The organism is Ammoniphilus sp. CFH 90114 (genome assembly GCF_004123195.1).
In the GTDB taxonomy this organism is placed as follows: domain Bacteria; phylum Bacillota; class Bacilli; order Aneurinibacillales; family RAOX-1; genus YIM-78166.
On record NZ_SDLI01000014.1, the window covers coordinates 1 to 57,671 of the forward strand.

Below are 57,671 nucleotides of genomic sequence, written 5' to 3' on the forward strand. Positions count from 1 at the left end.
TGGTAGTCGGTTTCGTTCATTTTAACTATTTAAAGAAGACCGGGCAGATTTTGTAGGGTAACGGACATACAATCCTCTTTTTGCTAGAAACAGACCAAAAAGCAGCCTTATTCCTTAAAATAAAGAATCTCATGTCCGTCTAACCAAGAAATAAGCCTTTGTGGTCTAAATAGCGGAAGCTATGTCCGAAATTTATTGATGTAAATTATAGATTGAAATTGGAAATTATAATACTGATGTAAAATATTGGTTTTTAGCCATTTTAAAAAGAAGGTTGAACCTTTGAATATTATACTGCTTGTAGTGTATATTGTAGTTGGTTATAAATATGGGAAGTGGACTAATTTTCATCAATATTATCCAACATTGTTATTCTTTGTTTCGGTAGATTTATTATCTCAATTTTTGCTGTTTGATTTTACACTATGGGGGTTTAGCCCTTTAGGAAAAATGGACGAATGGTTTCATCTCAATCATACACTCATTGCACTGAGTAAGATGGCGATACAGTACCCTGTTACTATTGCCTTATTTCTAGGTCATGTAACCCAAAAATTGAAAAATCAATTCTTGTTAATCGTTTTGTGGTCCGGTATTTATGCTGCCAACGAATGGATTGCACAATACTTTGGCGTGCTCACCTATCATCATGGTTGGCACTTCGGCTGGGATATAGCCTTTAATTTTCTCATGTTTTTTATGCTATTATTACATTACCAAAAACCTTTAGTGGCCTGGATTCTATGTATACCCATAATACTTGGGATATGGGAAATTTTTAATATTCCATTTTCCGTATTAAAGTAATATTTTGACGGAGGTGTGTTTTCTTGGGGAAAAAGTACTTTACTCTTTCCGAAGCTCAAGCGTTGTTACCCATTATCCAAGTTGAGCTTCATCATTTACAGAGACTTCAAGATGAGTTTCAGGATAAATATGTGGAGCTGCGTACCATGAAAGATGGGGAAGGAAATTTTGAATTGGAATGCCAGCTGGAATTTTTGCAAATGGAAGCGAATTTGCACTTTAACAATATACATAACCAAGGAGTTCAATTAAAGGATGTTGAACACGGATTAATTGATTTTCCTGCTTGGATCGATGGTCAAGAGGTTCTGCTTTGCTGGAAACAAGGGGAGGATCAGATTGAGTATTACCATGGGATCCACGAAGGCTTTATGGGCAGAAAGAAAATTAAATAGCATGGACAACTTTCCCAGCCTAGAAAAATAAAAAGGAGCTGAACTCTAAGTCTTAGAGTCAGCTCCTTTGAAGTATTAATTTAGATTCATTTAGTTCTCCAATATATGGATGGTAATAATCAAGATGAGGGTATTTGAGTAGACTCATATAATTTTAATCTCTCCATAATCCTCCTCTTGCGATACATCATCATCCCGGTCTCGGCCACATCATGGAGAGTTGAGCGATTGATAAAGGCACCAAAAAGAATCCCTGCGATGGGAATCATCTGAAAAAGCTTTTTCCATCCAAAATTGTCTCGATAAGTAAAAACAACCTCGCGCCAGCCTTCTAATTGGGACATGACTTGTCCGCTTCTTTCACCGGAATGAAAGGAGGATAAATCCTCAATAATCGCCTTTTTTCCTACGATATCGGAGGAAGTGAATTGGAGGCATTTTACAATAAAGATTCGCTCAGATCTTTCTTTAGGATCATAACCATAGCATAAGCTTATCTCCTGCAACGCTTTTAGAGACAAGCCTAGCAATAAGGGGATATCGATGGCAAGGGTAAAAATCCCTCCGATCCCTGTGGTTGCTCCTTGGACTGTTGCTGTTCTTACACTGCTGCGAATGATGCCTGAAGCAATCTCATCCATCCTGCTTAGGGGCAAGTCCCTGATTAACTTCAGATCATCACGTTCATGATCCTGCTGGGGGAAAAACTGTCTGTAAACCTGTTTCTCATTGATTAGATATTGTCCTCCAGTTTGAATATAGCTTCCCAGTTCATCAATAGCTAGACCGATTTTATCTTGTACCACTTTCGGTGTGATTCGGTCAAGAAGGGCAAAAGGAAGTCTCCCAAGTTTTTCCCAGAACCAAAGATCTTTTTGTTCCTTTTCCCATTCTTCGACTTGACTTAATTCTTTTTTTAAAACTTCAACGGATTCGTGATCCATTTGATTTTTGACACCTTCCTTTTGTTAAAACAGACTTTAGGATATATACGTAAAAAAAAAAATGGGAGTTTCATTTTAAAACTGAAACCGTAGAAGCTTCATTTTCGTATAAAATTTTATGACTGGGAAGCTATGTTATTTCAACTGTACAGTAAAACGTTTAAGTTTGTTGATTTACTACATATTAGGTTAAAGCGATTGTTTCCACTATTATGAACCTTTGGGGTTGCTTCAAGTCCAGATGAATGAAAATAAGAGGAGAGTGCTTGCTATGTTCAAAAAGTTTATGGCTAAGTTAGGGGTAGGGTCCGCTAAGATTGATTTCGTCCTCAGTAAGCAGCAATATGAATTGGGCGGACTTGTGGAAGGAGAATTCCGGATTGAAGGCGGAGCAGTAGAACAGGAAATTAATAAGGTTGGTGTGGATTTTAACTTGAAGATGAATATCAAGGGCAAGGAATTTTCCCACGTTGTCGCGCATATCCCGGTCAGTTCATCCTTCATGATTCATGCGAATGAAAGAAAGATCCTTCCGTTTACTTATCAGTTGCCTAACAATCTCCTAATCTCGCGTGGACCCATCTCTTACAGTTTTATCACGCGCTTGGACATAGCGGCTGGTGTAGACAATTTAGATCAGGATTACATCACAATCCTGCCGCCCGCTAGCTTCCAGCAACTTGTAGAAGCCCTTGGGTTGCTTGGTTTCCGCGAAAAAATGGACTCTGGAAAATTTGATGGCTACAGTCAGGAATTTGAGTTCTTTCCAACCACATATTTCAAATCTCAACTCAGTGAATTGGAATTTACAGTGGCTATAGAAGAGGAAGGCTTGCGTTTGTTATTGGAACTAGACCTAATGACAGGCTTTGGATTGGGTGAAAAGGAACTGAAGAGAGAGATCTTCTTTACCAATGAAGAACTAAAGGATGTGCAAAACCTTTCGAGTCAACTGCAAAGCATCATCGAAGAAATGATCCAAAATCCACAACAATATCCGGCTTCGATGTATAATGGACATGCTTCAGGCGGTCATCATCGAAGAGGCGGTGGTTTGGCTGGAGCCATGGGAGGATTTGCAGCAGGGATGCTAGGCGGAATGCTTCTCGATGATTTGTTGTTTGGTGATGAGGAGACAGAAGCAGCCAGTGGTGATGAGGGATTTGACTTCTTCGGTGGAGATGATGATGAGTTTTAGGAAAGCGAACAAGTAGTATGATATTACGGCATATTAATGAAACATGTCCACGTGCTTGGAGTGATTCATTATATGCCATTTTTCTATAAAGCCCTAGACAGCGGGATATGATGATCCCCAACTTTTTTTTGTATAGGGAATAATGTAAAATAACCTATAATAAATCTAACCTGTTTTTAGGAGTGTGAACACGGTTTGGAAACCATACCGCTGGGTTTAATCTTAACCCTTATGGGTTTGATCTTGCTTTCTGCTTTTTTCTCATCAGCGGAAACCGCCTTTTCTAGTGTCAACAAAATAAGGCTAATCCATTATGTGGAAGAAAACCGATCGGGAAGCAAGAAGGCGTTATTCATTGTTGAAAACTTCGATAATGCTTTATCTACGATTTTAGTAGGGAATAATATTGTAAACATTGCAGCAGCTAGTATTTCGGCTAAAGTAGCAACCGATATATTTGGTCCGACCTACGGACTTTTTATCAGTACATTTGGAATGACGGTGCTCATCCTAATTTTTGGTGAGATTCTGCCTAAATCCATTGCCAAAGAACACGCCGAGAAGTATTCATTGCAGATATCGGCAATCCTCCTTCTATTGATCAAAATCATGACTCCGATCAATTTTCTTTTTGGAAAATTAAAATCATCCGTTTCCCGCATCTTTTCTAAAGAAGGGAAAACCCCTTCTGTTACAGAGGAAGAAATTAAGGTGATGGTGGATATAAGCGAGGAAGAAGGGGTCATTAATAAAGAAGAAAAGGAACTCGTTCATCGTTCCCTAGAATTCAATGATGTTCTTGTTGGAGAAATCTTGACCCCAAGACCGGATATGATCGCCATTGAAGTGAACGATTCAATCGAAGAGATCAAGCATGTCTTTTTCAAGGAAAGGTATTCCCGAATTCCTGTGTACGAGGGCGATATTGATAATGTCATTGGGATCTTATCGGAACGCGATTTCTTTTCAGAGCTTCTTCAACACCCGGAAGTCGATATTCGAAGTCTCATTCGCAAACCCATGTTTGTCGTGAAGTCGATGAAAATATCCAGCTTATTGCCTGAACTGCAAAAAAGTAAAGTACATATGTCTATTGTGATTGATGAATATGGGGGGACTTCAGGTTTAATTACACTAGAGGATATATTAGAAGAACTGGTAGGGGAGATCTGGGATGAACATGATGAGAAGTTTAACCTCTTGAAGCAAACAGGCGAATTTACATATGAATTAGATGCGCAACTGCCCTTAGATGATTTCTCCCATATCGTGAATATCCCGGAGTTGAAAAGCTCTTACCACAGCCTCGGCGGATGGATTGTGGAGAAGCTGGAACGGGTTCCTGTCAAAGGAGAGTTAATTGCCTATGAGAATCTAAAGATTACCATCCTAGAGGTGGAGAAAAAAAGAATTCGAAAAGTGAAGGTTGAAATAGGAGATAACTTAGGGGAAAAATAAAAGAAGGGGAGATTCCCCTTCTTTTTATGTGTTATTCTGCCTTAACTAATTCTTCTTCTACAGCAGTGATTTCTTGCTTTATAATTTCAATTCTACGAATCCGGTGCTTATCCTTCTTTCTGATGATAAAAACCAAATCGCCATAGCTCCATTCGACTCCCTCTTTCAGAGTAGGGTTCTGGGTATAGAGCCATCCACCCACTGTATCTAAGTCTTCTTCTTCAATATTGATATGAAGCAAGTCATTCATCTCAGAAATTAAAACCTTCCCATCTACGAGTACATGGTTTTCTTTAATGATTTCAATTTCTGATTTCTCATCTGTATCAAACTCGTCTCGGATTTCTCCGACAATTTCTTCAAGAATATTCTCAATGGTGACCAATCCGGAAGTTCCACCATACTCATCAACTAAAATGGCAATATGGGATCGCTGTCGTTGCATTTCTTTTAACAGATTCTTTACTGGAATGGCTTCTGAAACAGTCAAAACCGAACGAATAAGCGGAGTGATATCCAAGTTGTTGTTATCCGCATATCTCAAGAAGAATTCCTTCGTATTTATCATCCCCACAATTTGATCCTTATTTTCCAAAGCAACGGGGAATCGAGTATACTGTTCTTCCTTAATAATTTTCAAGTTTTGTTCTAATGAGAAGTCTTTATATAAACAGATCATATCGGTTCGAGGAACCATAATCTCGCGAGCAAGTAATTCATCAAAATTGAAGATATTGCTTACGTACCCATACTCCGCTTGATTAATCTTTCCGCTCTCATAGCTCTCTGTGAGTATTATACGAAGCTCTTCTTCGGAATGCGCCTCTTCATGTTCTTTTGCCGGTTTCATCCCAAAAAAGCGAATAAGTGCAGCAGCTGAACCGTTCAGTAGCCAAATAAATGGATACATCACACGATAAAAGAAAATGATGGGCTTCGCAAAAAATAAGGATACCTGCTCTGCCTTTTGAATGGCTAGGGTCTTAGGGGCTAATTCTCCTACAACCACATGCAAAAAGGTAATGAAAGAGAAGGCAATGACAAACGATAACAGGGCTACGACCTGAGCTGGAAGCAAAGGCTCTAATACGGGATATAAAAGATATTCAATGGTAGGTTTTCCTAACCAACCTAAACCTAAAGCGGTGAGAGTAATTCCTAATTGACATGCTGATAAATAACCATCTAAATTACTGGTGACACGCTGAACTGCTATTGCATTCTTTCTTCCTTCCATTACCATTTGATCTACGCGGCTTGGACGGAGTTTCACGATCGCAAACTCTGTCGCTACAAAAAATCCCGTAGCCAAAATCAAGAAAGCAATCAACAGCAAATTTACAGTTAACACAATTCTATCCCCTTCAGTTTTTAAGTTCTTACGATCTTATTCTACGAACCTTTTAAAGATTAATCAAACCTGATCTAGAGCGTTATTAAGCCAATTTAGTTCATATGAGTCGGTTTTACCCTTTAGTGTCTCTCTAACGACTGCTAAAATCATCTTTTGACAAGTTAGGGAACAAGTCATATTATAGGTTCATATGAGCTGATCTTCAGGGGTGATTTTCTTATGGAAATGCTGCAATTAACCCGAAAAGAGATGTCTGAATTACTGATCTGTTTAAAAGGGGATTCCAACGACACTCCACTATCCATATTGCAAAGGGTCTGGTTGAACACCCATCAGAGAGACATCGAAAAAGGAAAAACGTTTTCTGCCTTCATATCAACCGCTTTGCCACCCATTCTTGAAAAATTAATTAAACTGAATAAAAAAGATATAGGGTTTTCGTTAAACGAGATTGTAGCTTTGGGAAACCAAATTGAATATACGCATTTTTCATCAGGAGCGGTACAAAATTGGGTGAAAAGAGACATTAAGGATTGGATTGGAACCCCACAAATAGGGAAAAAATATGCCATTGAGCAAGCCGCCATGTTATTTATGGTTGAGGATTTAAAGGCCAACTTGGATTTTGAATCCATTCGTAAATTGTTTACTCTTATTTTTAACAATCCAAATGATTATAATGATGATTTAATCGATCCTATCAGTTTATACGCGGCGTATTCTTCGATCTTTGAAGAACTCGATAAAAATAATGATCAGGTCTTGGATATGCAGGGAGCGAATACATTAGACGCTCTCATTCGGAAAAACGCAACGGCATACGTGGAGCAAATGAGTGGTCTAAATGCAGAGCAGAAAGAAGCAGTTAGCAATACGATCGTCATTGCTACGTTATCAGTACAAACCTCCTACTTTCAAAACCTCGCGAAGCGTTATCTTAATGCCACGTTATTTTTAAGTCATCTTGGTAAAGTGTAAAAGAGGTCCGATTAAGAGGACGAAATCCATTGTCCGCTATGGATTCAATAGGGTAGGAGCCATATGATGGCTCCTATTTTTGATTGTTTAAGGATCGGGGAAGATGCAACAAATTTCTTGGGCTCTCGTCTGTTATTTTATAGAAGGAAACTTGCGTAGAATACAAAGGGCGGTGGTAACGAGGTGGGCAAAAAAAATATCATTTGCTTCTTATTTTTAATGTTTTTTATATCGGCTTGTACAAATGACCAAAGAAGTGAAATGACAAAAATTCAAGGAGATCAATCCTTTGTTGTTACACCAGAAGAGTTCAAAGATCCTTTAGAATTCACAATTCAAACGAAAGACTTCTCTTTGGAACAAGAAAGAGAAATAGAAATCAATCGATCTATTAAAAAGGTGGAAGATACAGATGTACTATTGGATAAATTGTATGTTAGAGAAAAGGACGTATTGGTGTCCATTAAATTAGAAACCAACATCGATTCCATAAAGGGGAGGTTTCTAAGTCCGTATGAATTTAAAACGGAAGATCAAGTTACAAGAGTTATCTCAACAGATGTAGACATTAAGGTTTATGATGAGAATGGTCAAAGATTAATGGAAGGTAGCGGTATTAAAGAGAATGAAATAGGCATCTACCTTCACAAGGATGAGTTTGAAAATTCTAAGGAAGTAGAGTTTAGCATTACGGGTTTACATGTCATGGAGTATATAAAAAAGTAGCATAGTCTTAGTTTAATCTGTTTATTGCCGCAAAGTTTGTTAAATCGAGATAACATTAAACTGTTAACAAAGGTTTAGACGGTGATCCTAGAAAGAGGTGATAAGGTGGAGATTAGCGGAAATGGAATTGATCTTCGACCACTGCAAATGAAGGATGTTTCTTCATTGCTGGAGCTCCGCTCACGTAATAGAAAGTTTCTTGAACCCTATGAACCAAAGCAAAGGGAATCGCATTTTACTGTTGACGTTCAAACTGAAGTCATTGAGCAAGCTATGAGAAATTGGGAACAAGATTTGGGTTATAGTTTTGGTATTTTCTTAAAAGAAAACGGTTGTTTAATCGGAAGGGTTAATTTGAGCAATGTGGTTCGTGGAGCGTGGCGAAGTTGCACAATCGGCTATTTTCTGGATGAGGATTACAATGGGAAAGGGATTATGACAGAAGCTGTGGGATTAGTAGTAGACTTTGCTTTTTCGAAAGTAGATTTACATCGTGTACAAGCAGGTGTGATGCCACAGAATCTGCCATCCATCAGGGTATTAGAAAAAGTAGGTTTTCGATACGAAGGATTAGCGAAGTATTATTTGAATATCAATGGCAACTGGGAAGACCATAACATTTACAGTATAACGAAAGAGTTTTGGAGTTGAGATCTGCGGAATGGGGATAAGGCGCGTGCCGGTGTTTGTCTGGTATAATATCTCCATAAGTGGGGGAGTGATGGACATGTCAAAGCTGCCGATTGAAGGGGTTCTGCCAGAGCTTAAAGAAAAGCTTCGTTCCGGTGTCAACGCCGTCCTTATTGCTGCACCGGGAGCGGGGAAAACCACCCGGGTTCCGCTGGCGCTTCTGGAAGAGCCCTGGCTTAATGGAAGGCGGATTCTTATGCTGGAACCGCGTCGTCTAGCGGCCAGATCTGCTGCTTCCTATATGGCATCTCAACTTGGGGAACAAGTGGGGGAAACGGTCGGATATCGAGTCAGGCTGGACACCCGGGTAAGCACGAAGACTAGGGTTGAAGTGATTACCGAAGGTGTACTTACTCGGATGCTGCAGTCAGACCCGTCATTAGATGATGTCGGAGCCGTGATCTTTGACGAATACCACGAGCGAAGCCTGCAAGCGGATCTGGGGCTGGCGTTTTGCCTGCAATCGCAAGCTGTGCTTCGCGAGGATCTGAGAATCCTGGTCATGTCGGCAACTCTGGAAGCCGAGCCTGTTGCCCAGTTGCTAAAGGAGGCACCTGTGATTATCAGCGAAGGCCGCAGCTTCCCAGTTGACACGCATTACCTAGAACGTCGAATCGAAGGGCCGATGGAGCCTGTGGTGGCACGGAAAATTAAGGAGGCTTTGGAAAACCACGAAGGGGATATTCTCGTCTTTTTACCAGGGGCAGGGGAAATCAGAAGAGTGGAAACTCGCTTGAGGGAGCAGGAGTTGGGAAAAAATATTCGGATCGCACCGCTATACGGTAATTTATCGCAGAAATGGCAGGATGAAGCGATTGCCTCCAGTCGCAAGGGAGAGCGTAAGGTGGTTCTGGCGACCTCGATTGCGGAGACCAGCCTCACGGTGGAAGGGGTGGAGGTAGTCATCGACAGCGGCTGGATGCGTGTTCCTAGATTTTCCCCACGTACGGGGATGACCAGACTGGAGACGATTCGAGTCACCCGGTCATCGGCGGATCAGCGGAGAGGCAGAGCTGGTCGGTTGGGACCGGGGACCTGTTATCGGCTCTGGACGAAGGAGGAGGACAGGCAGCTAGCGCCCTCCGCCAATCCAGAGATTTTGCAGACCGACCTGTCGCAGCTGGCGCTTGAATTGGCGGCTTGGGGAATCTATGATCCAGAGGAGCTCGCCTGGCTGGATCCGCCTCCATATGCGGCTCTGTCCAAGGCTCGCGACTTGCTCCTGCAACTCGGTGCACTGGGGAAGGACGGAAGGATGACTCCCCATGGAAGGTCCATAGCGGAGTCAGGACTTCATCCGAGGTTGGCTCATATGATCCTTAAGGCGATGTCAGCTGGCCTCGGAGGAATGGCTTGTGAGGTGGCCGCCCTTCTGAACGAACGTGACCTGTTGAGAGGTGTGGCTGATGCGGACTTTCGGTTGCGGTTAGAAGCGCTCCATGAAGCGAAAGCGAACCTGGACCTGACGGTGGTCAAACGAATCCTGGCGGAAGCCGATCATTGGAAGCGGGTTTTTGAAATTCGAGCAGGTGGAGAACAACATGCGGACGCCTGCGGGATTCTTCTGGCTTTCGCCTATCCGGACCGGATTGCTCAACAAAGGGGAACAGGGAACTTCCTCCTGCGCAACGGAAGAGGAGCCGCGTTGACCCAAGTGCAGCGGCTCTCGAACCACCCTTTCCTCGCGGTGGCGTAGCTCGATGATCAGGGAACAGACAGCCGGATTCAGTTGGCCTCACCTGTATCGGCGGAAGATCTTGAGCTGTATTTTGCAGATGAAATTGAGAAAGAATCGCTCGTCTTCTGGGACCGTGAGGCTCAGGCCGTACGCGCCCGAAGTCGGCAACGTCTGGGAGCGATCATCTTAAGGGAGGCTCCGCTTGCCCATCCGGATCCGGAAGAGTGCTTATCGGCGATGCTGGAGGGAATTTCCGTGGAGGGGTTGAACATTTTACCCTGGACAAGAACGGCGCGTCAGCTTCAAGAGCGATTGATGTTTATGCATCAGAATGCGCCGGGGTGGCCGGATTGGTCGGATGAGGCTCTCCTGGCCACGCTTCGGGATTGGCTCGGACCTCACCTTTACGGGGCGAAGAACCGCAATGACCTTAAAGAACTAAATCTGGCTCACCTGTTCGAAGGGAGGCTCTCGTGGGACCAGCGTCGTGAATTAGAGGAGTGCGCTCCGTCGCATCTTATGGTTCCGAGTGGCTCCAAGATCCCTGTGGACTACAGTGACCCCACTTCTCCGGTATTGGCGATTAGATTACAAGAAATGTTCGGCCTCGAGGATACTCCTCGGATTGCCCGCGGCAAAGTGGCCCTCACGTTGCATCTGTTATCGCCTGCCCGCCGACCGGTTCAAATTACCCGGGACCTCGGCAGCTTTTGGCGGAACACCTACTTTGAGATCAAAAAGGACTTGAAGGGACGCTATCCCAAGCATTATTGGCCGGACGACCCGTGGAAGGCGATACCGACGAACCGGACGCGTCCGTGAGGATGGAGAACATGATAAAAAACACAGAGCAAGTTAAAGCCTTGCTCTGTGTTTTTTCTATTTCCCTATTCTTTAACCCCGTCATGATCGTGGTTGAAGTTTTCTGGATCATAGAAAGGAGCCATTTCTGCTTCGGTGCGGCGTACCTTGCTTTGTGTCAGGCTAGGGTTCTTGGTTCTGAGAACATCATAGAGAGCTGAGCCGATAATTTCACCGGCTTCTTGGATTCGGCTTTGACTAATATTTTCTATGGTGTCTGATGGGGTATGGTAATAAGGCTCAAGGCTGGCGGTAACAGCCTCTCTTCGAATAAAGTTCGCTGAAGGAATACCTGCTTCATAGAAAGGAACATGATCTGATGCTCCTCTTTTATATAAGAACGTCGTGTGGTTATCTAAACGTGCCCCTGCTGCTTGAGCGGATTCAAAAACAATATTGGAATTTCCATCCACCGTATTCACATAAAGCATGGTCGCATTAGGCCACGCGGTCCCCACCATGTCCATATTAAAATTAGCGATACTGCGGTCAATCTCGTCCTGAGAGAGTTGGTTTACATAGTATCTTGATCCTACTAATCCGATTTCTTCAGCACCAAAAAATACAAACCTAACTTCCTTATCAATAGGGTACGCTTTCAGAATTCTAGCAAACTCTAGCAAAACAGACGTGCCAGATGCATTGTCATTGGCGCCTGGAGAATTAGGCACACTGTCATAGTGAGCGGTCACATGGACAATTTGTTGTGAATCTTTATTTTTATTGTTTGGTTTACGGGAAACGATCAGATTTTGTGATTTCAGATTGCTATACTGATTGACTGTTACGGTTCCTTCTACTTGTTGATTCGCTAATTGAGAGACTAGTTTTTCCCCATCCTTTTTCATGATCCCAACGACGGGGATTGGGCTAGTATAACCCGTTAAACTAGGGTTAATAGGTGATAAGCTCTCAACGTTATCATAAATCACAACGCCAGTTGCACCAGCGGCTACGGCATTTTGGACTTTTTGTACAAAGGTGAGTCCACCACCCCTTTCAATAACGGCGATGTTGCCGGCAACTTCTTCAGGAATTTGGTCAATGGCTCCGAACCCAGCTGCCATAAACGTCCCTTTTAGTCCACTTTCAATTGTCGAGGCGGACTGTGCTGGGGTAGAAACCGGAATGAACTTGTCACTTAAGGAAGGAATGAGCAAATGGCCTAATTTACGATCCGCAATATTAAACTCTTGAACCGTAACGTCATAGCCGTATTCTTCTAGTTGCTTCTTGATATATTCTGCTGCTGTCTTCTCTCCTTGCATACCGGCTACTCTTTCACCGATTTCCACACTTAACTGACGGATATGCTCCATCGATTTTTCCGATTGAATGCGAGACAATACCTTTTTGTCAAAGGCTACGGCTGCATTTTCGTTTGGTGAAGCGAACACTAAGTGGGAACTAGATAAAACGGGAACCGTAGAAAATAGACCGGTTAACGTCATGACACCGGTTAAGGTTAATATCACTGCTTTTTTCTTGATCATGCTTCTTCATCCTCCAGATTTAATCATCTTACCAAAGGGATGTTTCTCCATCTATGCTTGCAAACTATTATTGGCAGAATTTGGTTTATAGAAAGTTTAATGTTAATAGAAAACGTTTACAATGATTCGCTAGTAGGATTTAGATAGGAGGTTCTAAAATACTAGAGTTAAGAAAATCTGACTAGATCTGCGTCATGCATAAGTGGTGTTTAATGAATAACATTAAGTGATCTATAACCTAAATTGTGATGTAAAGACTATTGTTTATATTCTAAATTGATAGTAACATTTCAAATGTAACTATAGTTTAAGGTTGCGATACGTCTAGACTTTAGGGGGTAACCATGTTAAAACGAAGAGCTCTTTTATCTGTAATCTTGGCTGCTAGTTTATCCTTTGGTGTAACTTCTGCCTTTGCTGCACCACCAGTGGAGGGCAATCCAGCTGTACATGCATTTGATAATAAAGTCATCAAGATGATTAGCGCAGAGAATATGTATAACAATATTGTCTATCTCTCCCAAACTCCTAGAGTAACAAGCACGGTAGAAGAGGCTCAGGCGGCTGAGTACATAAAAGCAGAGTTTGAAAAATTGGGATTACAAACGGAGATTCAAGAATTCCAGTATCAGTCTTATGTCAATGCATCGGAACAGGATTTTAGTATCTCGGATTCGAGTTATGATTACAAGGTGGGGAGTTTTACCTATTCACCTAGTGGGGAGGTCACATCTGAAATCGCTTACATCGGTAAGGGCTTAGAGGGGGTCGATGCGAAAGGTCGTGATTTGGAAGGGAAAGTCGCGCTTGTTGAGCGTGGGGACGCTACGTTTGCTGTAAAAATGGAAAATGCCGTTTCCCGTGGCGCAGTAGGAGTGGTCTTGTTTAATAATGCTGATGGGGCTGTAGCTACAGGAACTCTTGGGGCTTGGAATGATCAGTATGTCCCCATGGTAGGGATTACGAGAACGGAAGGATTAGCCTTAGTCACGGCATTAGAGAGTGGGCCTGTGGTAGGAACTATAAAGGTAATAGGCTCCGCGATGAAAACAGTCACCTCGCAAAACGTGATCGCAACCAAGCCTGCTACGCAAAAGGATACCGGAGATATTCTGGTGATCTCTTCCCATCATGACTCCGTTCCAAGAGCACCGGGTGCAAATGATAACGCTTCTGGAGTAGCGATGACTTTGGAATTGGCTAGGGTCCTCGCTAATCTGCCATCCGATACAGAAATCCGCTTTGTTACGTTTGGTTCTGAGGAAGTAGGACTGGTTGGTTCAAGGCATTATGCGAGAAACCTATCCGAGAATGAAAAGGCGCGAATGAAAGGGGTCTTTAACTTAGACATGGTAGGAAGCAATGATGCTGGTGATCTCGTCATGTATACAAGCAACGGAGAAAAAAATACCGTGACGGACTTGATCGCATCCGCGTCTTCTCGTGTATCGGTATTGCCTGCCTATGGCCCTGAAACCCGTAGTGATCACCATGCCTTCTACGAAGTAGGTGTACCTGCTGCGCTATTGATCCATGCTCCTTTAGAGCCATGGTACCATACGCCTAACGATACACCGGACAAGATCAGTAAGGAGAAACTCCTAGATGTTGCCACGATTGTGGGTTCAGCGGTCTATCAAGCAGCCCGTCCAGACACACCAGCTTTAGAACGGTCAAAAGTAGCACCGGTAGAAGTAGAGTATGAAGAAACGGTCGGACGTTTATAGGGTAAAGAATTGGAGCAAAAGTTAAAGCCTAGTCACTTGACTGGGCTTTTGTAAGTTGAGCGCTGTTTACTTCGTCCTATGGTTAGGAGGTGGCCTATGAAAAAATGGCTGGTTTTCATGATTTTAACATTTACTATAATGGGGTGTGATTCCATCCAAGAAACTCAAACTCAAGAGAATCCAAGTCAAGTGAAATCTGATACGGAGGAGTTTAGTGAACCTGAACCGTCTGAGTGGGTCCAATACATGAAGCCTGTTCGAGAATATTTTTATTATAGAACCCATGCTGCCGTCAAAGGTGATATTCAAATACTTTGGAACAGGTATCCTGATTTGAAGAATAATGTAGACCCAAAGACAGGGGTAAATAATGAGGAATTTGAAGTGATATCCCTTCGAGAAAGCTTTACCTTAATTGACGCTAATTTTGATCCGGAAAGTTATGAACGCATTAAAGTAAAAATGGTAAACGATAAGGAAGTCATTGTATTGGTTCATGGTCATATTGGATACTTGAGAGATGATTTTGATGATTCCGGAGGCGAAATTCTAATTAAATTGTTCCTAGAACAGAAAGAAAATCAATGGACTGTGGTCAAAACGGACGAGTATCTTATTCATGAATACAAGGAATGGTTAAAAAATAAGTAACACTAGTCATGAGGTTGGACGGCTAGTGCAGGGGTCGAGTTCAGGGAAATCAGACTGCCTACTGCTATAGCCAAGAGAGGTAGGGGGAGTGGGAGTGGGAGGATGACGGATATACAGGCCGTTAAATGGGGAAGAATTGATGGGATTTATAATTTCGCGGACATGGGTTCCGTTAAATTGCCAAATCTCTGCTCTTCGTGCCGGTTTTGAACCAAATAAGGTGCTCCATGTCCGATAGATCTATTGAAGCGGCGTTTTTCGAGGAAATAACGAATCGTATGTCCTCTCCGTTTACAACGAATGGGGAGTAGGATGTATAATATATAGAACAAGACAAAATTTAACTGTAAAAGGTGGAAGACGTTCATGGCTAGATTACCACTGTTGCCGATTGAAGGCAGCCCGTTTCAACAAGCTTTTGAAAATACACCTAAGCTCAGATCAGCTTTTCTCATGATGGACGAAGCGTTAAAAGAGATGTTGGATCCTGAATTAATGGAACGGATACGCCTGCGCTCTGCTTCGAACAACCATTGTGAATATTGACAAGGGGTTCAATATATTGCTCTGGATGAGCAATTAAGTGAGAGAGAACAAGTGGCTTTGGAACTTACCGACCATATTATGGCCTATCATGGACAGCTGCCGGAGGAATTATATCAAAGAGTGAAGAAGCACTTTACGGATCAAGAGATCATTGCCTTGTTTTGGCAGATTGGGAGTAAAAACGCAGCCAATTGGTTCTTGATCGCTATGCAGATTGAGCAGGAAAAGAAATAAAAAAACACGAGAATAAAGGGTGACAACATATTAGTTAAATCTAACATGTTCGTCACCCTCTTTGTTATTAACAAAATGCTTGAATTCTATATGGAATGATGGAATAATGTTATAGTTACCTGACGATTGTCAGGCGGAGGTGAAGCTATTGACAGAGGATCGAATAAAACAAGTAGCACTAAATCATTTCGCTATCAATGGCTATGACGGTACCTCATTAGCTCAAATAGCGGAAACAGTGGGGATAAAAAAGCAATCCATTGCCACCTACTTCCGAAAGAAAGAGGATTTGTTTTTAGCCGTATTTGAAGAAATGGTCCAAGACTATATTGGTTTCATTAAACAAGTGCATCATGAAATACACTTAGAGCCAGTGGAGCACAAACTACAACATATTTTGTATCAAACCTACCTATACAAAATAAAGAATCCAGAACGGGCGGCTTTTTATAAACGAGCGATACATTTTCCATCCCCATCCTTAGAAGAGAGAATTCGAAACGAGATAAATAAGATGGAACAACAATCCTCTGAACTATATCGTGCTGTTTTTGTGGAAGGAATACAGAAAAACGTAATAAAAAAACAAGAGTTAGAAAATCTTTTAGCTGCTTTTTATTGCTTAATCGATGGAATCTCTATGCAAATGTTTATTTACGGTACAGAGGAATTTAATAAACGTCTTTCGAGTATCTGGAAAATTTTTTGGGATGGCATCAAACAAAGGTAAGACCATTAAGAAAGGATGATTTTTCATGGAAGCCAAACGAGTTGCGACAAAAACACAATTAGATCAAGCATTTCAAATTAGAGTAGCCGTATTTGTTGAGGAACAAGGAGTACCTTTAGCAGATGAATTCGATGAACATGATGCAAATGCGGAACACATATTGGTTTATTTTGAAGGGCTGCCTGTTGGGACAGGAAGAATGCGAGTGGTAGATGAATTCGCCAAACTGGAGAGAATTTGCCTGTTGGCTCCTTATCGGAAGTACGGTCTTGGCAAAATGATTATACAGACCCTTGAACAGTTAGCTCGTGAAAAAGGGATGACGAAGGCGAAATTACATGGACAAACACAGGCGGAGGGATTTTATCAAAAATTAGGTTACGAAACACATTCTCCTGTATTCATGGAAGACGGTATTCCGCATGTTTTGATGGTCAAAAATCTATGAACCTGCGACGATTTACATTTTACACATTAGGGATCCTCATTTTAACCTTAGGAATTGCTCTGTCCATTCTTTCAAACTTGGGGACTGGCCCCTTTGATGCTGTACTTGTTGGTTTGTATCGAAGTTTTGGAATGACTATCGGGAGCTGGGAAATCGTTCTAGGACTCTTCTTGGTATTATGTAATGCGGTTGCTGAAAAACGTAGGCCTGAATTCTTAGCATTACTCACTTCATTCATCACAGGAATAGGCATTGATTTTTGGATGTATCTTCTAGGTGATTGGCTTCTGCCAGAAACAATCCAAAGTAGAATTTTCTTATTAGCTATGGGCATGGTTATTGGAGGCTTAGGTATCGCTGTGAACTTACAGGCTAATTGGGCACCAAATCCGATGGACCGCTCGATGCAAGTGGTTACAAAATTAACTGGTTTTAATTTTGCAATTTCCAGAGCTTTGATAAGTATAGTACTTGTATTTATCGCTTTTATTTTTAGCGGACCCATTGGTGTTGGTACGATTTTATCTACCCTTTTTACAGGGGTGATTATTAACTGGTTCATGCCGTTCGTTGAACGATTAGATAAAAAACCTAATCATTCGCAACAAAGCCTATCCTCGTAATGTTAGCTAATTATAGTGATACGACTTGCCTTTACTATATATTTTTATTTCTTTAAAACCATAGCCGATATTTCTATTGGTTCTACTAGAGATCAAATCATTGTTAATAGGGATTGAGTTACAACTTGTTACGGTTACCCTTTCTTCCTCTAGTCCAAAAAATCCGAATGAAGAAAAAAAGACTTGCCCCGTTGTATCTATACCAGCAAAATTGATTACTATAATATCATCATTTTCTTCAGGACCATCAACTAAGTTAAGTGTAAAAGTGACAGGGAAGGTTTCATCATCTCTTGTAAGTGTACCCGTTCCATTAGTATTCAATATACTTTGACCATTTGAGAAAAGACACTCTGGGCGATTCACAGAGTTAGATGAGAAGCTAAATCCAGAGGTATCAAAAGTGGTAATAAAAGTGACTATACTTCCTTCTTTAAAGCAAGATGGACAAATATTAGCAAAAATTTGAGTGTCTGTTTCATTAAGTGTTGCTAAACCAGAGCATTCACACATTTTTTTAATTCCCATTCATCTATCACTCCTTTTCAATTTTAATATAATCTATGTACAGAGGATATGAAGTGATTGGACTAATTTAAAGGTTTTTATCTAATAGAGTTATTGAGTATCATAGTAAATGAAGGAAGATGAACGAGAGTCAAGATCAAATTTAACCGGTTCCGTTTAGAGATGCAGGCAAGAGTATTCACAATCGTTTTTATCAATATTCGCAGTTAAACGAAAGAAGGGCATCTCTCCATTGTTATGTTGGAAGAAGCCCTACTTTCGTTTTGTTTGTGTTATCGTACGCGACGATAGAGGACAGACTCGAGCTGTTTTGGGCTTGCTCTGTCCGAATGAGGCTTGCATTCAGACGGGAGTTTAATAGTTCTAACGCAACCCGTTAGATCAGATTGACTATTCGGATTCGCTGTTACTTCAGATCGTACAACCAGATTCCAGAGGAATCTGTCCAGAGCTCTAGTTGTCCGGATGGAGTCCAGTAGAGTTCAAAGACCTCTTGAGCGGCTATTGGAGAACCAGCTGTAATCTCTGTCCATGATCCGTCCTTAAAAATCCAAACGTTTCCATATAAGCTATGGGCCTGTACGGCAAGGACATCGTCATTTGACCATGCAAGAAGCCGTACTCCGCGATCTTTTAATGGAGTAGGGTAGGAAGCGCCGCCTGGTCTGATCCATTGATCATTCTCGAGAACAAACATACCGTTTGCATGGGTTCCTAATGCGAGCTTACCGGATTGGGAAGTCGAAATATAGTAATCTGGTAAACTCCCCTCAGGAACAGGGAATTTAGCCCACTTTCCATCAATTCTACGTAATAAACCATCAACGCTTGTTGTCCACATTGTACCATCAGGCAACCAGTTCATAGAATCGATGGTATAGAAATCGACAAGGGCATCATCTTCATATTGAGACCATTTTCCATCTTTATATGACCCTAAACCAGGATAGTTAGAATCTGCAAACTCAACGACAATTTCTCCCTCTGTGGAGAAATTGGCACGCCAAATACTTTTACCGCAGATGAAACAATCCACTTCAGGTAGTTGAATCTGTTCCCATGAATCGTTGTCAAAAATCCATAGTTTGGTGTGACCTTCAATGGCAAGCAGCCTTCCGTCTTTTCCCTGTTCGAGGTATGTAATCCAATCCTTAAAGAGTTTATGGTTACCTAATGGACTCCACTTCCCGTTGACTTGTTTCCAAACACCTTTATCCGTACCGACAAGGAGTGTTCCATCCGATTTCCAAGCTGTTTTACTCACGGCAGAAAATTCTTGATTCTTGTACTCAATTGTTTTCCATTTTCGAGTGGTTGCATTTTGAACTGGCGTAACTTGCGGCTGAGAACCGTCGGAGTTGATCAGAACTGTTCGGGTATTCGCGTCCCAAGCAATTCCCGCGCCAAGTTCTTCACTAACCTTACGTAATGGGATCATCAATCTTCCATTAATTTGGATATATGTTGGGATATATAACTTAGACTTTACCCCATCTTTTGTTATATGTACTTCTCGATTTTTAGCGTCCCATTCAACTTCTGCCCCAAGTTCTTCAAAAACGGCGCGAAGAGGAACGTAAGTTTTTCCGCCCCGCAGTATGGCCGGTGGGTTAAATTGTTGGAGTTCGCCATCGATGTTCACTTTAACATCCTGACTCGAAGTGGAAAATACAGGACCAGCGCTTAACGACGAAGCCAATAAGCTTGCAACAACCATTTTCTTTATTAAATGCTTCATAATCTTCTCCTATCTTGTATTTTTGAGTCTATGAAAGTCATAGGTTAGGACCCATTGGTACACATAGAATTATAACATTTAATAGACTGAGTGGCCGAACGTCTACATGAAGATTTGCCACATTCAAAACTAGTCAAACTAGCAAGAGTAAGGTATGTGATTCCTGAAAATTCACCGTCTAAGGTAGTAGAAGCAAACGAGCTATTGAATTTTAATAAAAATGGCTGCCATTAAAGGGGCAGCCTATCAACCAACCACCTGAATCCCGCCATCCACAACTATATTTTGACCAGTTACATAGGATGATTCTTCAGATAGCAACCAAGTCGCTACAGATGCCGCTTCTTCCGGCCGACCGATTCGTTTCAAGGCATTGAAGCTATTATATTTCTCCTCTACAGCATGAACCTCATCAGGTGTTAAGTGTAGGAATTTCCTTTCTAGTAATGGAGTTCGAATGGCTCCTGGACATAAGGAGTTTATGCGTATGCCCCTACTTCCATATTCCTGTGCAATGGATTTGGTTAAGGCAATTACACCGCTTTTCCCCGCTGCGTAAACAGCAGTTCCTGCCGAACATAATAGAGCATCGACAGATGATGTGTTGACAATGGTCCCTCCAGTTCCTCGCAACATCGCTTCAATTTCATGTTTCATACAAAGCCAAACCCCTTTTAACGTAACCAGGATGAGCTTATCAAAATCTTCTTCAAGGAACTCATGTGTAGGTAGAGAGCGGACTTCATCATTGGCCGCATTGTTAAAGGCAATGTCTAATTTTCCAAATCGTGCAATGGTATCTGCTACCATTTTTTTTACTTCTGTAGATTGCGTCACATCCACCGATAGATACATGACATCGGAATGAATTTTCCTTAATTCACTTAAGGCATGCTCGCCTTTGTTCTGATCTCTTCCGATGATGGCAACTTTTGCGCCACCTTCTGCTAATTGCTTCGCTGCTGCAAAGCCAATGCCCGATGTTCCACCAGTGATTAGAGCTACTTTATTGTCAAATTTCATGGATTACATGCCTCCAGGTCGCGTTTTTTTAACTCCTTGCCAGTATAAAGAAGACTTAGGGTTAGCATTAGCATCGTTGATCCGCCTTTCCTAATAAATCGTTCATAATTTGCTTGATCACCAGGACCTGTTCTTCGAAATGAATCTTTTCTTTTCCAAGTTGCATCGAATCACAAACAAGACCATCTAGATAGGTCATCAACATTCTTGCGATGGAGGTAGTGGATATTCGTGGTTTAAACAATCCTTGTTCCATTCCACGCTCTAGAATCGATACGATTTCTGCTAATGAACGTTCATAACGTCGCTCTAGAGATTCTTTTCTCTCTGCATTTCGGTAAGACTCTAAGTAATATTCAAACAGAATGGGATAAATGGTTTTCTCAAGATCGTTAATGACATGTATAACTCCCTGAATCAAGGCTTCTAATTGTTCAATGGGATTAAGATGTTCCTTCTTACTACTAAAAAGGTATAGTTCAAACTGCTTCTCAAGTTCAGCGAACACATCGTCCTTTCCATTAAAGTAGAGATAGAAGCCGCCTTTGCTAATCTTTGCTTCGTCTAAAATATCTTGAACCGTTGTGAGTTCATATCCCTTTCTTTTAAATACATTTTCTGCCGCGAGCAAAATTAATTTGGCTCGTTGCTCTTTATGTTGATCTGATACTTTGGGCATGTTCATGACCTCCTGAAATTATAAAAGACTACCCCGTCTTTATGTACTGTTATTTTAACGACTGAGTAGTCTTTTTGCAAGTCTATATTATGCATTAACCCAGGTCAGTTCATTCTTATACCAGGTAGAAAGGGTGGATAAAGTCCTCTCTGTTGTTGGAGTTTGAGTTTGCCATCTTTATTATCGATGGAAAGGATCGGTTTTTAATATTTTACTGAATAGTATGACAAGAGTTATGATGGAATCATGGAATGGACTAAGAAATTTCTCCGTTCTGATGCTGGGTACTTGGCTTCCTTAGTATTTTGACTACAGTCTATTGTATAAATGACACTCGCCCCTACATTGGCAATTGGAGGGAGAAAGTTGGCTAATAGACGAAGGGGGGACGAGGGATATCATTTCAGTCGTGAAACCCTACTAATACAGAGAATTACCTACTATAAAGGAGTTGAAACATAAATGGTAAGGAAAATGGAAGAGGATCAGCAAGATATCAAAAACATTCTTGATCGTGTCGTTCAACATGCCACGCAATTTTTTGATGAATTAGATTTTCGTCCTGCATCGGTCAATCCCAATAGAGACCTTTATGATGGATTACCCATAGAAGGTCATGGAGCCTTGCAAGTTCTCGAGCAATTCCAGTCTACTTATTCCAAACAATTAAGTGGAAGTGTAGGCCCTCGTTATTTAGGATTCGTAACAGGGGGGACTACACCTGCCAGTATGGCGGGAGATTGGTTAGTTAGTCTTTACGATCAAAACGTGACAGGTTTGGAGGATTCTGCGGCTGGCCTAATGGAAATTGAAACGATTTCCATGCTGAGGGAACTCTTTCACCTGCCAGTGGAATTTAGCGGTGCGTTTGTTTCGGGTGCAACAATGGCCAATTTTGTTGGTCTAGCTCAGGCTAGACAATGGGTTGCACACCAGTACGCAAAGGATATTTCTCAAGAGGGTTTATATAACGTACCTCCCATTCAAGTAGTAAGTGGAGCACCACACTCTAGTATTTACAAGTCTCTGTCGATGCTCGGGATGGGGAGGAAAAGTGTTCATTTAATCCCCTGTTTGCCAAACAGAGAGGCTGTAGATATAGACAAGCTTCAGAAATTTTTGGAGGAAAACAAAAATAAACCATGCATCATCGTAGCGAATGCTGGAACCGTAAACACTGTTGATTATGATGACTTACACGCCATTGGACAATTAAAAGATAAGTATTCATTTTGGTTCCATATTGATGCTGCATTTGGTGGATTTGCTGCCTGCTCTAAGAAATATCGTCATTTAGTAGAAGGTATGGATCAAGCGGATTCGATTACGATCGATGCACATAAATGGCTAAATGTTCCTTATGATTCAGCTATGCAGTTTAGTAAGCATAAACCATTGCAGGTGGAAGTCTTTCAAAACCACGCAGCCTACTTAGGGAACGCGATTGAACATCCGGAATTTATCCATCTTACTCCTGAGAACTCTAGACGTTTTCGTGCCTTGCCAGCATGGTTTACATTAAAGGCGTATGGAAGAACCGGGTATCAAGAGCTCGTAGAAAGTAACGCTTACTTGGCAGAGCTATTAACACAGAAAATACAAGAGAGTGAGACATTTATGTTATTAGCGCCTACCAAACTTAATGTAGTATGTTTTACACTTGCAATGAGGGATAAACCTATGACTTTTGAGGATATCAAGCGTTTTCTAGAACGTCTGAACCAAGAAGGTCATGTGTTTATGACACCTACTATTTATCAGGGAATACCGGGGATTCGAGCTGCATTCAGTAATTGGCGGACCAAGGGCGAAGATGTGGAACGGATCTGGAATGCCCTTTGTGGGGTGGACCAGTTCATGTGAATTGGGGGATAAAACCATGTTCAACTTGATTGAGAAGATTCTGGACCATTGCGACAGATCAGCCTGTATGGTCACATGGCGAGAGCTAATCCTCATTGGCGGAGGATGGGCTACCTTCATTGTGAATCTAGATGGACACGTACACAAATAGTAAGGGTGATTGAACATTGGGGTTCTAACGGGGACTTAATAGTACACGACGGTTGCTTTCCAACGGCAACCGTTTTTGGTATTTAGCTAATGAGGATCTGGGGCCAGTCGCTGCAATACGAGCCTGATTCTGACAGAGCAAGCCTAAAACAGCTCGGGCCTGTCAGAATACGAGCCTTTTTCACTAACAGGAGTCTATTTTTTAAGAAAAAACAAGGTAATCAAGGTGTAAAATATGTTTGACACCCTGATTGCCATATTTTATAATCAAGGTGTAAAAAACCTTTTACACCTGACGAATTTATATAGGTGGTTATGTGTGATGGAAAATAATATAAGAGAGTTCAGAGAAAAGAAGAGTATTTCACAAGGTAAATTAGCTGAACTATGCAGTGTAAGTAGACAAACGATTAACGCTATTGAGAACAATAAATATGACCCAAGTTTACAATTAGCTTTTGATATTGCAAGGGTTTTAGGAGTAACTATGGAGTCATTATTTATTAGTAGAAAGGATGGGGAGAAAAGGGATGGATAGTTCAAAAAAAATCATGGGCATGTTAGCCTTTGTTGCTTTTATTATTGTTTCAGGATTTTCCTTATACAAATGGGTAAGGTTTGGAACTATTGATGGAGGTTCTATATTTTTTAGTTTTCTTTTACTATCCTATTTTTTTAACTGGATTACTTGGGGACAACATGAAGGAGGGGGAGAAAAAGACGAGTTAGATAGGCATATTCAGACACAGAGTGCGAAGATAGGGTATTTTGCTTTGATGATTTTGTCAGCATTCATCTTATTTGTTTCTGAAGGTGTATCTAATTTGAACGACATTGATAATTATCCTTTACTCATCATGGTCGGTCTAACTTTTGTTACGTTACCGATTACAGAATTTATCTATTCAAGGAAGTTTAAGTGATTTAGAAGAATACTCAAGACTTCCTCCAAATAACAACTACTACCTCCCATTGCTTAGCGGATCAGTGACCTTTTATGTAGTACATCTGGTCCCTGTTGAAATCCTACGAATAAGCCAACTTTCTTTCAGTACCTTAAAATTAAGCTGCTACCGCTGTAGTTGTTGCTACTTTTTCAGGGGTGTAATCTAAACCATGTAATTTACCGCATAGTTTCTGATGGTTTCATTAAGTGGTTATACCGCTTCCTCCGGGATTCGATGGCTCAATAAGGTTGGGGTATACGAAATTATGAATTAATATTATCTTTATAATATAAAACTGAACACAAAGGTTGGAGGTGTTAATGATGTATTTAATAAGGGAAATTCAAGAGAAGGATTGGGACCAATGCAAAGTAATTTATGAAGCCGGAATCGCTACTGGACATGCCACTTTTGAAGTCAAGTCTCCTCCCTATGAAGAATGGATTTCGAGTGCTGTTATGGGGTGTTCTTTAGTAGCCTATGATGGAGATACAATATTAGGGTGGTGCAAATTGTCACGCGTCTCCGACAGATGCGTATATGCTGGGGTCGGTGAGGTAAGTGTCTATGTGCATCCAGAAGCTAAGGGTAAAGGCATTGGAAGCGTGCTATTAAACGGACTAATTAAGAAATCAGAAGAAAAAGGATACTGGACTCTAAATGCGGGAGTATTCCCTGAGAATGAAGCCAGTATACAACTACATAAGAAGCATGATTTTCGAGAAGTAGGTCGACGTGAACGTATAGGAAAGATGAATGGAATTTGGCGTGATGTAGTTCTTCTCGAGAGAAGAAGTCGTGTTGTTGGAATGGATTAAAATAAAGAGGTGATTGATATTAAACAGGTTAATCTTGTTACGGTTTGGCAAGATTTTAGAAACATCCTCAAGCAGTTCATTAAGAGCCGTGTATCAAACGAACAAGATACCGATGATATTCTTCAAGAAGTCTTTATCAAAATTCATCATCATCTACCCAATCTCAAAGAAGAAGATAAGTTGCGGTCTTGGGTGTTTCAAATAACCAGGAACACGATTATAGATTTTTATCGGAGTCGCGGGAAGAACCAATTTGAGTTGTTAGTTGTGGAGATAGAGGACAAGTTAATAGATAAGAACAGCTTGCCTGCCGATGGAAATAAAAATGAAATTGTCTCTTCATGGTTAAAAGATTTGACAGAACAACTCCCTGAAAATGATAGAGAAGCCCTTCTACATACTGAGTATGGAAATCTGACTCAAAGGGAATTAGCTGCTAAATTAGGCATTTCCCTCTCCGGGGCCAAGTCACGGGTACAGCGAGGGAGAGAAAAATTAAAACATATACTTTTGGAATGTTGCCATTTGGAATTCGATAATCAAGGAAATATCCTGGATTATGAGGTGAATAAGGCTAATTGCTCCTGTAAAGAAATTCGAGATAAAATGAATTAAAGCTGCGTCCTTTTTAAATAGCCTCCGTCTTCTTAAGTGAAAGTAATCATTTAAGGAAATAGGAGGCTTTAATTATGTCAAGTTGCCAAATGAACAAAACCAAAGGATCCGACTCTTGTGGATGCGGGTCCGAAGAAAAAGTTGCTCAGCAAAAGGAAAGTAAACAGTTAACCATTGATTTTATGTATATCGATCTGGATGTTTGCACTCGTTGCAAAGGAACAGAAGAGAATTTAGATCAGGTGATGACTGAGGTGGTAAGTCTCCTGACTACCACGGGATACGATGTGAAAGTAAATAGCATCCTGATTGAAAACGAAAAACAGGCAGAAGCATTGAAATTCGTTAGTTCGCCTAGCATTCGAATTAACGGAAAGGATATCGATTTAACAACAAAAGAAAGTAGCTGCGATTCCTGCGGTTCGATTACGGGAACCAATGTAGATTGTCGGGTCTGGGTTTATGAAGGGAATGAATATACAGAAGCCCCTAAAGCACTAATCATGAATGCCATCTTAAAAGAAGTATATGGTGCTAAGGAGAGTCAGAACAACGAAGTGAAGGATTCATATGTAGTTCCTGACAACCTGAAAAAATTCTTTGCGGCTAAGTATAAAAAAAGCACTCAAGTAAAGAGTGTGTCTTGTAATGGTACGGAAAAATTAATAGGATGTTGCTAATAAGAATGCAGTGCCCCCTAATATAAGGGGGCATTATCTTTTTATGGTAGGAATAGAAACGTATGTACAGTCTTTTTCTTAACCAATCGTGACCCAAACACCTTTATGAGTACAGCTTCTTTTCAGGGTATTTGCTTTTTCGAAGATTGGCAATCGGTTCACATGTATTTACAAATTATTCTAGGGTAGTTATAATCCTTTTATGACCAAATTTAAAAATTAGTCATATGTTTATGTTGGTGTTGAAATGTTTCAAGGATACCATCTAACTATTAAAAAGAAAATGGGTGGAAAGACAGTGCCTAGATTTAATGAACTAGAAAAAGTGAATATCCGGAAGAACTTAATCCAAAAAGGCACAGAGCTATTTATTTTATATGGCCTAAAAAAGACAACGATTGATAATATAGCAACCGCTTGTGGGATATCTAAAGGATCTTTCTATGCTTTCTATGAAACAAAAGAGGATCTATATCTTGAGATTTGGTTGAAGGAGGAGGCTAAATTTAATGAATTCCTTACAGAAATTATGCAGTCGTATGACGATGCAAAGGAGATGCTAATTGAGGTGTGTCGTGGTACGTTTCGATATTTTGAGATGAACCCCTTTCATCGAAATATGTATGAAAAAAAAGAGATGGAACAGCTTGTACGAAAATTAGCTCCTGAAAAATTAAGTATGTTAATAAACCAAGATAATTCAACTTTTGTACCTCTGATTAAAAAACTTCAAGAGGAAAAAAAAATTATCCCCATTGACCCTGAAACTGTCATGGGTATACATCGTTGCTTATCCATGCTTCCTCTAATCAGACAGGAAGTGGGTGCTGCTGTGTTTCCCGCAGCAATAGAGCATATGATTCAATTTATTGCGGAGGGATTGACCAAGTCAGAAAACGGTAGAACCTAATATCAGTAATTTGGCTATTGTCTAGTATATGGGGTACATATGAAATATTAACAATTGGAGGTTTTTAGTAATGGTTCAGAACAAAAACGGTTATGTGGAAATTGAATGGTTATTATATGATATTCGATCACAAATTAACCAACTCGCTTGGATGGCAGTAAAGATGGAATCCAATGATGCTATTCTTGAGGGATTAACTGAGGTTCAAAATAATCTAGAAGAGGTAAAAACTCTCGTTAGGTCCTGATGGACGACTTCGCTATTACCATTTGAAGACAGTCAAAATGGAACGGGAACTATTCCAGCTTAACTAATAAGTGCACCTAACCCAAGAGGCAGTTAAACAGAGGCTAAGGCAAGCCTCATTCGGACAGGGCAAGCCCCAAACAGCTCGGACCTGTCAGAATACCAGCCTCATTCGGACAGCGCAAGGTGAAAAAAGCTCGAGTCTGTCGGAATCCGAGCCTCATTCGGACAGCACAAGGTGAAATCAGGATCTTCTTAACCTTCAGCAATGGCACGCAACATCAAGCATGGAGTTTCTATCCCTACTTATCTATCCTAAAAAATATTTGAAACCAATTTCAAGGATTGATCTTTAAATGCTCTTCCAACTCTATTTTCACCGTAAGCATAGGGAGTTATAGATAGTTTGGCAACAGTTTTTTCTAAATCTACTAAGCGTTATAACTAGAGAAATAATGAGCTTGTTTAGATATTTCTTATAGATCGATTGTAAAGAAGCAGTCTGTCATCGCTGCTTATTCTTTTTGTTAAAGAGGTTTGTTCAATAAGAAATCATAAAAGGAAGAGCATTTACTATAAAATATATTATTACACGACATAAATAAAAATATATGGAGGTATAGTTATGTGGGTAATATTAGGGGTTATTGCAATAGTAGTAACTTTTATAAATCTTTATATGTATACAACAGGAAAGGATTATAAGCTTGCTATGGCGATGGGATTAACATTTACAGCCTTAACACTTTGTGCAGAATACAGTCTTGTATCTGGGTGGGTAAAAGCAGAAGATTGGTCGGCTTTATTAGATGTAGTTCCTGGTATGGAAAGGGCATTATGGTTTTTGACAATGGTTTCTATCTTACTAAATATAGCACCTATACTTTTAGAACGAAAAGGTAAGAAATAATGACTTATTGTCACATTATTTATATAATATGCAATTAATGTGTAAGTCTTTACGTATAACTAACTTGAATTCGTTGCTTCAATAGTGGTTGCTTCGGCAGCCATTTTTAATTCCTCAAAAAACGAGCAAGATTGCTGAACAACACCTACTCCATTATTCATCTAACAGGTTCGATCGACTGCTCTTAGTTTGATAGTAGAACTAAATAGGATACATATTATATTGGGGGAGAACCATGAAAAAATTACTGATACTATCTATGCTTCTGCTCTCGATGGCCGCTCACTCAACCCAAGCTGCTCCTCAATTCAAAGATTCTCAAGGACATTGGGCAGAAGATACGATTCATTATTATGTAGGGGAGGGTCTGGTTAGCGGATACCCGGATGGAACCTTTAGACCCAATCAAAGCATATCGAAAGCCGAGTTGATTTTTCTTGTAGCAAAGTTCATGAACCTAAAGCCATCTTCAACTTCACCCCAGGTGAACCATTGGCTAGCAAAGGAAGGGTATTTAGATCAAGGGATGCTATTGATTTTGGAAACTTTATGGGAGTTACCTAAAAATAAGAATGAAGTCGGTCCATTCCTTAATCAACCTTCTAAACGGTGGGAAGCTGCGGCGCTCTTCGAAACTTTCCATCCGGAAGGTACGATGGGGCAAAGAAATTTGAAGCTTAACGACAAGATACTTCAAGAGAATTTGGTAAAGTACAAGGATTTACAGATGAATCATAAGGAATCGTTCTTCTGTCTAATTGCCTTGCAAGACGGAATGATGAAGGGCTTTCCTGATGGCTACTTCCGACCCTATGAACCTCTTAATAGAGCTCAAGCTATAACGGTCATTAGTTTTCTAGATGAAAAAATGGTGGAGGAGCGGCTGTGTGCTGCTTCTTTTTTTGGTTTACTCTAATTGCGGGATCTGCAACGGTTTTATTAGGAGTGTATAAGCTAGTTTTCTTAATTGAGAATAAAAATTATTGACAATAAAACAACTCATCGATAGAATTAATGATAATCATTATTAATGTCATTCGAAAGGAATTATTCCATCATGTTCAAATTCAAAAGGAAGACTATTTTAGTTTCCGTCATGAGTGTTCTCATGTCTGCCGCTCTACTTGGATGCTCCGAGAAAGAGACGACAACGACAGCTAAAGAAGCAGCACAACAAACAGAGCAAACAGAGAAGTCCGTCACACTATCTTGGCCGCGGGACATCGGGACGATGAATCCCCATGTTTACAATCCTTCGCAATTAATTGCGCAATCGATGATTTTTGAACCCTTGATCAGCTACAAAGAAGGAGGCGAGCTGGCCCCCCATCTTGCTGAATCCTGGTCGATATCAGAGGACGGCAAAGAGTACACTTTCAAGCTCCGTCCCAATGTGAAGTTTTCGGATGGGACGCCTTTTAACGCGGCTATCGTGAAAAAGAACTTTGATGCAGTGATGAAAAACTCCAAATCACATAGCTGGCTTGGTGTCATCAATGCCTTGGATAAGACCGAGGCTGTGGATGAGCTGACATTCAAAATGACGTTAAAGGAGCCTTATTACCCGGCATTGCAGGATTTATCTTTAGTTCGCCCGGTTCGATTCCTGGGTGAAGCCGGATTCCCGGAGGATGGCGACACTTCGAAGGGAGTAAAAGAATCAGTCGGAACTGGACCTTGGATGCTAACCGATTATAAGAAAGACGAATATGCCGTGTTTACCCGGAACCCGAATTATTGGGGAGAGAGTCCTAAGATTGAAAAAGTAACCGTAAAGATCATTCCAGACCCAGAGACGCGTGTAATGGCCTTTGAGAAAGGCGAGTTGGATTTGATCTATGGGGAAGGCGTCATCAGTATGGATTCCTTTAATCAATTGAAAGAATCCGGCAAATACACAACAGATCTGTCTCAGCCTGTGGGAACCAGAAGCATGCTGTTAAATTCATCAAACGAAAAGTTGGCTGATCAGCGAGTGCGCTTAGCTCTCCATCACGGTTTTAACAAACAAGCCATGGTGGAAGGCATCACACTTGGTTTGGAGGAAAAAGCGGATAACATTCTATCCAAAAACTTCCCTTATACCAATATTGATGTAGAGCCAATCGAATATAATGTGGAAAAAGCGACGGCTTATCTTGAAGAAGCGGGCTGGAAGCTGCCTGCTGGAAAAACCGTACGGGAGAAGGACGGCCAACCCCTTGAGCTGGAATTAATCTACGATAAGACGGACCCGATTCAAAAAGCGATGGCGGAAACCGCGCAAGCCGAATGGGCGGCCATTGGTGTTAAGCTGAACATTACGGGTCTTGAACTGACGGTTCAAATCCAAAAACGCAGAGCAGGTGAATTTGACGTGGACTTCTGGACCAACTACGGAGCGCCTTATGATCCGCATTCTTTCATTAATGTTGTGGCTGAAAAAGGATGGGGGGTTTCGGAAGCCCATACCAACCTGCCTATGAAACAAGAGCTGGATCAACAGGTCAGTGAGGCACTTACTTCTACGGATGAGACAAAGCGTCAAGAGCTATACGGATCCATCCTAAAGACTCTGCAGGAGCAATCAGCGATCGTGCCCGTTTCTTACATTAAGAAAACCGTTGTTTATCATGATAAGGTGACAAACTTTATCTTCCCGGCGAATCGGGATGAACACCCGTTCTACGGGATTGATACGAGCAACTAATGGGTAGAGAGGCCATCCATGGTTAGCTATATCGCAAAGCGGATTCTCGCTATCATTCCCATTGTTCTTTTTGCCACTCTCATCATGTTTCTACTTATCCGGATGTCACCAGTGGACCCTGCCGAAGCGTATTTAACCGCAGCCCGTATTCATCCGACGGAGGAAATCCTAGCTGAGAAAAGAAAAGAATTCGGTTTGGATCAGCCTCTGATTATCCAGTATGCTCAAACGGTCATTAAGATTTCCCGACTTGACTTCGGGAAATCTTATCTTACGAATGAGCCGGTCTGGGATGAGGTAACAGCGAGATTGCCTGCAACAATTCAACTCGCCGTTAGCAGTATTTTGGTATCCATTCTTATAAGTATTCCACTAGGTTTCTTGTCAGCGGTATATAAAAACAGCCTGATTGATACGTTCAGCAGGCTGCTCTCTTTTTTTGGTGCTTCCATTCCGCAGTTTTGGCTCGGTTACTTATTGATTTTTTTCTTCTCGGTCAAACTCGATTTATTTCCGGTCGAAGGAAGAGGCTCGTGGCAGCATTTAGTGCTTCCGACCTTCACGTTATCTTTGGCGTTGATCGCGATCTATACCCGGCTACTGCGTGCAAGTGTACTGGAAGAAATGCAAGAGTCTTATGTTTTATACGCGAGAACGCGAGGAATTAAAGAAAGAGTCATTATGGTCAAGCATGTTCTGAAAATCGCCATTTCACCGGTGATTACAGGCTTGGGTATGAATATGGGCAAATTGCTTACCGGAACGATTATCGTGGAGCAAGTATTTTCCTGGCCAGGGTTCGGACGCTATTTTGTCGATGCGATTTTTAATCGCGATCTGCCCGTGATCCAATGTTACGTGTTTCTGGCGGCTTGTTTATTCATTGTATGCAATCTTATTGTGGATCTCGTGCAATTGTACATGAATCCCCGTATTTCATGGAAAGGAAGGACCGACCATTGATTGCGAGTGTTCGTATCGTCCTCAAAAGTGAGAAGACCGTGGTCGTTTGCTCGGTCATTTTGTTTTTTTTATTCGTCATGACCATTATGGCCCCATGGATTGCTCCAAATGATCCCATTCATGTGAATTTGGCGCTGAAGCTGCATCCGCCCTCGTGGGAATATCCTTTAGGCACCGACCATTTGGGACGCTGTACGCTGTCGCGGATTCTTTATGGAGCCCGTGTTTCATTGGGTTTTGCCACCTTAATTTTCATCGCCTCTTTAGGGATCGGATTGCTGGTTGGAACGATTGCAGGTTACAAAGGAGGATGGGTGGATGCTATATTAATGCGGTTCTGTGAGGGGGTCATGGCGTTCCCGAATCTCGTGCTCGTACTTGGGATTGTAGGATTATTAGGACCAGGACTGTGGCAGGTCGTTTTGGCGTTAATGATGGTGCAGTGGGTGTATTATGCTAGAATGTTCCGCAACATGGTTGTGAGTCTGAAGGAGCAGAACTTTATTACAGCAGCTCGAATCAGCGGTTCTTCGCCATGGAAAATTATCAGGCGGCATATGATTCCGAATGTGCTTCCTCCGATTCTCGTCATGGGGACGCTGGAGATGGGTTGGGCGATCATGGATATTTCTGCCTTGTCGTTTCTAGGGCTTGGTATTCAACCGCCAACGCCGGAGTGGGGAGCTATGATTCATGAAGGAAAAGGTTTTATACGGAGCCATCCGGAATTAATGCTATATCCAGGTATCATGATTTTGCTCGTTGTCATGACATTTAATGTGTTGGGTGAAGCTTTATCCGACCGATATGGCATAAAACGACGTAATTAAAGGAATGAGGCTAATGATGGAGGAACATCGCCATGTTTTGCAGGTGAGCGGTTTAAACGTCAAGGTAAGGTCGGAGCAAGGAATGCTTCCCTTGGTTCAGGATATTGATTTTGAGATCAAACCCGGTGAGGTCCTTGGTCTTGTGGGGGAAAGCGGCAGCGGCAAAACGATTACCTGTATGTCCTTGTTACAGCTTCTGGATAGGAAAACCACCTGTGTGGAAGGAAGTATTCGATTGCATGGCCGTGAGATCAATGGTTTGGCGACGGAGGACATGCGGGCCATTCGGGGGAAAGAGATCGGCTTCATTATGCAAAATCCCATGAATGCCTTTGCGCCGGTGCATACGATCGGTGATCAATTCATCGAAACGATCCGAACCCATTCTGATTTGACCAAAAAACAAGCCATTGAGTTGGCGGCAGGATCGATGGATGCTGTGAATCTGCCCCAGCCTTATGAGCTGATGCGGAAGTACCCTTTTCAACTGAGCGGAGGGATGCTTCAGCGAGTCATGATTGCAATATCGATGAGCCTGCGCCCATCCCTTGTGATTGCTGATGAACCGACAACAGCACTGGATGTGACGAACCAGTTGCAAGTGCTGAGGCAATTGGATCGACTCCGTTCAGAATGCGGAACGTCTATTCTTTTGATTTCCCATGATTTAGGTGTCATTTCTGAACTCGCAGACGAAGTGGCTGTCATCTACAAGGGACGGATCGTAGAAAAAGCGGATGTCTTCCAGCTCTTTGATCATCCCCAGCATGAATATACAAGGAAACTACTAAATGCTAGGCCGTCTATTCCCATTCAGGAACAGATCAAGAAGCTAGTTTGATAGGAAGGGGTGATCCCATGAGTTTGCTGGAAGTGAAGGAAGTGACTTATAGCTATGGTTCATCCCGATTCTTTTGGCGGGCGTCACGACAAGCCACGATTCTTTCCAATGTTACCCTTTCTATAGAAGAAGGGATGTGCATGGGGCTTCTAGGGACTAGCGGAGCAGGGAAAAGCACGTTGGGAAGAGTGATCCTTGGATTGGAAAAGCCACAAAAAGGCATGGTTCTTTTTCAAGGACAGGACCTCTACAACATGGATAAGCATACCCGCATGCGGCTCCGACGGGATCTTCAAGTCGTGTTCCAGGATTGTTACTCCTCGGTAAATCCACGGATGACGGCCGAACAGATTATCGGAGAACCCTTGGAAAATTACGAGAAACTGTCTCCCGCAGAGCAAAAAAGAACGATAGCGGAATTACTGGAACAGGTCGGGCTAAAATCGGAAGATATGAAAAAATATCCCCGCCAATTCAGCGGTGGACAGCTACAAAGAATCAATATCGCAAGAGCAATCTCTTTAAAACCGAAGCTGATTGTATTAGATGAGTCGGTAAGTAGTTTGGATATGGTGAATCAGACGCATATCTTGAGCTTATTACGAGAATTAAAGTCTGTTTTTGGCCTTTCTTACCTCTTTATCACCCACGACATTAAAGCGGCTTACTCCATTTCAGATACGTTGGCGGTGATGGAGAAAGGGGAGCTCGTGGAATTATGTCGGGACAAAGATCAAATTTTTGCTTCCCAACAACCCGCAGTTAAGAATTTGATGTCTTCCATTCTTTCTGAGCATCCTCGACATCGCTCCATTGTTTCGGGTGGAAATCTTATGCGTCATACCGAAGCTAAACTGTGTTGAATGGAATCAAAACATAATAATTTAATATTCTTCTCTAAAGGTTATGATCGTCCTAATTTCTAAGGACGATCTTTTATATTTAGTAAATTAACGGACAGAATCCTTCAATACCTGAAAAAAAACACACCATCCCCAGATTAGGTGGTGTGCTTCTCTTTATCCTCTCTTTTCCTGAGAAGTAATAACAGTTGGGCAACTAAGGCTAGTATAGGGAGTTCAAGCAACGGTCCAATGACTAAGGTTAAGGCAATTAAAGGTTGGTTAGGAAAGGCCGTCATCGCAATAGCTAAGGCTATCGGGGAGTTTCTTGCCAACGTGGTTAAGTTAAAACTCACCTTATCTTCGTAAGGAAATTGACATTGACTAGCCACCTTCTGGCCAATCATAAAGTTGACAACAAAAAACAGGAGAATGGGGATTAAGATTTTCAATAATAAGTCCAAGTGATTTAATAACAAACTCCCTTGTGATGCAAACATCGCTACAATGGCGAGACTTAAAAAGATAATAGGAAAAATGCTTAGATTTGATAAAATTTTATCCTCTATGTGTTTCTTTTTGCTTAGAATCGATTTTGTTATAAAAGCCAGTAGCAACGGAATAATCAACACAATTAAGACGCATTCAACTAAGAAAGAGATTTCGATTGTGCCTTTAGCTCCACCAAATAAGAGTAAATAAAGAGGTAATAGTAGAACTTGAAGGATGAGGTTTAGTGGCAGGATGGTCGTTGATAAGGCGACATTCCCTCTTGCCATACCCGTAAAGATTAAGTACCAATCGGTACAAGGAGTTACCATCAACATGATAAATCCAATCCAAAGGGCTGGATGCTCTGCTAGAAAAATATAGGCTAAAAGCCACGCGAACAAAGGTGTCCAAACGAAATTCATGATAACAGTTGCATAAGTAAATCTAATATTTTTAAAGGAATCTTTTATATCTTCTATCGGTATCTGTAGAAAGGTTATGTAAAGCATCCCGATCAATAAAGGAACAATGAATAGGTCTGCATCATTTGCAACGATCATAAAGTTACCCAGACCAAGACCTAGCACAACAGATAATAAAATGATAATGGAATAGAACTTTTCAAGTAAACTCATCTGTACCATCCTTCTTTAAAAGCAATTGACACAAATTTAGCATAACATAGACAAGTAATGCGTTCCTAAAAGGGAAATCCGAATGCCAGGGAAAAGGAAAAAAACACTTGAACTATTCTTAAAGATAGTATATTTTACCATGGAAACCATCATCATGGTCACGACCACGCTAGAGAAGGAAATAACACAATACAGGTGGAAAAATCTCGACTACAACATGCAGAAATGCAAGTATAGTCATCCGATAATGGATGCCTATGTATTTGGCACTCGGAGTAGCCGCGATTCCACTCTTATTCTTTATATAATAGGGAGAGGTTAAAAAATGAACAATCAATGGAACAAAATGATTTATAAAATATGGTCTCCATTCTATGATAAAATTTTTAATTCCGGAGCGTTTCTTAAAGCAAGGGAAAAGTTGGTCAAGGATATCGAATTGTTTAAAGGAAAAAGAATTTTGTTTGTGGGAGTTGGAACCGGAGCAGATTTAGAACGGATTCAACATCGCGATTATGAAATAACGGCGATTGACTTTTCTAAGGATATGTTGGATAAAGCTAAACAAAAATTCAATCAGTCTTCTATTGAGTTTTTGGAAATGGATGCTCAAAAACTCGAATTTGAAGAGGAGTCTTTTGACTTAGTAGTAGGGAGTCTTATTTTATCTGTGGTTCCAGATGCAGATAAAGCCCTGAAAGAGATGGTCAGAGTGACGAAACAAGGCGGAGAAATATTACTATTCGATAAATTCGCCCCTAAAAACAAGCAAATATCTGTTGGGAAAAAATTGATTCGTCCCCTTATTTCGCTACTAGGTACCGATATCGGATTGAATTTTGAACAGACATTCGCTAGATATATTCATTCAGTTGCCGTCCAAGCTGACGAACCCGTCATGTTTGGAGATATGTACAGGAAAATAAAATTGTTGAAGGTAAGGAAATGGTAGGGTTTTTACACTGAAAAGGTGGACATGATTTATGTTAAGATGGGGTATGAGTGATAAAGTTATATTAGTTTGATGTTGGGAATCTAGTAGAGTTTGGGGGATAAAGAAGTGAACATGTTATATATTTCGCTTGCGGGAGCTGCGATTGGTTTAATTGCTTCAACAATTGGATTCAGGATGATGATGAAGGATGCTATCAAGAAGATGAATGACGGCAAGTGATCAGGTTGAAGAAAGCCAAAAGGAGCTGTGGGCTCCTTTTTTAGGTTAAACCTAATTTCTTTTTTATTTCATCAAGGGTACTCTCCAATCCAATGATGACGTCCTCTTTCTTCTAAGAAATATGAATAGCATATTCGCGATAGGAACCGTCGTTCCTTTATTTATCATCATTGGATTGTATATCGGGTTTGGTTTAGATCGAGTAGCCATCAAGAAAACCAAACAGTGGGGTAGAAGAGTACAATGGCTTGCGGGAATTGTCTTCCTTCTATGGGGAATCAGTGATACTTACACTTATTGGACACTTTAAATGGTACCTCCATAGACATGAACGGTTGCGTGCGATGGCAACCGTATACTAATTGAATGAAATGTAAGTTAGGTGGATTAAACATTGGGGACTTTATTCATCATTGCAGGAGTTATTTGTGTAATCATTTCTTTATTTATTCATATTCCCGAAATTAAAAAGGCTACTTCTTCAAAGGGAAAATTCATGGCTATTTTAGATTTTTTATTAGACCCGTTTACAGGCTTCACAGCTTTGTTTTATTTGGGTATGCTAATGATCTTGTATGGCTTATTAGAGATACTGAATTTGATATAATTTAGGCTAGATAATCAAATGATTGTTTGACCGTTTTGGTGAAGAGGAATATAATGATAGTCAAAACAACGTTTGATTGTGAGGTGGGTTTCATGACTGATGGCAAAAACGAACGGGATCTGTGTGAGATATTTTGTTATGACGAAGAAAAAGTGAGTCGAATAAAGGTAGACCTTGAAAAACAAGATACGCTTTCTGTAGCTAAAATATTCAAAGCCTTAGCTGACGATACACGAATAAAAATTGCTTATGCGTTATCCCAGGAAGGTGAGCTTTGTGTATGTGATGCAGCTAATATTGTTGGCTGTACCATGGCGACAGCTTCTCATCACCTTCGCTTGCTTCGAAACATGGGGTTGGCTAAGTATCGCAAAGAAGGCAAGTTAGTTTTTTATTCTTTAGATGATGACCATGTAAGACGATTGATTCAATTGGCGTTTATCCATAGCAATGAGAGTTCCAATATGGGGATGAATCAAAATGTCTAATCATCCAAAAAAAGATGTATGTTGTGATTCTGGTTCTTGCTCGGAACCTATTCCTTTACAGTTTGCGGTTAAGTCTGAACCCAAAGATTCATGCTGCAGTGATGATTCATGTGGTGACGTGCAAAAGCCTGCCCTACAAAATCTAATCGATGCTAACGGTCAATTGTTCGAGTATCGGGTACAGGGCATGGATTGTCCAGCTTGCGCTCTAACCATTGAAAAAAGCCTTGGAAAGATGGAAGGCATCCATCATGTGCAAGTGAATTACAGCACAGCTAAGATGCAGGTCTTTATAGATGATGCAACGATTACAGATGATATCCAAACACAAATTAAAAAGTTGGGATTTTCCGCAGAACCGCTAGATACAGAAGGGAATTCTCAAACTTTTCTTATTGAAGGAATGGATTGCGGAGCTTGTGCGGTGACGCTTGAAAAACATATGACTCATCTTCCTTCCGTGGAAGAAGTGAGTGTAAACTTCTCAACCAGTAAGATGAAACTTGTTCATGAGATGAATGTCGAAGAGGTCCTGAAGGAAGTGTCGAAAGCCGGATTCAAAGCTACTCCTGTTTCAAAACGAAAAGGCAGAGTGGAAGAGTCAACGGGGAAAGGCGAAGGGACTCAACTTGTAACGTTCACAGGGATCTTATTGGCTCTGGGTTTCGTTGGCTCTTATTTTGACGCTTCACCCTTACTTGTTACGGGGCTCTATGCGATAGTCCTTGTATTGACTGGCTATAAACCGGCCAGGAGTGCGTTCTATGCTATTAAAAGCGGCTCGTTGGATATGAATGTATTGATGTCAGGGGCGGCGATTGGCGCTGCCTTTATAGGCGAATGGCTCGAGGGAGCCACGGTGCTATGGCTATTCGCTTTTGGCGTCATGCTGCAAAATAAATCGATTGAAAAAACTCGGGATTCGATCCGGAATTTGATGAATTTGGCTCCTTCAGAAGCCTGGGTGAAATCGGGCCGGGAGTTGATTCGAAAACCTGTTGAAGATGTGACTGTTGGGGATGTTATCGTCATTAAAGCGGGGGAAAAGATTCCGCTCGATGGGGAGATCCTGGATGGAGCTTCGAGTATTAATCAGGCTCCGATCACCGGGGAATCCATTCCGGTAGATAAAACCATCGGGGATACGGTGTATGCCGGAACGGTAAACGAAAGTGGTTCATTAGAAGTGAAGGTAACCAAGTTGGTGGAGGATACCACGATTTCGCGTATTATTCACCTCGTTGAGGAAGCCCAAGAAAAGAAAGCTCCAACTCAAGCTTTTGTCGATCGATTTGCTCAAATTTACACCCCCATTGTGTTCGGGATCGCGATATTGATCATGATATTTCCTCCGATCCTGGGTTGGGGAACATGGGGCGATTGGTTCTATAGGGCATTAGAATTGTTAGTGGTAGCTTGTCCTTGTGCTCTGGTCATCTCGACGCCGGTTGCCATTGTATCCGCTATTGGGAATGCGGCAAAGAACGGCGTATTGATCAAGGGAGGGACCTTCCTGGAAATAGCGGGCGATTTACATGCGATTGCTTTTGATAAAACGGGAACGTTAACGGAAGGCAAACCGAAAGTGTCCCAAGTGATCCGGTTTGAGGGTACGGAAGAAGAATTGCTTTCCATTGCCAGAACCATTGAGGAGCATTCGAAACACCCGATTGCCCAAGCGATTTTGAACTACGCGCAAGAGCATAACATTCCAGCAAGAAGTGGAAAAGAGTTTAAAGCGATCGTTGGAAAAGGGGCCCAGGCCACCATCGATGGAACCGAATATTTTGCTGGAAATCTCAAGCTTTTTGAAGAGTTTAATCTCTCATTAAGTGAAAGGAAAAGCCAAGTTCAAACTCTGCAAAAGGAAGGGAATACCATTGTTCTTATCGGGACCAAAACCAAATTATTAGGAATGATTGGTGTGTCAGACTCGATTCGGGACGTAACCGTAAGAGCGATATCGGAGTTGAAAAATATCGGGGTTAAACAGTTGGTGATGTTAACCGGGGATAACGAAGGGACGGCGAAGAAGATTGCCGCCCAAGCCCATGTCGACCGTTATTTCGCGGAGCTGTTGCCAGAGGATAAGGTTGCTGCGATGAAGAAGCTTCAACAAGAAGGTCGTAAAGTGGCCATGGTGGGAGATGGGATCAATGACGCTCCAGCGCTTGCAACCGCAGACCTTGGAATTGCCATGGGGGGAGCAGGAACCGATACCGCCATGGAAACAGCGGATATTGTTTTAATGGCGGATAACTTAGAAAAACTTCCTCACACCATCCATTTGAGTCGCCAAGCGCTACGAATCATTAAACAAAATATATGGTTCTCATTGATTGTTAAGTTTGTCGCTTTAGCCTTGATTTTCCCTGGCTGGCTTACGTTATGGATTGCTGTCATGAGCGATACCGGTGCAGCTTTACTCGTGATTTTAAACAGCATGAGACTTCTCAGATTAAAAAGTTAATATTTATAAGCGGAGTATTACACTTTAGATACTCCGCTGTTTTCTGCCTATCGATAACATTATTTTCACTGTGACAAACATGTGAACATACGGGGTTTCTAAAGTTCCTTATGTTAAAATACTGTTGTAGCATTGCCTTATGGCTGATCATGGCGCTTTGAGTTCAATCATTGTATCCAGGGTTCCGGGAAGGCTGACCTTGCAATAATCACTATAAAAGAGGTGCTCCATGAAAAACAAAAAAAATAATTCACCATTCAAAGCAATGGTCATTGTAACCCTAGTTGTTATCTTAGGTTTGGTTGCTTTAGCAGTAATGAATAACAATGATTCTAATTCGAGTCATGATCTAAGTTTTGAGAAACAGCCTCCCGTTGAAGGACAACCCTTGATCGGTGATGTTAACGCACCAGTAACCGTCGTTGAGTTTGGGGATTTTAAATGTCCCGCTTGTAAAGTATGGGGAGAGACGATCTTTCCTCAGTTAATTGCGGACTATGTTGAACCGGGGAAAGTGAAATTTGCCTATATCAATGTATTATTTCATGGTGAAGAATCAAAAACAGGATCACTTGCCGCTGAACATGTATTTAAGCAATCGCCTGAAGATTATTGGGCCTTTCATAAAGAGATCTTTAATCATCAACCTCCAACACAAAATCATGATGACTTATGGCTGACAAAGGATAAGGTAATCGAGGTGGCAAGCAATTACCCTAAAATTGATATCAATCAATTAAAAGAAAGTTTAGAGAAGGAAACAGAAATAGCAGAAGTGGAAAAGGATATGGTTCTTGTAAAGGAGTATAAAGTACAACTTACTCCAAGTATTATGGTGAACGGTACCATGCTAGAAGATCCGTTTGACTATGAAAAGATAAAAAGTCTGATTGAAAAAGAATTACAGGGGAAATAAAAATGGGAATCGTTAGAAAGTATTCTTTATATATCGCTTGGTTAGTTTCCGTTATGGCAACACTTGGTAGTCTCTATTTTAGTGAAATAAAAGGGTACATTCCCTGCGAGTTATGCTGGTATCAACGTATTTTTATGTATCCGCTCGTATTGATTCTTGGCATTGGGACTTTTCAAAACGACGGGACAGTCAAAAAGTTTGTTCTACCTATGGCAATGATCGGATGGGGGATTTCTTTATTTCATTATCTTCAACAAAAAGTCCCTGGATTTGCCGAAATCAAGCCATGTAAAAGTGGAGTTCCTTGCAGCGCCCAGTATATAAACTGGTTTGACTTTGTCACGATTCCCTTCTTAGCTTTCACGGCGTTTTCCTTGATCATATTCCTTATGTTTCTAACTAAAACACCCAAAAATTAAATGGGTACCCTTTGACTGGACTTCGGTTAAAGCCGTATTTTTGCTGTCTTGCCGAGATGGTGGATAGACAATCGGTTTTAGGATAGATCCAAAAAAAAGGACAAAGTTCTCGATGGTCAAGAAGTAGGGCTGCATTTGGCAGCCCTTGACTGTTGCCATGACGTTTAAGGCTTAATGGCCATAATTCTTATCCGTTTGTAATCTGCATAAAAGGAGCCATCATGAAATAAGTCTTTTTTCACGGTTTCTGTTACCTTTTTATACACCAAAATCTTTTCCGATTCCGTAAAATCCTTGAAGAAATCATCACATAGGTTAGTAAGCCAGTGGTTAATCCCGTGTTTGCCATCTTTTAAAAGGGTAGGACGATCAAAGTGTTGAGCAAAACACACTCGAAAGCCTTTTTCCTCAAGTAAATGACTGTATTCACCAATACTAGGAAAAAACCAAGGATTTCTTTCACTTGCATTAATACCATAATCATTTTGAAAGATGTGGCTCATGGCCTTGATTATGGTCTCCACGTTTCCCTTTCCGCCGAATTCAACGACAAATCTTCCACCGTTGTTGAGGACATTCCACACACATTCTACCACCTGAGAAGCATTCTTCATCCAGTGCAATGCAGCGTTTGAAAAAACAGCGTCAAACCTACCTTCCATGCTAAAATTTTGAGCGTCACGTACGTAAAACTCGATTTCTGGATATTTAGTTTTTGCTTTCTCAATCATGGATGGGGACATATCGATTCCAACCACGGATGCTCCTCTTTTAGCAATTTCGTTAGATAAGTCTCCTGTTCCGCATCCTAAATCAAGCACTCTTTCGTTTTCTTTCGGATGAAGTAAATCGACAACACCTTTTCCCAATTCCGATACAAATCCAAGTTTATTATCATATGAATCTGGCTTCCACGTGTTAATCGAACTCATCATTTTCATCCCCTATCCATATCGTGTTGGAATTATTTTTACATAAGAAATGATATAAGTGAAATATATAGAAATTATAATATGGATAGGTTTTTCCTATGGAACGATTGCCTCGTGGCGAGTTTTCCTAGGGATAGCCCCTGAATAAAAACAATATATCCTTATGAGACAGACATAGGTCTATGTAATATAGGGAAATGTTTACATCATACAAAATAAAAAAACAAAAAAAGTAGAGCTTCCTCTACTTTTTTGTAACAGGAGAAGAAAGGTCTGTACTGTGCTCGATGTCGTTATCGCTAAGCGGTTTAATATTACACAGTTTTTAAGATAATTACCAACAAGACATACAGTACCAAAATAAACGCAATGCTACTTCCATAACCAGCAACTGCACCACATGCGCTCATAATTTTTTCCTCCCTTCAACCGATTATACAATATTCATATGATTCCGATGAGATGATGGTATAGGCAAATGTCGTAGGCGATAGTGAATTAATTTTATAAATATAGGGTAAATCAGTTGAGATTGAGGATTGGATTGGTGACTGATCTATTGGAACCATCAATAAACGAGAAAGAAACGGCATTTTTCTACCGTTTCTTTTCGAAAAGAGGAGAACGATGAGCGCGCTGGTGAGAGGCTTAGGATATTGTACGCTATTCATGTAGAATTGCGTCATAGGCAAAGATGGAATTATTCTAATACGAAAAAAAATAACCCCCTTTCACAAGGGATAAATGTGGAGGGGCGATAAGTGTCTAAACTCTGGCTAATTCTTTTCGATCAATATTCTGAGGCGGTTCTTCTAACCAACCATTATCAATCATGATTTTCGTTCCATCCATTGCATATTGTGCTACTTCCACCGAAATTCGAGTGTATGTCGTAGCTATATCCGTTCTTAAACTTGCGGCAGAAGCCGTTGCATAATTAGATATTCCTGAAGCGATTAAGGCGGATGAATGGAACATGATTAATTTGTCAGAGAACGGGGGAATTGTTGAATCAGTTACTTCCATATCCCATTCCATCGGAGCAGGGAGATTATCTTCAACTAATAGGGAGGTAAAGAGTTTGACGTGTTTTTTTGCTATGTGTTTACCTCTCATTAAATATTGTCTGACTTTCTTTGACTCCGCTACTTGGCTAAACCCTGTATATATAAATTGACCCAGAATATTGGTTTCCGTGTTAGCTTTTAAGTGGGTAATTTCAATTACATTTAGCGGTCTAGGATTCATCTTAAGTAATCCGCCTAAATAGCTCTGTTTAGTGATGAAATCGTTTTTGTGTGGTGTCGAGATGTAAGGAGTCCGGATAAATAACCCCTTTTTAAGTAAGATATCTGCCGTTTTGTTGTATAGTTCAGTAGAGGTAGCTATCGCTTTGCTCAAAAAATCACGAACTTCTGAATGTGCAGAAGTAGGTAAAGCCACTCCATAGGTTGATAACGCTATCTTGGACATATTTTTTAAGTAGTATAAGTAAATCGCTTCTGAAAAAAGTCTTGGTGCAGATAAATTCACATCAGCATCGGTGAAACCGACTGGTATGGGTTGATTTTCCCTTTGAAGGATTTCAACGACCTTCTGGAAGTTATTTTTGGACAGTTCCAGCGAAAATTCTAAGAGAGACCTTACTTCTAAATCAACAGTATGTTTTAAGAAATATGTAAATACACATACAGACATGGTGTTATTTTGATACGCACTCCAGAGTGCGGTAATTTCCGAAGCGGTAAGACGAGTCTTTTGTTCTGACATGTTAGATCCTCCAACCCGAAAGTTTTAAGATATTTTGCCCAGTAAATAAGAAATTTACCACACAGCTAAAGAATTTGGTGGGAAACGGAATCGGCAACATCCCCTGATTTTTTGCTGCACAAAAAAGGAGTATTACCTATTAAAATCGGTCAACATGTAATTTTTGAGATGCTCTTTACGTCAGTAATGAAGGGTAAAAAATTGAAGGAATTAATATGAAGAAGGGGAACTCATAAATGAAATTAACTAATAATTCATTTTTACTAATTAGCTTTTTAATTTTTATATTTATTGGCGTTTTATTACAAATTGAAAATATATCAGCAGATGAATACTCTAAATTTGATGGAAGCATAGAAGCAACAAAGTACGCATTGAAAGTAGAAACGGTAAATGACATCTACTTTCCTGTAGTATTGGTAGTTCATTTTATTTTGTTTCTACTATTAAGATATAAATTTTCTACAAGAAGATAAACCTTGTTATTCCGTTATTAGGATTCGATTGTGAGCCAACAGTAAGTAAAAAATACAGAACAAAAAGTAAAAAACATAGAACAAAAAGTTAAAAATACTTTACCTTTTGTCTGGTGTGTTTTACAATGGTTTCATGAGGTGATAACCATGAGTCCAAAATTTAAAAAGCAGTTGAAGAATCGTCTTGTCGTACTGCGTGCTGAGAAAGGATGGACACAAAAGGATGTGGCAGATCGAATTGGAGTGAGTCGTCAAACGATCATTTCGATTGAGAAGGACAAATACACACCATCCGTAGTTTTGGCCTTTGAGCTTGCAGATTTATTCGAGAAAGACATTAACGAAGTCTTCCAATATGTAGAAGAGGGAGAGGAATAAGGTATGGATATGAATGTGTTCAATGGTATGGTTTCCGTTGTAATTATGGCGTTGGTGTTTCCATCTTTAGGAATTTTATGGTGGTGGCATAAGAGAGAAGGGCAGGATGAACGCGGAAGGTTGATTGCTTATAAATCAACCGTTGCCATGACGAATACCTTCGTCATCTTGTTTGTGGTGTTAACGATTGCAGACGTAACATGGGACTTAGCGAAAAGCTTGTATAAACTGTTTGTTGTTTCAGGTTTAGGAATCTCGGTGTTTGCAGGTTGCCTTTCAATCCTTATTCTTAGAAAAAAATACTAGAGGAAATAAGATGTATACCTCGACTGTAAAAGCATCAGACAACGTACCAAAGATTTTGTTTATCATATCCTATGGATAGGCAAATATCCGAAGGGAGACTGATGACCATGTATTATACAAGCGGAGGATTGAACCGTTCTTCAATCGGGCTGGCTGATGACATTGCTAAAGCAATAAACGGGGAGTACAGCGCAATTATTTGCTACGAACTGTTGGCAAAGTTAGCACCGAATAACGAAGCGAGAAATCGAATTCTAGAAATCCGTAACGATGAAATAAAACATTACAAGGCATTCTCACAAATTTATGTAACGTTGACTGGAAGGCAACATACCCCCCAAATCATCGAAGAATGTAAGTCTGAATATAAAGAAGGTCTTAGAGCATCATTTAAGGATGAACAAATGACTACAGATTTTTATCTGGACATCGCTGGAAAATCTAACGAGCCGTACATCAAAGAAACATTCAAACGCGCTGCATCTGATGAGCAAAACCACGCCGTCTGGTTTTTGTATTATTTGACCGCTTAAAGAACATCCACATTTCTTCTTCCTTGGAAAACATTAATGGAGAATATTCCTGGTTATTCAGCTATCGGGGATGGATAGTTTCGGAGTAGTGAATTGTGACCACTGCTCTTTTTTATATTGTGCAGCTAAAGGGCCGTATGGTGAATAGACCTCGTTATAAGTGTAATATTCCTTTCTTACCTCACGTCATATATTAATAAAGTGGAGAGTACGAATCTTTTAGGAAGGAATAGGGATATCATATGCATCTCAATGAAATGGAGTTACGGGATCTGCAGCGGTTTCGATTATTCGTTAGCAACGGCTTTATTATCCTAATTTTTGGTGTTATTTGGTTAGTTGACTTAATGGATATATCCAACCGAACTTTTCATTTCTCAACAGCCCTTTTTGTTTTTATAGGTTTTGTTACGACTATAACAAAAAAAACTGATCCTATAACTCTTATTTTTCCTCCGCTTCATAAACTTCGCCAATTTGAGAAAGAAAAGTATGGCCCATCTTGGAAAGCACAACATCACCTTCAAAGTGGACTTCAATTTATATTAACAATCTGTATTTCTTTCAATGCATACATGAGTCCTCCGGGGGAACTTGATATTTTTGAAGGGAACATGGTCTACATAGCCTATATACTATTTCTATTTCTTCTTGTCTTAAATATTTCCATGGTCATTCACAATCGAAAAGTTGCGAAGTCGAACACCATTGAATTTAAGAGCTATTCAAGGAAGGCTATAGTGTGGGGAATAGTCATAGGGTTGTTGTTTAGTTTGCTTGTTTTTTTCATTACTTTTTATATGGTAATAAAAATTTAACTACCATAAGGCTGCTACAGCAACTACTGATAAATAAAAGAGGCAAGGAGGAGAATGTAGTTTGAAATTCGCTTTTTCTTTACTCTTGACAAGCGTCTTATTGATTTTTCTATATTTTAAAATCGAAGGCAGTGAAGTGACAGATAGCTTTATCGTTGTATCTAACACATTGACTGTTATTGCACTCAGTTTGTTTGGTGTGTTTATTATATTCAATAAGAGGGACCTTCGCTTTATATTTAAATTTGTCATTACTTTCATTGTTTCGTACCTGATTTGTAGTATTCCAACCATGTATCATGTTGGTCGTCCAGACTGGGTAGTAGGCATTACTACATTTCAAAGGTTTGAATGGTTCATTGTAGATGGCCTATCCATGGCATTTATAGACTCTCGGACTACTTTCGTTTTTTTTATTAAATTGATGATCTCAATACTTTCAGGAATTTTAGTCTCAACCCTGATGAATGTCAAAAAAAAAAAAACAAATCAAAGTTATTAAGCTAAGAGGATTCATAAGACACTCAATTGTGAGAGTGAGACGCATTTGAAAATAAATGATGATGGACAGCTACTTACTATTTCTATCTGCTGGAAATATCGTGGATATGGATTTTGATTTGCTTTATATTGGGATATTAGTAAAATGATACCAAAATAGTTATTGTCAGCCCCAAACATCTGTGATAAAGTGACTTTAAGAATAACTGAAAGGGTGATCAAAAGCCAATGATTCACTAATCCTATCTGCAAAATGAAAATATCGTAAACATACGAGTTTTCTGGATAGGATAAGTATGGGCTTTTTGATATTAACAAAAAGATTATTGCTCTTTTCAAAAGAGGAATGTGTCTTTATGTTCGTATGCCTGCCTCCTATCCAAGAAAAACGGATAAGGAGGCTTTTTACGTTTGTTTAATATGAAATTACTATCAAAACTATATATTGCTTTAAGATTTCCCGGTTTTTTGTAAATAAGCTTAGATAAGGAGAGGGTTTTATGCCAAATGGTAAAGGTCGTGTTACAGGGAAAATTGTTTTAATTACTGGGGCAACCAGTGGTATTGGTGAAGCAGCATCTCGCCACTTAATTAATGAGGGTGCAAGAGTTGTTTTAACTGATGTGAATGAGGAGAAAGGTATTAAGTTGGCTGAACAATTAGGAAAAGACGCATACTTTATGCGATTAGATGTTAAATACGAATCAGAATGGAAAAACGTAATCGAAAAAATCATACAGCAGTTTAAACGATTAGATGTACTGATTAATAATGCTGGTATCACTGGGTTTCAGGAAAAAAGTACAGTGCTTCAAGATCCGGAAAATGCCAGCATAGAAAGCTGGCACGCAGTCCACGCGGTTAATTTGGACGGTACCTTTTTAGGGTGCAAATATGGTATTCGGGCTATGAAGGAAACAGGAGGTTCTATAATAAACATTTCCTCTCATTCAGGAATGGTTGGTGTGCCACATGCTGCTGCATATGCATCCAGTAAAGCGGCGATCCGTAATCATACTAAAACAGTTGCACTTTATTGCGCTGAGAAGAATTATAATATACGTTGTAATTCGATTCATCCTGGTGCGATTTTTACTCCGATTTGGGAACCTGTAATAGGAACAGGGGAACTTCGAGAGAAGAACATCAAAAATTACACTAAAAATATTCCTTTAAAGCGATTTGGAACCGTTGAAGAAGTTGCTTTTAGTATTGTATACCTTGCTTCCGAAGAGTCAGCTTACACTACAGGAATCGAATTGGTCATTGATGGAGGAATGTTAGCTGGTTCTTGTAGTTCAGAATAAAAGCCATTATCAGCAAATCAGTTTCATCAGTAATGTTAGCTAGGAGCAGTCGTCAAGTCTGCTCCTCATTTTCATTACTCAACTATTGGGCAGGAATCTTTAATAACTCTTGAGGGGACATATGTTCCACTATTTGGGGTGCAAAGGGGGGCATTCCATGGTAAGCGGACATGGGGTCAATAAAAGGTATATAAGGGGAATAGAATTTTCGCTATAATATCTATGAGGAGGGATGCCAAATGAAATGGCAAGAAGTGCGTGAATTGTTTCCTGATCAATTTGTGCTCATTTCAATTTTGGACTTTCATGAAGAAGGGAATCTTAAGATTGTTGATGAGGTTGCACCTATACGAGTGGTTCCCAATGATGAAGCAAATAAAGAATTTTTTCAAGCAAAGCCAGGAACCATTGTCTATCATACGTCAAATGAAAATTGTATCATTCATATTCGACGAGATCCTTTAATGAGAGTGAGACGTATATGAAAATAGATTATGATGGACAACTACTCACTATCTCCATTAAGGTGACTTTTAGAGGGACAACTTTAGAGATTGATGATGTTATTGTTGATACAGGTTCTTCACATACCATTATTAGTCCTGACATTTTAGAGGAGATAGGGGTTACTTATGAAAATGGGGATTCCATTTATGAAGCCTACGGGATTGGGGGATCTGTTCCATTCTACACCAAGATCATGGATCAAATTCAAATGGATGAAACTATATTAAAGAATATTGAAATTGATGTTGGGATACTACCTAAGGATCATAAGGGCTTAATAGGTCTGGATATTCTAAAAACAAACAACTTTGTTTTAGATTTGAATAAATTAGAATTATATAAATCCAAAATTGACTAAAGGGTTGGTTCATTCAGACTATGACCAATCTTTTTATTTTAAAGAACATCTCTTAATCATAATAAAAGTAACGTGATTCTATAGATTCAAAAGCAGGCTACATTTTACCACATTCTTACATACTCACCTGTTACGCTATCGGGAGTCGATAGCAGGGTAATGGGTCGGCATCCATCCCCTGCTTTTTTGCTGTTCTAAAGGGCAGGTTTGTTTAATACACAAAACTTTTATTTTCATTATGCTGGCTGGTTTTCTAATTTCTACTGATAAAGATCTATTAGACAAAGATGTCATTTTTAATTATTTGAATAGAGAATCGTACTGAGCAAATGGAGTGCCGAGGGATATCGTAATCAAATCTATTGAGAATACTTCCTTATGCTTTGGGGTTTATAAGGGTAATCCTCATCTTGAAAAGGCAGAGCAAATTGGTTTTGCAAGAGTAATGTCTGATCTAGCTACTTTTGCTTACTTAGCGGATGTTTTTATTTTAGATCCCTATCGCAGGAAAGGATTGTCTAAATGGTTCGTAGATTTATGTTGGCAACGAATGATGCACATACCCTATATTCTCAATATGGCTTTGAACCTTTAGATAATCCAAGTCTCTTCATGCAAATCGTTCGTAAAAATATCTATCAAGACATGGTTTAATATGCGATGTTATCCAAAAATCTAGGCTACCCCAATTAATAGGACTGATTACCACTTCTATAATAGGGATCGATAGCGTCAACGTGATGTTCTCGATTCCATTTTTGTTTATTCTATTAAATGGAGGTTAGCTAGTGACTCTATTTTAAGCTGTATTGTAAAGATTTTTCCACTAATTATAGTATCTAAGGTTAAATAGCAACCGGAGGGAAACTATGCATACCATACAATTACTTGAGATTGAATTTGATTATAACGGACAAAGGCAAGTCATTACCCCTATTATTCTGAAAGATGAGCAAGATACGATTCTTATCGACTGCGGATATCCAAATGTTGAAGCTGATCTTGAGGAAGCAGCCAATCGAAAAAACGTCACTCTAGCTTCCATAACAAAATTGATCGTGACTCATCACGATATTGATCATATTGGGTCGCTTGCATCGCTGAAGAGAATGTACCCGCATATAGAGATTATTGCTCATGAACTGGAAAAGCCATATATCGAAGGAAGGAAAAAGTCGTTGCGGCTTGAGCAAGCGGAGTCCAGTTTTAATACTTTACCTGATCATGAAAAGCCTTATGCCGAACAATTTATTTCATTTTTGAACACAGTTGAATCCGTATCGGTTGATCGTACAGTTTCTACGGGTGAGCGTTTGACTTGGTGTGGTGGTATGGAAGTAATCCATACCCCTGGACATATGCCCGGACATATCTCATTGTACCTGCCATCGAGCAAAACATTGAATTGCTGGAGATGCTGTTGTACTTGAAGCAGGGAAGCTAAATATTGCGAACCCACAATACACATTGGATATAAAAGAAGCTGTGCGGTCCGTTATGAGGTTGCTTGATCTAGATATAGAGCAATTGATTTGCTTTCATGGTGGGATCTTTCAAGGTGAAGTAAAAGGAGCTTTGAGAAAACTCATCCAAGAGTATACTTCATAGAATATAAGGGGGAGCAGTATGGACATTAGAAAGTTAAAAATAGAGGAACAACCTCCAACGGAGTTGTTGTTATTAGCTGACCCCTCTCCAAAAATCGTTGAAGAGTATGTAAAAAGAGGAGAGTGTTTTGTAGCTGAAAGGGATAGGCAAATAATCGGAGTTTATGTACTCCTTCCTACAAGACCTGAAACTGTGGAATTAGTGAATGTTTCAGTGGCAGAACAGCACCAGAACAGAGGTATAGGGAAGCAATTAGTAATGGATGCAATTAGAACAGCCAGAATAAAAGGGTATAAAACAATTGAACTTGGCACTGGAAATTCAAGCGTCGGGCAATTAGCTCTTTATCAAAAATGTGGATTCAGAATTATTGGTGTTGATATTGATTTTTTTATACGGCATTACGAAGAAGAGATCTATGAGAACGGTATACAATGCAGAGATATGATACGATTATCTCAAAATTTATAAGCGCAAATTAATATTCCAAAGTCATCCGTATCGGATGGCTATTTTATTGTGTCTGCTGTAAATAAAAAAGGTATTTTCACTGTGACAATTTTGTTAATTATACACAGCAATGAAAAGGGGGACAACATTTATGTTAAAATGCTATAGGAGAACATTGCTATCATTCATTAAAAAGGCACCCTCTTTTTTGGAATAGCGATAAGCATGGTTGGATGTTGGGAATCCATTAGAGTGTGGGGATAAAGAAATGAACTTGTTATATATTACGCTTACGGGAGCTGCGATTGGTTTAATTGCTTCAACAATTGGATTCAGGATGATGATGAAGGATGCTATTAAGAAAATGAATGACAGGAAGTGATCAGGTTGAAGGAAGCATTGGTTTCATCCATTGTACTTTTATTGTTGATAACCGGTTGTAGTCAAACGAATGAGGAAACACACCCAGAAGGACACCAACAAGCTATGGCTCCGGTTATGAAATATGAACTCGGTAGTAACAATTGGTCCGCACTTGAAGCTTATGCTCCAAAGGATAACGTGAAAGAAGCATATCAATTCGCTGTTGACCATCCGGAAGTTCTGAACTATATGCCTTGTTATTGCGGTTGCTATGAGGAAGATGGGCATACCAGTAATACTCATTGCTTTGTCGATAGAGTAGAAGATAATGTTGCTGTTTTGGATAACATGGGTCTTGGCTGAGGGGTTTGCGTAGATATCGCCCGTGAGGCGAAACAAGAGTATGAAAAAGGAACAGATTTAAAAACGATTCGAGAAATGATAGATAAAAAGTATGGAGGAAATGGAGCGGAATCGACTCCAACTCCGATGCCAAGTTAGGGGAACCAATTTGGTTAATATCGATGCTGAAAATGTTTAATGATTGCGCAGAAGTCTGTTTTCAAGCAGTGGCTCTCATGGCACGTAACAGTCAATTTGCGAAGCAGCACTGTGAGCTTTGTGCTGCCATTTGTGAAGTGTGTGCTACTGACTGCGAGAGATTCAAAGACGCTCATTGTCAAGAGTGTGCTGAGGCTTGCCGTCAAATGGCGGGTAAAGTTACTGCATAATATTTTCACCTCTGTAGATTAATGAACGGTTGCTTGCTATGGCAACCGTTTTTTTTTCGTTACTTAACGATAGGGAGGGTTACTTCAATTTTTTTCTGAAACATCCTTGGCATAAAATACTTCAAAATTCTTGACGTATCGCCAGCCATGTACGCACCGGGATTTATGCTAGGAGTTAGCAGCTATCTTGATCGACTTACTCTTAGTGTTAGTTACTATAGGAGTAGTTAGATTCTTGTTTTGAACGGGATTCATTTAGGCCATATCCATATCTATGACAGGTGAGACCAACATGGCATTGGCTTATAGAAAAGTTTGGTACTCTATCAGCAAAAACGGGAGAATTCATAGATGAGGTGAAATAAACATGACTTATGCTTTAGAAACCGAGAGAGTTAAGCTTAAAATCTTAACGCTTGAAGACGCAAATGATGTATTCCAACATTTCTCTGAAGAGGCTGTTACCGCATTTATGGACATTGAGGCATGTAAGACGATACAAGAAGCTGAAGAAATCATTCAATATCACATTGATGACGCTGGGTGTCGTTGGGGTTTGTATAGTAAGGCTACTAATGAATTTATGGGCACGTGTGGATATCATTACCTAAGAAAAACGAATGAGGCTTTAATTGCGGAGGTCGGATTTGATTTGTCTAAAAGGTATTGGAGCAAAGGAATCATGTATGAAGTCATGAAAGCAGTTCTAGAATTTGGTTTTAAAGAACTATCGCTAGATATCATTGACGGGACGGTCGAGCCTGAAAATAACAGGTCCATTCAATTATTGGAGAAGCTGGGGTTTACAAGAGAATCAGAACTGAGAGATAACTTAATTTATTTCTATCTAACTAAATAAGGGAGTTGATCAGAAGAATATTCTTAAACGAGATTGTATTTAAAATAAAGGAGTTTCTAAATAAACTAAAGAATTATGGTGCGTTAAATAGAGAACCAAGGTGTATTTGGCAATTAAGGAATGCACTTTTTGGCAGTATGTTTATCCATTTGTTTAGTATGTTTATGAAAGTTAAAAGAGATATTTCATTCGACAACATGAATTATTATACAATTACATTTGGTATTCAGTTATTTAACTATTGGGCAGATTAGTTAAATAAATTGAAATATTGTTATTAGTTGTCATAAATAAGCGTAAAATAAGTAAACGTAGTAAAAACCAAAGATAGGAGAATATTATTTTGTTAGGCATAATAGTTGAGTTGATACTATCTTGGATACTGCTTTATTTCTTTACTAAGAAGAACTTACTGGCACTAGGCTTAACTCCTTTCAGAAGTAGATTAAACCAATTTGTTATTGGATTTATTTTTACAGGAGTGATGTGCAGTTTAATACAGATTCTTGATTCAACCCTCACTAATATACACTGGAAACTAAACCCTACTTTTTCCTTCGCTGGATTCTTTAACTCAATATGGTGGAATGTTAAATCTGTAGTTTTTGAGGAATTAATTTTTAGAGGAGCAATTCTGTATATTGCTATTCGAAAACTGGGAGCAAATATAGGTATTTTGCTTTCTGCGATTTCTTTTGGAATATATCATTGGTTTTCCTTTGGTGTATTAGGAAATGTAGTGTCAATGTCCATTGTTTTTATTATGACATCCATTACTGGATTCGTTTGGGCATATGCTTTCTTAAAATCGGAATCAATGGCATTACCTATTGGCTTTCATTTAGGATGGAATTTTACCTATAACTCCATTTTTTCAAAAGGTCCATTAGGGGAACAAATATTACTTCCTATGAAAGGAACGGACAGTATATCTTTAATTAGTGAAGTCAATTTTCTAATAAATTTTCTGTTGCCCAATATAGCTGTGCCATTACTTACATTTATGTTTATAAGGTTCTATATCTCCAAATTTTCAAAAGAGAAATTAAACTAACGGGAGTCTATAGTTAAATATAACTAAAGGGCTGTAATCACATTACAGCCCTTTTTTATGCAAATTTTATTCATTGATGATACCTGCTCATACAGAAAAATATACTGCCGATTCATGCATGGTTAAATTGCCAAATACAAACCAAGGTATGAAGAAGAAAAATTACATATTGAAGAGGAAATAATTTATTCAAAGAGTATTGAATCATTGGAACAAATATTGAAAGGTTATTTCAATTAAATTGAGTTTATAGCTTAACAAGAAATAATGGTTGCGAATAAGTCGCAACCATTTTATATACGCATTTAAAGGTATCGTAAATTAAGAATCATCTCTGCTTGATTCGTCATTGAGGTGGTTGTTCTAACCATCTTCGCTTCACCATAATATCGAATCCCTCTTTTCCATACACCAAGATTTCACCAATTAACCTGCTGAATATGGTAGATAAATCCGTTCTCATGGACATCGACAATCCGTGACCAATCAATGTAATATCCAATGAATTTAGTGTGTGAAACAAAAAGACAATGAGTTTATCTGAGAAGGGGGACACTTTAGAATCCGTTACTTGCATAGTAACAGGAACGGTACCTAAATGACCTTCATCTATTAATATTTTATTTAATATCTGTATTTGTTTTTCGCATATCCGTTTACCGTTTAGTAAGTATCTTTTTATTTCCTCATCTTTAACAACTTGAGTAAATCCCATACAGATTAGGAGTCCAAAATAATTTCTCTCAATGTTTAGGAAGATCTCTGTAAGCTCTAATGCGCTAAGAGATCGCTTTTTACTTAAATATCCCGAAAATATGGATTCTTCTTGTATATATTCAACATGCTTAGGGTAATTAAGCATGGGTGGTCGATCATATATCCCTTTTGATAACATGAGTGTTGTAGATTCATTATACATAGTAGTGGACTCGTTTAAACAGCTTGTAAAAAATGTTCGAACATCTTTTCAAGCTACACTAGAAGTAATAAAAGAATAGCTTATCATCCCCATTCGACTCATCCCATAAACAAAACTTAATCCAAATTCTTCATGAAAAAGCTAAAGCGGTGGTACAGATAAATCAATGTCATGATCTGAAAAACCATGAGGAACAGGAATATCTTCTTCAATAAAGAGTTCTTCAATTTGGTGTATATGTGATTGGGAAATATCTAATGCATCACGGATAAGATTTTTAACTTCGTTATCTTGAGTTTGGTGAAGAAAATATGTTAGAAAGCAAACAGACATTTTCTCTTGTTGATACGTACTCCATAATCCACCTATTTCGGAACTAGATAATCGAGTATTGTGATCCATTATAACTTCCCTTTCCTTGCTAGAATAATAATATTATCTGTAAAAATGAATAAATTAATGCAAAATTAGTGTTTATTGTACTACCTGGTTGACGGGGATTGTTAGCGGGAGTAAAAGAACAAAAGACAGCTCTTCTGGTCTTAGAGCAGAAGAGCTGTCTTTTCCTATCTATCGTCTTGTCCTATAATACAAATTCTGTAACATTCTATATATTTTTATATAGGGGAGATCTCACAAACTCTGTATCAGTCATTAGATATTTGTGACTACGCATCATATTGGTTTGGAGAGATGCACAGAGATCGGAGGAGTTGTAGGCACATACCGACATGAGTCCGAAATCATTTACGCAACAGTCTGCTAAGTCTTCATATTCCTTGAGTATTCGTATAATGTCATCTTGTTCATTCCATTCCACATGCGCCCATGTTCGAATAGAATCTTTCTCATTCAGAAAAGAATGAATCATCTCACCAAAGTGTTCGATAATCTTATGAGTATGGAAGACACCATATTGACGATAAAATAAATAATTATTTAGATAGTGAATACGTTTTTTTTGTTCAGATGAAAATAGTGAATCTATTCTTTGAGCTGCTTCTTTATATATATCAGAGTTTTCTATTATTAAGAGGTGGTGATCTCGTTCCATTCCTCCTTTTACATAAGCTATTAGATTATCAAGATAGAGATTCCTATCTTCGAAAAGGTAGAAGATGTGGGCTGCATTCGATAGTTTCAGATAATCAGTTAATTGCACCATGTTTTTAATAATTACCACACTTCCTAAAGAGTCTATGAAACTATATTTAATCTAATCCATATTTTCCTGAACAAAAAGGGAAGGGAGGATGATTGACTTATTATTAGAATACAAGGGTGAGTAGACAATTTCATGGTCAGTCATGAGATAGGGGTAATTTCTCATTAATTTTATATGATCTCTAGCCGTGATTGTTCCCGCATTAGCTGAAGTTACAGACAAAATTTTATTGCTTTCAAAATTCAATTTTTTTGAAAGGTTCAACAGTTCAGCTAAGTTAGCTAGTAGTGCCGTATTTCCTTGAATCCATATTCTTATTGATTTTTCCACTATATTAGATTCTAAACTAAGGATATGTTGCAGTATTTCTATAGGAGTTTGAAAATTAAAATCATTCTTATTCAACAGGTGGATTAGTTTTTGTTCATTCACATTTTTTAGTATATTATCTAGCTCTCTTTGTATCTGATGAAGACACTCATGATCATCAATAAGTATCGAATGACTCCCTACCTCAGACCCCATTAATAAGAAGGTTACAGCATAATTTAGGTAATTTTCAAAACGATCATATAAGTACAACACCTGTCCTCTTTCCATTCTGTTAAAGTAGGAAGGAGTA

General features: G+C 39.8%; 64 protein-coding genes and 2 pseudogenes (1 of these 66 running past the window's edge). 52 read left to right on the plus strand and 14 right to left on the minus strand.

Going from position 1 to position 57,671, the window contains the following annotated elements:
• The first annotated feature begins 282 nt into the window (after positions 1-282).
• A complete protein-coding gene (locus EIZ39_RS22150) occupies positions 283-807 on the plus strand; it encodes a CBO0543 family protein (RefSeq protein WP_129202999.1) in 525 nt (174 codons plus the stop codon).
• A 23-nt stretch (positions 808-830) separates the two neighbouring features.
• Entirely contained in the window at positions 831-1,202 is a 372-nt protein-coding gene (locus EIZ39_RS22155; protein WP_129203001.1) for a DUF2203 domain-containing protein, read from the plus strand.
• A 119-nt stretch (positions 1,203-1,321) separates the two neighbouring features.
• On the opposite strand, the gene EIZ39_RS22160 is transcribed toward EIZ39_RS22155, so the two are convergent.
• Positions 1,322-2,146 carry an EcsC family protein gene (locus EIZ39_RS22160; RefSeq protein ID WP_129203003.1) on the minus strand — a complete coding sequence of 275 codons (825 nt, stop codon included), beginning with the start codon at positions 2,144-2,146 and terminating at the stop codon, positions 1,322-1,324.
• 271 nt (positions 2,147-2,417) lie between these two features.
• Here EIZ39_RS22160 and EIZ39_RS22165 point away from each other — a divergent pair, with 271 nt between their 5' ends.
• Together EIZ39_RS22165 and EIZ39_RS22170 are read left to right on the plus strand one after the other, a co-directional pair.
• Positions 2,418-3,344 (plus strand): sporulation protein, encoded by a 927-nt coding sequence (locus tag EIZ39_RS22165; RefSeq protein WP_129203005.1) that lies wholly within the window; start codon positions 2,418-2,420, stop codon positions 3,342-3,344.
• A 195-nt stretch (positions 3,345-3,539) separates the two neighbouring features.
• Positions 3,540-4,802: a hemolysin family protein gene (locus EIZ39_RS22170; RefSeq protein WP_129203007.1), complete on the plus strand. Its 1,263-nt coding sequence runs from the start codon at positions 3,540-3,542 to the stop codon at positions 4,800-4,802.
• Positions 4,803-4,833: 31 nt separating this feature from the next.
• Here the strand turns inward: EIZ39_RS22170 and EIZ39_RS22175 are convergent, their stop codons facing one another.
• Entirely contained in the window at positions 4,834-6,153 is a 1,320-nt protein-coding gene (locus EIZ39_RS22175) for a hemolysin family protein (protein ID WP_129203009.1), read from the minus strand.
• A gap of 222 nt (positions 6,154-6,375) precedes the next feature.
• Between EIZ39_RS22175 and EIZ39_RS22180 the strand changes: the two genes are divergently transcribed.
• The 4 genes and pseudogenes from EIZ39_RS22180 to hrpB all read left to right on the plus strand — a co-directional run bounded on the left by EIZ39_RS22180 (position 6,376) and on the right by hrpB (position 11,050).
• Complete coding sequence (locus tag EIZ39_RS22180) at positions 6,376-7,134, plus strand: DUF1836 domain-containing protein (protein ID WP_129203011.1); 759 nt, start codon at positions 6,376-6,378, stop codon at positions 7,132-7,134.
• Positions 7,135-7,317: 183 nt separating this feature from the next.
• Positions 7,318-7,860, plus strand: coding sequence for a hypothetical protein (locus tag EIZ39_RS22185; RefSeq protein ID WP_129203013.1), 543 nt, complete (start codon positions 7,318-7,320; stop codon positions 7,858-7,860).
• 105 nt (positions 7,861-7,965) lie between these two features.
• A complete protein-coding gene (locus EIZ39_RS22190; protein ID WP_129203014.1) occupies positions 7,966-8,511 on the plus strand; it encodes a GNAT family N-acetyltransferase in 546 nt (181 codons plus the stop codon).
• A gap of 76 nt (positions 8,512-8,587) precedes the next feature.
• A pseudogene (gene hrpB, locus EIZ39_RS22195) lies at positions 8,588-11,050 on the plus strand (ATP-dependent helicase HrpB).
• A 65-nt stretch (positions 11,051-11,115) separates the two neighbouring features.
• On the opposite strand, the gene EIZ39_RS22200 reads toward hrpB, so the two are convergent.
• Complete coding sequence (locus EIZ39_RS22200) at positions 11,116-12,582, minus strand: M28 family peptidase (protein ID WP_129203016.1); 1,467 nt, start codon at positions 12,580-12,582, stop codon at positions 11,116-11,118.
• Between the two features lie 344 nt (positions 12,583-12,926).
• On the opposite strand from EIZ39_RS22200, the gene EIZ39_RS22205 reads away from it, so the two are divergent.
• The 7 genes from EIZ39_RS22205 to EIZ39_RS22235 all read left to right on the plus strand — a co-directional run bounded on the left by EIZ39_RS22205 (position 12,927) and on the right by EIZ39_RS22235 (position 17,541).
• Positions 12,927-14,309: a M28 family peptidase gene (locus EIZ39_RS22205; protein ID WP_129203018.1), complete on the plus strand. Its 1,383-nt coding sequence runs from the start codon at positions 12,927-12,929 to the stop codon at positions 14,307-14,309.
• Positions 14,310-14,405: 96 nt separating this feature from the next.
• Positions 14,406-14,960, plus strand: coding sequence for a hypothetical protein (locus EIZ39_RS22210; protein ID WP_129203021.1), 555 nt, complete (start codon positions 14,406-14,408; stop codon positions 14,958-14,960).
• Positions 14,961-15,326: 366 nt separating this feature from the next.
• Positions 15,327-15,506, plus strand: a complete 180-nt coding sequence (locus EIZ39_RS22215) for a hypothetical protein (protein WP_129203023.1) — start codon at positions 15,327-15,329, stop codon at positions 15,504-15,506.
• Positions 15,507-15,557: 51 nt separating this feature from the next.
• Positions 15,558-15,740, plus strand: coding sequence for a carboxymuconolactone decarboxylase family protein (locus EIZ39_RS22220; RefSeq protein WP_129203025.1), 183 nt, complete (start codon positions 15,558-15,560; stop codon positions 15,738-15,740).
• Positions 15,741-15,888: 148 nt separating this feature from the next.
• Entirely contained in the window at positions 15,889-16,470 is a 582-nt protein-coding gene (locus EIZ39_RS22225) for a TetR/AcrR family transcriptional regulator (RefSeq protein ID WP_164985255.1), read from the plus strand.
• Positions 16,471-16,495: 25 nt separating this feature from the next.
• Positions 16,496-16,918 (plus strand): GNAT family N-acetyltransferase, encoded by a 423-nt coding sequence (locus EIZ39_RS22230; RefSeq protein WP_129203029.1) that lies wholly within the window; start codon positions 16,496-16,498, stop codon positions 16,916-16,918.
• Positions 16,915-17,541 (plus strand): YczE/YyaS/YitT family protein, encoded by a 627-nt coding sequence (locus EIZ39_RS22235; protein WP_129203031.1) that lies wholly within the window; start codon positions 16,915-16,917, stop codon positions 17,539-17,541. The genes EIZ39_RS22230 and EIZ39_RS22235 overlap by 4 nt, the downstream gene beginning before the upstream one ends.
• Before the next feature lie 6 nt (positions 17,542-17,547).
• On the opposite strand, the gene EIZ39_RS22240 is transcribed toward EIZ39_RS22235, so the two are convergent.
• The 4 genes from EIZ39_RS22240 to EIZ39_RS22255 form a co-directional block, all read right to left on the minus strand.
• Positions 17,548-18,069 carry a hypothetical protein gene (locus tag EIZ39_RS22240; RefSeq protein ID WP_129203033.1) on the minus strand — a complete coding sequence of 174 codons (522 nt, stop codon included), beginning with the start codon at positions 18,067-18,069 and terminating at the stop codon, positions 17,548-17,550.
• Between the two features lie 406 nt (positions 18,070-18,475).
• Entirely contained in the window at positions 18,476-19,807 is a 1,332-nt protein-coding gene (locus tag EIZ39_RS22245) for a copper amine oxidase N-terminal domain-containing protein (protein WP_129203035.1), read from the minus strand.
• A gap of 246 nt (positions 19,808-20,053) precedes the next feature.
• Positions 20,054-20,830: an SDR family NAD(P)-dependent oxidoreductase gene (locus EIZ39_RS22250; RefSeq protein WP_129203037.1), complete on the minus strand. Its 777-nt coding sequence runs from the start codon at positions 20,828-20,830 to the stop codon at positions 20,054-20,056.
• A gap of 67 nt (positions 20,831-20,897) precedes the next feature.
• Positions 20,898-21,509, minus strand: a complete 612-nt coding sequence (locus EIZ39_RS22255; protein WP_164985256.1) for a TetR/AcrR family transcriptional regulator — start codon at positions 21,507-21,509, stop codon at positions 20,898-20,900.
• Positions 21,510-21,971: 462 nt separating this feature from the next.
• On the opposite strand from EIZ39_RS22255, the gene EIZ39_RS22260 reads away from it, so the two are divergent.
• From EIZ39_RS22260 to nikE, 16 genes are all read left to right on the plus strand, one after another.
• The gene (locus EIZ39_RS22260; protein ID WP_240675907.1) at positions 21,972-23,372 is read left to right on the plus strand and encodes a pyridoxal phosphate-dependent decarboxylase family protein; all 1,401 of its coding nucleotides are present in this window, start codon (positions 21,972-21,974) and stop codon (positions 23,370-23,372) included.
• A gap of 16 nt (positions 23,373-23,388) precedes the next feature.
• Positions 23,389-23,523, plus strand: a complete 135-nt coding sequence (locus tag EIZ39_RS27605) for a hypothetical protein (RefSeq protein WP_255434047.1) — start codon at positions 23,389-23,391, stop codon at positions 23,521-23,523.
• A gap of 321 nt (positions 23,524-23,844) precedes the next feature.
• A complete protein-coding gene (locus EIZ39_RS22265; RefSeq protein ID WP_129203041.1) occupies positions 23,845-24,060 on the plus strand; it encodes a helix-turn-helix transcriptional regulator in 216 nt (71 codons plus the stop codon).
• Positions 24,053-24,445: a DUF2178 domain-containing protein gene (locus EIZ39_RS22270; protein WP_129203043.1), complete on the plus strand. Its 393-nt coding sequence runs from the start codon at positions 24,053-24,055 to the stop codon at positions 24,443-24,445. Before EIZ39_RS22265 ends, EIZ39_RS22270 begins: the two co-directional genes overlap by 8 nt.
• Positions 24,446-24,789: 344 nt before the next feature.
• Positions 24,790-25,287 carry a GNAT family N-acetyltransferase gene (locus EIZ39_RS22275; protein WP_129203045.1) on the plus strand — a complete coding sequence of 166 codons (498 nt, stop codon included), beginning with the start codon at positions 24,790-24,792 and terminating at the stop codon, positions 25,285-25,287.
• A 9-nt stretch (positions 25,288-25,296) separates the two neighbouring features.
• Complete coding sequence (gene sigZ / locus EIZ39_RS22280; RefSeq protein ID WP_240675908.1) at positions 25,297-25,902, plus strand: RNA polymerase sigma factor SigZ; 606 nt, start codon at positions 25,297-25,299, stop codon at positions 25,900-25,902.
• Positions 25,903-25,976: 74 nt separating this feature from the next.
• The gene (locus tag EIZ39_RS22285; RefSeq protein ID WP_129203047.1) at positions 25,977-26,582 is read left to right on the plus strand and encodes a DUF2703 domain-containing protein; all 606 of its coding nucleotides are present in this window, start codon (positions 25,977-25,979) and stop codon (positions 26,580-26,582) included.
• 298 nt (positions 26,583-26,880) lie between these two features.
• Complete coding sequence (locus EIZ39_RS22290) at positions 26,881-27,492, plus strand: TetR/AcrR family transcriptional regulator (RefSeq protein ID WP_164985257.1); 612 nt, start codon at positions 26,881-26,883, stop codon at positions 27,490-27,492.
• 70 nt (positions 27,493-27,562) lie between these two features.
• A complete protein-coding gene (locus EIZ39_RS26880) occupies positions 27,563-27,739 on the plus strand; it encodes a hypothetical protein (RefSeq protein ID WP_164985258.1) in 177 nt (58 codons plus the stop codon).
• 624 nt (positions 27,740-28,363) lie between these two features.
• Positions 28,364-28,648, plus strand: a complete 285-nt coding sequence (locus EIZ39_RS22295) for a hypothetical protein (protein WP_129203051.1) — start codon at positions 28,364-28,366, stop codon at positions 28,646-28,648.
• A 235-nt stretch (positions 28,649-28,883) separates the two neighbouring features.
• A complete protein-coding gene (locus tag EIZ39_RS22300; protein ID WP_129203052.1) occupies positions 28,884-29,564 on the plus strand; it encodes an S-layer homology domain-containing protein in 681 nt (226 codons plus the stop codon).
• Positions 29,565-29,705: 141 nt separating this feature from the next.
• Positions 29,706-31,337 carry a nickel ABC transporter substrate-binding protein gene (gene nikA, locus EIZ39_RS22305; RefSeq protein WP_129203054.1) on the plus strand — a complete coding sequence of 544 codons (1,632 nt, stop codon included), beginning with the start codon at positions 29,706-29,708 and terminating at the stop codon, positions 31,335-31,337.
• Positions 31,338-31,355: 18 nt separating this feature from the next.
• The gene (gene nikB / locus EIZ39_RS22310) at positions 31,356-32,300 is read left to right on the plus strand and encodes a nickel ABC transporter permease subunit NikB (protein WP_129203056.1); all 945 of its coding nucleotides are present in this window, start codon (positions 31,356-31,358) and stop codon (positions 32,298-32,300) included.
• Positions 32,297-33,130, plus strand: coding sequence for a nickel ABC transporter permease subunit NikC (nikC, locus tag EIZ39_RS22315; protein ID WP_205668614.1), 834 nt, complete (start codon positions 32,297-32,299; stop codon positions 33,128-33,130). Before nikB ends, nikC begins: the two co-directional genes overlap by 4 nt.
• Positions 33,131-33,146: 16 nt before the next feature.
• On the plus strand, positions 33,147-33,971 hold the full coding sequence (locus EIZ39_RS22320) for an ABC transporter ATP-binding protein (protein WP_483296067.1): 825 nt from the start codon (positions 33,147-33,149) through the stop codon (positions 33,969-33,971).
• Positions 33,972-33,988: 17 nt separating this feature from the next.
• On the plus strand, positions 33,989-34,834 hold the full coding sequence (nikE, locus tag EIZ39_RS22325) for a nickel import ATP-binding protein NikE (protein WP_129203062.1): 846 nt from the start codon (positions 33,989-33,991) through the stop codon (positions 34,832-34,834).
• A gap of 137 nt (positions 34,835-34,971) precedes the next feature.
• Here the strand turns inward: nikE and EIZ39_RS22330 are convergent, their stop codons facing one another.
• Complete coding sequence (locus EIZ39_RS22330; RefSeq protein ID WP_129203064.1) at positions 34,972-35,940, minus strand: arsenic resistance protein; 969 nt, start codon at positions 35,938-35,940, stop codon at positions 34,972-34,974.
• A gap of 325 nt (positions 35,941-36,265) precedes the next feature.
• Between EIZ39_RS22330 and EIZ39_RS22335 the strand changes: the two genes are divergently transcribed.
• The 6 genes from EIZ39_RS22335 (at position 36,266) to EIZ39_RS22360 (ending at position 42,014) form a co-directional block, all read left to right on the plus strand.
• A complete protein-coding gene (locus tag EIZ39_RS22335) occupies positions 36,266-36,892 on the plus strand; it encodes a class I SAM-dependent methyltransferase (protein ID WP_129203066.1) in 627 nt (208 codons plus the stop codon).
• A gap of 343 nt (positions 36,893-37,235) precedes the next feature.
• On the plus strand, positions 37,236-37,424 hold the full coding sequence (locus tag EIZ39_RS22340) for a hypothetical protein (RefSeq protein WP_129203068.1): 189 nt from the start codon (positions 37,236-37,238) through the stop codon (positions 37,422-37,424).
• Between the two features lie 389 nt (positions 37,425-37,813).
• On the plus strand, positions 37,814-38,209 hold the full coding sequence (locus tag EIZ39_RS22345) for an ArsR/SmtB family transcription factor (protein WP_129203070.1): 396 nt from the start codon (positions 37,814-37,816) through the stop codon (positions 38,207-38,209).
• Positions 38,202-40,679, plus strand: coding sequence for a heavy metal translocating P-type ATPase (locus tag EIZ39_RS22350; RefSeq protein WP_129203072.1), 2,478 nt, complete (start codon positions 38,202-38,204; stop codon positions 40,677-40,679). The genes EIZ39_RS22345 and EIZ39_RS22350 overlap by 8 nt, the downstream gene beginning before the upstream one ends.
• A 229-nt stretch (positions 40,680-40,908) precedes the next feature.
• Positions 40,909-41,595, plus strand: a complete 687-nt coding sequence (locus EIZ39_RS22355) for a DsbA family protein (protein ID WP_129203074.1) — start codon at positions 40,909-40,911, stop codon at positions 41,593-41,595.
• A gap of 2 nt (positions 41,596-41,597) precedes the next feature.
• Positions 41,598-42,014, plus strand: a complete 417-nt coding sequence (locus tag EIZ39_RS22360; RefSeq protein WP_129203076.1) for a disulfide oxidoreductase — start codon at positions 41,598-41,600, stop codon at positions 42,012-42,014.
• Positions 42,015-42,178: 164 nt separating this feature from the next.
• Here the strand turns inward: EIZ39_RS22360 and EIZ39_RS22365 are convergent, their stop codons facing one another.
• Together EIZ39_RS22365 and EIZ39_RS22370 are read right to left on the minus strand one after the other, a co-directional pair.
• The gene (locus tag EIZ39_RS22365) at positions 42,179-42,955 is read right to left on the minus strand and encodes a methyltransferase domain-containing protein (RefSeq protein WP_368666346.1); all 777 of its coding nucleotides are present in this window, start codon (positions 42,953-42,955) and stop codon (positions 42,179-42,181) included.
• 756 nt (positions 42,956-43,711) lie between these two features.
• Positions 43,712-44,716, minus strand: coding sequence for a DUF3231 family protein (locus EIZ39_RS22370; RefSeq protein ID WP_129203078.1), 1,005 nt, complete (start codon positions 44,714-44,716; stop codon positions 43,712-43,714).
• 236 nt (positions 44,717-44,952) lie between these two features.
• Between EIZ39_RS22370 and EIZ39_RS22375 the strand changes: the two genes are divergently transcribed.
• The 15 genes and pseudogenes from EIZ39_RS22375 (at position 44,953) to EIZ39_RS22450 (ending at position 54,965) form a co-directional block, all read left to right on the plus strand.
• The gene (locus EIZ39_RS22375; protein ID WP_129203080.1) at positions 44,953-45,192 is read left to right on the plus strand and encodes a hypothetical protein; all 240 of its coding nucleotides are present in this window, start codon (positions 44,953-44,955) and stop codon (positions 45,190-45,192) included.
• 147 nt (positions 45,193-45,339) lie between these two features.
• Positions 45,340-45,570 (plus strand): helix-turn-helix transcriptional regulator, encoded by a 231-nt coding sequence (locus EIZ39_RS22380; RefSeq protein ID WP_129203082.1) that lies wholly within the window; start codon positions 45,340-45,342, stop codon positions 45,568-45,570.
• A gap of 3 nt (positions 45,571-45,573) precedes the next feature.
• Complete coding sequence (locus EIZ39_RS22385) at positions 45,574-45,876, plus strand: hypothetical protein (protein WP_129203084.1); 303 nt, start codon at positions 45,574-45,576, stop codon at positions 45,874-45,876.
• A gap of 107 nt (positions 45,877-45,983) precedes the next feature.
• Positions 45,984-46,409 carry a ferritin-like domain-containing protein gene (locus EIZ39_RS22390; protein WP_129203165.1) on the plus strand — a complete coding sequence of 142 codons (426 nt, stop codon included), beginning with the start codon at positions 45,984-45,986 and terminating at the stop codon, positions 46,407-46,409.
• 879 nt (positions 46,410-47,288) lie between these two features.
• Positions 47,289-47,729 (plus strand): hypothetical protein, encoded by a 441-nt coding sequence (locus tag EIZ39_RS22395; protein WP_129203086.1) that lies wholly within the window; start codon positions 47,289-47,291, stop codon positions 47,727-47,729.
• Between the two features lie 499 nt (positions 47,730-48,228).
• The gene (locus EIZ39_RS22400; RefSeq protein WP_129203088.1) at positions 48,229-49,035 is read left to right on the plus strand and encodes an SDR family oxidoreductase; all 807 of its coding nucleotides are present in this window, start codon (positions 48,229-48,231) and stop codon (positions 49,033-49,035) included.
• Positions 49,036-49,274: 239 nt separating this feature from the next.
• Entirely contained in the window at positions 49,275-49,520 is a 246-nt protein-coding gene (locus EIZ39_RS22405) for a hypothetical protein (RefSeq protein WP_129203090.1), read from the plus strand.
• On the plus strand, positions 49,517-49,900 hold the full coding sequence (locus EIZ39_RS22410) for a retropepsin-like aspartic protease (protein ID WP_129203092.1): 384 nt from the start codon (positions 49,517-49,519) through the stop codon (positions 49,898-49,900). The genes EIZ39_RS22405 and EIZ39_RS22410 overlap by 4 nt, the downstream gene beginning before the upstream one ends.
• A 522-nt stretch (positions 49,901-50,422) precedes the next feature.
• Positions 50,423-50,554: a hypothetical protein gene (locus EIZ39_RS27790; protein WP_368666347.1), complete on the plus strand. Its 132-nt coding sequence runs from the start codon at positions 50,423-50,425 to the stop codon at positions 50,552-50,554.
• A gap of 215 nt (positions 50,555-50,769) precedes the next feature.
• Positions 50,770-51,508: pseudogene (locus EIZ39_RS22420) on the plus strand (MBL fold metallo-hydrolase).
• Positions 51,509-51,526: 18 nt separating this feature from the next.
• The gene (locus EIZ39_RS22425) at positions 51,527-51,979 is read left to right on the plus strand and encodes a GNAT family N-acetyltransferase (protein WP_129203094.1); all 453 of its coding nucleotides are present in this window, start codon (positions 51,527-51,529) and stop codon (positions 51,977-51,979) included.
• A gap of 366 nt (positions 51,980-52,345) precedes the next feature.
• Positions 52,346-52,822 carry a PCYCGC motif-containing (lipo)protein gene (locus tag EIZ39_RS22430; RefSeq protein WP_368666348.1) on the plus strand — a complete coding sequence of 159 codons (477 nt, stop codon included), beginning with the start codon at positions 52,346-52,348 and terminating at the stop codon, positions 52,820-52,822.
• A 32-nt stretch (positions 52,823-52,854) separates the two neighbouring features.
• Complete coding sequence (locus EIZ39_RS22440; RefSeq protein WP_483296066.1) at positions 52,855-53,052, plus strand: four-helix bundle copper-binding protein; 198 nt, start codon at positions 52,855-52,857, stop codon at positions 53,050-53,052.
• Between the two features lie 367 nt (positions 53,053-53,419).
• A complete protein-coding gene (locus tag EIZ39_RS22445; protein ID WP_129203096.1) occupies positions 53,420-53,911 on the plus strand; it encodes a GNAT family N-acetyltransferase in 492 nt (163 codons plus the stop codon).
• Between the two features lie 343 nt (positions 53,912-54,254).
• A complete protein-coding gene (locus EIZ39_RS22450) occupies positions 54,255-54,965 on the plus strand; it encodes a CPBP family intramembrane glutamic endopeptidase (RefSeq protein WP_129203098.1) in 711 nt (236 codons plus the stop codon).
• Between the two features lie 346 nt (positions 54,966-55,311).
• Here the strand turns inward: EIZ39_RS22450 and EIZ39_RS27405 are convergent, their stop codons facing one another.
• From EIZ39_RS27405 to EIZ39_RS22465, 4 genes are all read right to left on the minus strand, one after another.
• Positions 55,312-55,884 carry a DUF3231 family protein gene (locus EIZ39_RS27405; protein ID WP_240675909.1) on the minus strand — a complete coding sequence of 191 codons (573 nt, stop codon included), beginning with the start codon at positions 55,882-55,884 and terminating at the stop codon, positions 55,312-55,314.
• Between the two features lie 141 nt (positions 55,885-56,025).
• Entirely contained in the window at positions 56,026-56,286 is a 261-nt protein-coding gene (locus tag EIZ39_RS27410; protein ID WP_240675910.1) for a DUF3231 family protein, read from the minus strand.
• A 205-nt stretch (positions 56,287-56,491) separates the two neighbouring features.
• Positions 56,492-57,049 (minus strand): MEDS domain-containing protein, encoded by a 558-nt coding sequence (locus EIZ39_RS22460; RefSeq protein WP_129203100.1) that lies wholly within the window; start codon positions 57,047-57,049, stop codon positions 56,492-56,494.
• 51 nt (positions 57,050-57,100) lie between these two features.
• Positions 57,101-57,671, minus strand: partial view of a helix-turn-helix domain-containing protein gene (locus EIZ39_RS22465; protein WP_129203102.1) — the 3' portion only. It continues 224 nt past the right edge of the window; the window shows 571 of its 795 coding nt (coding positions 225-795); its start codon lies beyond the right edge, outside the window; its stop codon occupies positions 57,101-57,103.

Coding starts and splice junctions, on each gene's coding strand:
- EIZ39_RS22160 (WP_129203003.1), bottom strand. CDS start 2,146: ATGGATCACGAATCCGTTGAAGTTTTAAAAAAAGAATTAAGTCAAGTC.
- EIZ39_RS22165 (WP_129203005.1), top strand. CDS start 2,418: ATGTTCAAAAAGTTTATGGCTAAGTTAGGGGTAGGGTCCGCTAAGATT.
- EIZ39_RS22180 (WP_129203011.1), top strand. CDS start 6,376: ATGGAAATGCTGCAATTAACCCGAAAAGAGATGTCTGAATTACTGATC.
- EIZ39_RS22200 (WP_129203016.1), bottom strand. CDS start 12,582: ATGATCAAGAAAAAAGCAGTGATATTAACCTTAACCGGTGTCATGACG.
- EIZ39_RS22205 (WP_129203018.1), top strand. CDS start 12,927: ATGTTAAAACGAAGAGCTCTTTTATCTGTAATCTTGGCTGCTAGTTTA.
- EIZ39_RS22210 (WP_129203021.1), top strand. CDS start 14,406: ATGAAAAAATGGCTGGTTTTCATGATTTTAACATTTACTATAATGGGG.
- EIZ39_RS22215 (WP_129203023.1), top strand. CDS start 15,327: ATGGCTAGATTACCACTGTTGCCGATTGAAGGCAGCCCGTTTCAACAA.
- EIZ39_RS22230 (WP_129203029.1), top strand. CDS start 16,496: ATGGAAGCCAAACGAGTTGCGACAAAAACACAATTAGATCAAGCATTT.
- EIZ39_RS22235 (WP_129203031.1), top strand. CDS start 16,915: ATGAACCTGCGACGATTTACATTTTACACATTAGGGATCCTCATTTTA.
- EIZ39_RS22240 (WP_129203033.1), bottom strand. CDS start 18,069: ATGGGAATTAAAAAAATGTGTGAATGCTCTGGTTTAGCAACACTTAAT.
- EIZ39_RS22245 (WP_129203035.1), bottom strand. CDS start 19,807: ATGAAGCATTTAATAAAGAAAATGGTTGTTGCAAGCTTATTGGCTTCG.
- EIZ39_RS22250 (WP_129203037.1), bottom strand. CDS start 20,830: ATGAAATTTGACAATAAAGTAGCTCTAATCACTGGTGGAACATCGGGC.
- EIZ39_RS22255 (WP_164985256.1), bottom strand. CDS start 21,509: ATGCCCAAAGTATCAGATCAACATAAAGAGCAACGAGCCAAATTAATT.
- EIZ39_RS22260 (WP_240675907.1), top strand. CDS start 21,972: ATGGTAAGGAAAATGGAAGAGGATCAGCAAGATATCAAAAACATTCTT.
- EIZ39_RS27605 (WP_255434047.1), top strand. CDS start 23,389: ATGTTCAACTTGATTGAGAAGATTCTGGACCATTGCGACAGATCAGCC.
- EIZ39_RS22265 (WP_129203041.1), top strand. CDS start 23,845: ATGGAAAATAATATAAGAGAGTTCAGAGAAAAGAAGAGTATTTCACAA.
- EIZ39_RS22270 (WP_129203043.1), top strand. CDS start 24,053: ATGGATAGTTCAAAAAAAATCATGGGCATGTTAGCCTTTGTTGCTTTT.
- EIZ39_RS22275 (WP_129203045.1), top strand. CDS start 24,790: ATGATGTATTTAATAAGGGAAATTCAAGAGAAGGATTGGGACCAATGC.
- EIZ39_RS22285 (WP_129203047.1), top strand. CDS start 25,977: ATGTCAAGTTGCCAAATGAACAAAACCAAAGGATCCGACTCTTGTGGA.
- EIZ39_RS26880 (WP_164985258.1), top strand. CDS start 27,563: ATGGTTCAGAACAAAAACGGTTATGTGGAAATTGAATGGTTATTATAT.
- EIZ39_RS22295 (WP_129203051.1), top strand. CDS start 28,364: ATGTGGGTAATATTAGGGGTTATTGCAATAGTAGTAACTTTTATAAAT.
- EIZ39_RS22300 (WP_129203052.1), top strand. CDS start 28,884: ATGAAAAAATTACTGATACTATCTATGCTTCTGCTCTCGATGGCCGCT.
- nikA (WP_129203054.1), top strand. CDS start 29,706: ATGTTCAAATTCAAAAGGAAGACTATTTTAGTTTCCGTCATGAGTGTT.
- nikB (WP_129203056.1), top strand. CDS start 31,356: ATGGTTAGCTATATCGCAAAGCGGATTCTCGCTATCATTCCCATTGTT.
- EIZ39_RS22320 (WP_483296067.1), top strand. CDS start 33,147: ATGGAGGAACATCGCCATGTTTTGCAGGTGAGCGGTTTAAACGTCAAG.
- nikE (WP_129203062.1), top strand. CDS start 33,989: ATGAGTTTGCTGGAAGTGAAGGAAGTGACTTATAGCTATGGTTCATCC.
- EIZ39_RS22330 (WP_129203064.1), bottom strand. CDS start 35,940: ATGAGTTTACTTGAAAAGTTCTATTCCATTATCATTTTATTATCTGTT.
- EIZ39_RS22335 (WP_129203066.1), top strand. CDS start 36,266: ATGAACAATCAATGGAACAAAATGATTTATAAAATATGGTCTCCATTC.
- EIZ39_RS22340 (WP_129203068.1), top strand. CDS start 37,236: ATGAATAGCATATTCGCGATAGGAACCGTCGTTCCTTTATTTATCATC.
- EIZ39_RS22345 (WP_129203070.1), top strand. CDS start 37,814: ATGACTGATGGCAAAAACGAACGGGATCTGTGTGAGATATTTTGTTAT.
- EIZ39_RS22350 (WP_129203072.1), top strand. CDS start 38,202: ATGTCTAATCATCCAAAAAAAGATGTATGTTGTGATTCTGGTTCTTGC.
- EIZ39_RS22355 (WP_129203074.1), top strand. CDS start 40,909: ATGAAAAACAAAAAAAATAATTCACCATTCAAAGCAATGGTCATTGTA.
- EIZ39_RS22360 (WP_129203076.1), top strand. CDS start 41,598: ATGGGAATCGTTAGAAAGTATTCTTTATATATCGCTTGGTTAGTTTCC.
- EIZ39_RS22365 (WP_368666346.1), bottom strand. CDS start 42,955: ATGAAAATGATGAGTTCGATTAACACGTGGAAGCCAGATTCATATGAT.
- EIZ39_RS22370 (WP_129203078.1), bottom strand. CDS start 44,716: ATGTCAGAACAAAAGACTCGTCTTACCGCTTCGGAAATTACCGCACTC.
- EIZ39_RS22375 (WP_129203080.1), top strand. CDS start 44,953: ATGAAATTAACTAATAATTCATTTTTACTAATTAGCTTTTTAATTTTT.
- EIZ39_RS22380 (WP_129203082.1), top strand. CDS start 45,340: ATGAGTCCAAAATTTAAAAAGCAGTTGAAGAATCGTCTTGTCGTACTG.
- EIZ39_RS22385 (WP_129203084.1), top strand. CDS start 45,574: ATGGATATGAATGTGTTCAATGGTATGGTTTCCGTTGTAATTATGGCG.
- EIZ39_RS22390 (WP_129203165.1), top strand. CDS start 45,984: ATGTATTATACAAGCGGAGGATTGAACCGTTCTTCAATCGGGCTGGCT.
- EIZ39_RS22400 (WP_129203088.1), top strand. CDS start 48,229: ATGCCAAATGGTAAAGGTCGTGTTACAGGGAAAATTGTTTTAATTACT.
- EIZ39_RS22405 (WP_129203090.1), top strand. CDS start 49,275: ATGAAATGGCAAGAAGTGCGTGAATTGTTTCCTGATCAATTTGTGCTC.
- EIZ39_RS22410 (WP_129203092.1), top strand. CDS start 49,517: ATGAAAATAGATTATGATGGACAACTACTCACTATCTCCATTAAGGTG.
- EIZ39_RS27790 (WP_368666347.1), top strand. CDS start 50,423: ATGGTTCGTAGATTTATGTTGGCAACGAATGATGCACATACCCTATAT.
- EIZ39_RS22425 (WP_129203094.1), top strand. CDS start 51,527: ATGGACATTAGAAAGTTAAAAATAGAGGAACAACCTCCAACGGAGTTG.
- EIZ39_RS22440 (WP_483296066.1), top strand. CDS start 52,855: ATGTTTAATGATTGCGCAGAAGTCTGTTTTCAAGCAGTGGCTCTCATG.
- EIZ39_RS22445 (WP_129203096.1), top strand. CDS start 53,420: ATGACTTATGCTTTAGAAACCGAGAGAGTTAAGCTTAAAATCTTAACG.
- EIZ39_RS27405 (WP_240675909.1), bottom strand. CDS start 55,884: ATGTATAATGAATCTACAACACTCATGTTATCAAAAGGGATATATGAT.
- EIZ39_RS27410 (WP_240675910.1), bottom strand. CDS start 56,286: ATGGATCACAATACTCGATTATCTAGTTCCGAAATAGGTGGATTATGG.
- EIZ39_RS22460 (WP_129203100.1), bottom strand. CDS start 57,049: ATGGTGCAATTAACTGATTATCTGAAACTATCGAATGCAGCCCACATC.